The 56,695-nt window shown below is 39.7% G+C and carries 66 protein-coding genes and 2 riboswitches (1 of these 68 cut by a window edge); of the genes, 20 read left to right on the top strand and 46 right to left on the bottom strand.

Annotated elements, in window-relative coordinates; translation table 11 throughout:
- On the bottom strand, positions 1–687 hold the 5' portion of the coding sequence (locus LAV82_RS12480) for an Alp7A family actin-like protein (protein WP_499716186.1). 468 nt of this gene lie to the left of the window's left edge; the window shows 687 of its 1,155 coding nt (coding positions 1–687); the start codon lies at positions 685–687; its stop codon lies off the left edge, out of view.
- Between the two features lie 380 nt (positions 688–1,067).
- Positions 1,068–1,937 (bottom strand): STAS domain-containing protein, encoded by an 870-nt coding sequence (locus LAV82_RS12475; RefSeq protein WP_074895365.1) that lies wholly within the window; start codon positions 1,935–1,937, stop codon positions 1,068–1,070.
- Positions 1,938–2,169: 232 nt separating this feature from the next.
- Between LAV82_RS12475 and LAV82_RS12470 the strand changes: the two genes are divergently transcribed.
- A complete protein-coding gene (locus tag LAV82_RS12470; protein WP_016764987.1) occupies positions 2,170–2,382 on the top strand; it encodes a cold-shock protein in 213 nt (70 codons plus the stop codon).
- Positions 2,383–2,797: 415 nt separating this feature from the next.
- On the opposite strand, the gene LAV82_RS12465 is transcribed toward LAV82_RS12470, so the two are convergent.
- A complete protein-coding gene (locus LAV82_RS12465; protein WP_211077690.1) occupies positions 2,798–4,132 on the bottom strand; it encodes an SH3 domain-containing protein in 1,335 nt (444 codons plus the stop codon).
- 345 nt (positions 4,133–4,477) lie between these two features.
- Here LAV82_RS12465 and LAV82_RS12460 point away from each other — a divergent pair, with 345 nt between their 5' ends.
- The 3 genes from LAV82_RS12460 to LAV82_RS12450 all read left to right on the top strand — a co-directional run bounded on the left by LAV82_RS12460 (position 4,478) and on the right by LAV82_RS12450 (position 6,445).
- Positions 4,478–5,689, top strand: a complete 1,212-nt coding sequence (locus LAV82_RS12460; protein ID WP_499716185.1) for an AGE family epimerase/isomerase — start codon at positions 4,478–4,480, stop codon at positions 5,687–5,689.
- Between the two features lie 133 nt (positions 5,690–5,822).
- Positions 5,823–6,125: a hypothetical protein gene (locus LAV82_RS12455; protein ID WP_211077688.1), complete on the top strand. Its 303-nt coding sequence runs from the start codon at positions 5,823–5,825 to the stop codon at positions 6,123–6,125.
- A 17-nt stretch (positions 6,126–6,142) separates the two neighbouring features.
- Positions 6,143–6,445, top strand: a complete 303-nt coding sequence (locus LAV82_RS12450) for a hypothetical protein (RefSeq protein ID WP_155660409.1) — start codon at positions 6,143–6,145, stop codon at positions 6,443–6,445.
- Between the two features lie 47 nt (positions 6,446–6,492).
- Here the strand turns inward: LAV82_RS12450 and LAV82_RS12445 are convergent, their stop codons facing one another.
- A complete protein-coding gene (locus LAV82_RS12445) occupies positions 6,493–7,434 on the bottom strand; it encodes a magnesium transporter CorA family protein (RefSeq protein WP_057234659.1) in 942 nt (313 codons plus the stop codon).
- A 166-nt stretch (positions 7,435–7,600) separates the two neighbouring features.
- Between LAV82_RS12445 and LAV82_RS12440 the strand changes: the two genes are divergently transcribed.
- Entirely contained in the window at positions 7,601–8,458 is an 858-nt protein-coding gene (locus tag LAV82_RS12440) for an STAS domain-containing protein (protein ID WP_013058192.1), read from the top strand.
- Positions 8,459–8,500: 42 nt separating this feature from the next.
- On the opposite strand, the gene LAV82_RS12435 is transcribed toward LAV82_RS12440, so the two are convergent.
- A complete protein-coding gene (locus LAV82_RS12435) occupies positions 8,501–8,725 on the bottom strand; it encodes a YczO family protein (protein WP_029323273.1) in 225 nt (74 codons plus the stop codon).
- Between the two features lie 31 nt (positions 8,726–8,756).
- On the bottom strand, positions 8,757–9,626 hold the full coding sequence (locus LAV82_RS12430) for an SDR family oxidoreductase (RefSeq protein ID WP_013058194.1): 870 nt from the start codon (positions 9,624–9,626) through the stop codon (positions 8,757–8,759).
- A 222-nt stretch (positions 9,627–9,848) separates the two neighbouring features.
- Between LAV82_RS12430 and LAV82_RS12425 the strand changes: the two genes are divergently transcribed.
- Positions 9,849–10,187 carry a YflT domain-containing protein gene (locus tag LAV82_RS12425; RefSeq protein WP_489850207.1) on the top strand — a complete coding sequence of 113 codons (339 nt, stop codon included), beginning with the start codon at positions 9,849–9,851 and terminating at the stop codon, positions 10,185–10,187.
- 284 nt (positions 10,188–10,471) lie between these two features.
- Here LAV82_RS12425 and LAV82_RS12420 read toward each other — a convergent pair whose 3' ends face one another.
- Positions 10,472–10,642, bottom strand: a complete 171-nt coding sequence (locus LAV82_RS12420) for a hypothetical protein (protein WP_013058197.1) — start codon at positions 10,640–10,642, stop codon at positions 10,472–10,474.
- Between the two features lie 103 nt (positions 10,643–10,745).
- On the opposite strand from LAV82_RS12420, the gene LAV82_RS12415 reads away from it, so the two are divergent.
- The gene (locus tag LAV82_RS12415; RefSeq protein WP_499716184.1) at positions 10,746–11,675 is read left to right on the top strand and encodes an SDR family oxidoreductase; all 930 of its coding nucleotides are present in this window, start codon (positions 10,746–10,748) and stop codon (positions 11,673–11,675) included.
- A 46-nt stretch (positions 11,676–11,721) separates the two neighbouring features.
- Here the strand turns inward: LAV82_RS12415 and LAV82_RS12410 are convergent, their stop codons facing one another.
- From LAV82_RS12410 to LAV82_RS12385, 6 genes are all read right to left on the bottom strand, one after another.
- A complete protein-coding gene (locus LAV82_RS12410) occupies positions 11,722–13,377 on the bottom strand; it encodes a M14 family metallopeptidase (protein ID WP_211077685.1) in 1,656 nt (551 codons plus the stop codon).
- 186 nt (positions 13,378–13,563) lie between these two features.
- Positions 13,564–13,686, bottom strand: coding sequence for a hypothetical protein (locus LAV82_RS12405; RefSeq protein ID WP_268965254.1), 123 nt, complete (start codon positions 13,684–13,686; stop codon positions 13,564–13,566).
- Between the two features lie 214 nt (positions 13,687–13,900).
- The gene (locus LAV82_RS12400) at positions 13,901–14,485 is read right to left on the bottom strand and encodes a hypothetical protein (RefSeq protein WP_211077684.1); all 585 of its coding nucleotides are present in this window, start codon (positions 14,483–14,485) and stop codon (positions 13,901–13,903) included.
- A gap of 152 nt (positions 14,486–14,637) precedes the next feature.
- The gene (locus LAV82_RS12395; RefSeq protein WP_211077683.1) at positions 14,638–15,717 is read right to left on the bottom strand and encodes a DNA alkylation repair protein; all 1,080 of its coding nucleotides are present in this window, start codon (positions 15,715–15,717) and stop codon (positions 14,638–14,640) included.
- Positions 15,718–15,719: 2 nt separating this feature from the next.
- Positions 15,720–16,202: a GNAT family N-acetyltransferase gene (locus tag LAV82_RS12390; protein ID WP_025750834.1), complete on the bottom strand. Its 483-nt coding sequence runs from the start codon at positions 16,200–16,202 to the stop codon at positions 15,720–15,722.
- Positions 16,203–16,282: 80 nt separating this feature from the next.
- A complete protein-coding gene (locus LAV82_RS12385; RefSeq protein ID WP_211077681.1) occupies positions 16,283–16,768 on the bottom strand; it encodes a DUF2306 domain-containing protein in 486 nt (161 codons plus the stop codon).
- 99 nt (positions 16,769–16,867) lie between these two features.
- Between LAV82_RS12385 and LAV82_RS12380 the strand changes: the two genes are divergently transcribed.
- Both LAV82_RS12380 and LAV82_RS12375 read left to right on the top strand, forming a co-directional pair.
- Positions 16,868–17,125 (top strand): GerAB/ArcD/ProY family transporter, encoded by a 258-nt coding sequence (locus LAV82_RS12380; RefSeq protein ID WP_223269008.1) that lies wholly within the window; start codon positions 16,868–16,870, stop codon positions 17,123–17,125.
- 122 nt (positions 17,126–17,247) lie between these two features.
- On the top strand, positions 17,248–17,721 hold the full coding sequence (locus LAV82_RS12375) for a hypothetical protein (protein ID WP_013058206.1): 474 nt from the start codon (positions 17,248–17,250) through the stop codon (positions 17,719–17,721).
- 81 nt (positions 17,722–17,802) lie between these two features.
- Here the strand turns inward: LAV82_RS12375 and LAV82_RS12370 are convergent, their stop codons facing one another.
- The 8 genes from LAV82_RS12370 to LAV82_RS12335 all read right to left on the bottom strand — a co-directional run bounded on the left by LAV82_RS12370 (position 17,803) and on the right by LAV82_RS12335 (position 26,529).
- On the bottom strand, positions 17,803–19,128 hold the full coding sequence (locus LAV82_RS12370) for an MFS transporter (protein WP_041816595.1): 1,326 nt from the start codon (positions 19,126–19,128) through the stop codon (positions 17,803–17,805).
- Positions 19,115–20,749 carry a PEP-utilizing enzyme gene (locus tag LAV82_RS12365; RefSeq protein WP_499716183.1) on the bottom strand — a complete coding sequence of 545 codons (1,635 nt, stop codon included), beginning with the start codon at positions 20,747–20,749 and terminating at the stop codon, positions 19,115–19,117. Before LAV82_RS12365 ends, LAV82_RS12370 begins: the two co-directional genes overlap by 14 nt.
- Positions 20,750–20,771: 22 nt before the next feature.
- Positions 20,772–21,665, bottom strand: a complete 894-nt coding sequence (locus tag LAV82_RS12360; RefSeq protein WP_097812285.1) for a PEP/pyruvate-binding domain-containing protein — start codon at positions 21,663–21,665, stop codon at positions 20,772–20,774.
- Between the two features lie 218 nt (positions 21,666–21,883).
- Positions 21,884–22,129 (bottom strand): hypothetical protein, encoded by a 246-nt coding sequence (locus LAV82_RS12355; protein ID WP_029323294.1) that lies wholly within the window; start codon positions 22,127–22,129, stop codon positions 21,884–21,886.
- Positions 22,104–23,663 (bottom strand): sodium:solute symporter family protein, encoded by a 1,560-nt coding sequence (locus LAV82_RS12350; protein WP_499716181.1) that lies wholly within the window; start codon positions 23,661–23,663, stop codon positions 22,104–22,106. The genes LAV82_RS12355 and LAV82_RS12350 overlap by 26 nt, the downstream gene beginning before the upstream one ends.
- A gap of 282 nt (positions 23,664–23,945) precedes the next feature.
- Complete coding sequence (locus LAV82_RS12345) at positions 23,946–24,641, bottom strand: FadR/GntR family transcriptional regulator (protein ID WP_013058211.1); 696 nt, start codon at positions 24,639–24,641, stop codon at positions 23,946–23,948.
- A gap of 224 nt (positions 24,642–24,865) precedes the next feature.
- Positions 24,866–25,495, bottom strand: a complete 630-nt coding sequence (locus LAV82_RS12340) for a CPBP family intramembrane glutamic endopeptidase (RefSeq protein ID WP_098449088.1) — start codon at positions 25,493–25,495, stop codon at positions 24,866–24,868.
- A gap of 104 nt (positions 25,496–25,599) precedes the next feature.
- Positions 25,600–26,529, bottom strand: coding sequence for a hypothetical protein (locus tag LAV82_RS12335; protein WP_499716180.1), 930 nt, complete (start codon positions 26,527–26,529; stop codon positions 25,600–25,602).
- A gap of 115 nt (positions 26,530–26,644) precedes the next feature.
- Here LAV82_RS12335 and LAV82_RS12330 point away from each other — a divergent pair, with 115 nt between their 5' ends.
- A complete protein-coding gene (locus tag LAV82_RS12330) occupies positions 26,645–27,145 on the top strand; it encodes a GNAT family N-acetyltransferase (RefSeq protein ID WP_499716179.1) in 501 nt (166 codons plus the stop codon).
- A 73-nt stretch (positions 27,146–27,218) separates the two neighbouring features.
- Positions 27,219–27,905 carry a YoaK family protein gene (locus tag LAV82_RS12325; RefSeq protein ID WP_013058215.1) on the top strand — a complete coding sequence of 229 codons (687 nt, stop codon included), beginning with the start codon at positions 27,219–27,221 and terminating at the stop codon, positions 27,903–27,905.
- 284 nt (positions 27,906–28,189) lie between these two features.
- Here LAV82_RS12325 and LAV82_RS12320 read toward each other — a convergent pair whose 3' ends face one another.
- Positions 28,190–28,399: a hypothetical protein gene (locus LAV82_RS12320; RefSeq protein WP_499716178.1), complete on the bottom strand. Its 210-nt coding sequence runs from the start codon at positions 28,397–28,399 to the stop codon at positions 28,190–28,192.
- Between the two features lie 52 nt (positions 28,400–28,451).
- Complete coding sequence (locus LAV82_RS12315) at positions 28,452–29,210, bottom strand: DeoR/GlpR family DNA-binding transcription regulator (RefSeq protein ID WP_013058217.1); 759 nt, start codon at positions 29,208–29,210, stop codon at positions 28,452–28,454.
- Between the two features lie 164 nt (positions 29,211–29,374).
- Between LAV82_RS12315 and LAV82_RS12310 the strand changes: the two genes are divergently transcribed.
- Positions 29,375–30,250, top strand: coding sequence for a Cof-type HAD-IIB family hydrolase (locus LAV82_RS12310; protein ID WP_499716177.1), 876 nt, complete (start codon positions 29,375–29,377; stop codon positions 30,248–30,250).
- Positions 30,251–30,278: 28 nt separating this feature from the next.
- On the opposite strand, the gene LAV82_RS12305 is transcribed toward LAV82_RS12310, so the two are convergent.
- Complete coding sequence (locus LAV82_RS12305; RefSeq protein WP_013058219.1) at positions 30,279–30,509, bottom strand: YczI family protein; 231 nt, start codon at positions 30,507–30,509, stop codon at positions 30,279–30,281.
- Positions 30,510–30,520: 11 nt separating this feature from the next.
- On the bottom strand, positions 30,521–31,486 hold the full coding sequence (locus LAV82_RS12300; protein ID WP_013058220.1) for a 2-hydroxyacid dehydrogenase: 966 nt from the start codon (positions 31,484–31,486) through the stop codon (positions 30,521–30,523).
- Between the two features lie 126 nt (positions 31,487–31,612).
- Here LAV82_RS12300 and LAV82_RS12295 point away from each other — a divergent pair, with 126 nt between their 5' ends.
- Positions 31,613–32,101, top strand: coding sequence for a DUF2500 domain-containing protein (locus LAV82_RS12295; protein WP_499716176.1), 489 nt, complete (start codon positions 31,613–31,615; stop codon positions 32,099–32,101).
- Between the two features lie 429 nt (positions 32,102–32,530).
- Positions 32,531–32,971 carry a DUF5391 family protein gene (locus tag LAV82_RS12290; RefSeq protein WP_211077672.1) on the top strand — a complete coding sequence of 147 codons (441 nt, stop codon included), beginning with the start codon at positions 32,531–32,533 and terminating at the stop codon, positions 32,969–32,971.
- A 273-nt stretch (positions 32,972–33,244) separates the two neighbouring features.
- Here LAV82_RS12290 and LAV82_RS12285 read toward each other — a convergent pair whose 3' ends face one another.
- Entirely contained in the window at positions 33,245–33,856 is a 612-nt protein-coding gene (locus tag LAV82_RS12285) for a transglutaminase-like domain-containing protein (protein ID WP_499716175.1), read from the bottom strand.
- Positions 33,857–33,993: 137 nt separating this feature from the next.
- On the opposite strand from LAV82_RS12285, the gene LAV82_RS12280 reads away from it, so the two are divergent.
- Positions 33,994–34,626: a LysE family translocator gene (locus LAV82_RS12280; RefSeq protein WP_499716531.1), complete on the top strand. Its 633-nt coding sequence runs from the start codon at positions 33,994–33,996 to the stop codon at positions 34,624–34,626.
- Positions 34,627–34,792: 166 nt separating this feature from the next.
- Complete coding sequence (locus LAV82_RS12275; RefSeq protein WP_013058226.1) at positions 34,793–34,933, top strand: hypothetical protein; 141 nt, start codon at positions 34,793–34,795, stop codon at positions 34,931–34,933.
- Positions 34,934–35,032: 99 nt separating this feature from the next.
- Here the strand turns inward: LAV82_RS12275 and LAV82_RS12270 are convergent, their stop codons facing one another.
- The 12 genes from LAV82_RS12270 to LAV82_RS12215 form a co-directional block, all read right to left on the bottom strand.
- Positions 35,033–35,446: a DUF5301 domain-containing protein gene (locus LAV82_RS12270; RefSeq protein ID WP_499716174.1), complete on the bottom strand. Its 414-nt coding sequence runs from the start codon at positions 35,444–35,446 to the stop codon at positions 35,033–35,035.
- 32 nt (positions 35,447–35,478) lie between these two features.
- The gene (locus LAV82_RS12265; protein ID WP_013058228.1) at positions 35,479–35,643 is read right to left on the bottom strand and encodes a hypothetical protein; all 165 of its coding nucleotides are present in this window, start codon (positions 35,641–35,643) and stop codon (positions 35,479–35,481) included.
- Positions 35,644–35,804: 161 nt separating this feature from the next.
- The gene (locus tag LAV82_RS12260; protein WP_013058229.1) at positions 35,805–36,005 is read right to left on the bottom strand and encodes a helix-turn-helix transcriptional regulator; all 201 of its coding nucleotides are present in this window, start codon (positions 36,003–36,005) and stop codon (positions 35,805–35,807) included.
- A gap of 187 nt (positions 36,006–36,192) precedes the next feature.
- Positions 36,193–36,327, bottom strand: a complete 135-nt coding sequence (locus LAV82_RS12255; RefSeq protein ID WP_255255966.1) for a hypothetical protein — start codon at positions 36,325–36,327, stop codon at positions 36,193–36,195.
- Between the two features lie 180 nt (positions 36,328–36,507).
- Positions 36,508–37,008: a GNAT family N-acetyltransferase gene (locus LAV82_RS12250; protein WP_013058230.1), complete on the bottom strand. Its 501-nt coding sequence runs from the start codon at positions 37,006–37,008 to the stop codon at positions 36,508–36,510.
- A 144-nt stretch (positions 37,009–37,152) separates the two neighbouring features.
- The gene (locus tag LAV82_RS12245) at positions 37,153–37,770 is read right to left on the bottom strand and encodes an acetate uptake transporter (RefSeq protein ID WP_499716172.1); all 618 of its coding nucleotides are present in this window, start codon (positions 37,768–37,770) and stop codon (positions 37,153–37,155) included.
- 142 nt (positions 37,771–37,912) lie between these two features.
- Positions 37,913–40,207 (bottom strand): 5-methyltetrahydropteroyltriglutamate--homocysteine S-methyltransferase, encoded by a 2,295-nt coding sequence (gene metE, locus LAV82_RS12240; protein WP_499716171.1) that lies wholly within the window; start codon positions 40,205–40,207, stop codon positions 37,913–37,915.
- 150 nt (positions 40,208–40,357) lie between these two features.
- A riboswitch (cobalamin riboswitch) is annotated at positions 40,358–40,546 on the bottom strand.
- 79 nt (positions 40,547–40,625) lie between these two features.
- A riboswitch (SAM riboswitch) is annotated at positions 40,626–40,736 on the bottom strand.
- Between the two features lie 80 nt (positions 40,737–40,816).
- On the bottom strand, positions 40,817–41,068 hold the full coding sequence (locus LAV82_RS12235) for a hypothetical protein (RefSeq protein WP_057273687.1): 252 nt from the start codon (positions 41,066–41,068) through the stop codon (positions 40,817–40,819).
- Between the two features lie 522 nt (positions 41,069–41,590).
- Positions 41,591–42,970 carry a sugar porter family MFS transporter gene (locus tag LAV82_RS12230; protein ID WP_499716170.1) on the bottom strand — a complete coding sequence of 460 codons (1,380 nt, stop codon included), beginning with the start codon at positions 42,968–42,970 and terminating at the stop codon, positions 41,591–41,593.
- Positions 42,971–43,117: 147 nt separating this feature from the next.
- Positions 43,118–44,542, bottom strand: coding sequence for an L-arabinose isomerase (araA, locus tag LAV82_RS12225; RefSeq protein WP_013058236.1), 1,425 nt, complete (start codon positions 44,540–44,542; stop codon positions 43,118–43,120).
- A 29-nt stretch (positions 44,543–44,571) separates the two neighbouring features.
- On the bottom strand, positions 44,572–45,270 hold the full coding sequence (locus LAV82_RS12220; protein ID WP_013058237.1) for an L-ribulose-5-phosphate 4-epimerase: 699 nt from the start codon (positions 45,268–45,270) through the stop codon (positions 44,572–44,574).
- Positions 45,264–46,895 (bottom strand): xylulokinase, encoded by a 1,632-nt coding sequence (locus LAV82_RS12215; RefSeq protein WP_499716168.1) that lies wholly within the window; start codon positions 46,893–46,895, stop codon positions 45,264–45,266. Before LAV82_RS12215 ends, LAV82_RS12220 begins: the two co-directional genes overlap by 7 nt.
- A gap of 338 nt (positions 46,896–47,233) precedes the next feature.
- On the opposite strand from LAV82_RS12215, the gene LAV82_RS12210 reads away from it, so the two are divergent.
- Positions 47,234–48,340 (top strand): GntR family transcriptional regulator, encoded by a 1,107-nt coding sequence (locus LAV82_RS12210; RefSeq protein ID WP_499716167.1) that lies wholly within the window; start codon positions 47,234–47,236, stop codon positions 48,338–48,340.
- A 90-nt stretch (positions 48,341–48,430) separates the two neighbouring features.
- Here LAV82_RS12210 and LAV82_RS12205 read toward each other — a convergent pair whose 3' ends face one another.
- Positions 48,431–49,414 (bottom strand): HD domain-containing protein, encoded by a 984-nt coding sequence (locus LAV82_RS12205; RefSeq protein ID WP_499716166.1) that lies wholly within the window; start codon positions 49,412–49,414, stop codon positions 48,431–48,433.
- A gap of 240 nt (positions 49,415–49,654) precedes the next feature.
- On the opposite strand from LAV82_RS12205, the gene LAV82_RS12200 reads away from it, so the two are divergent.
- Complete coding sequence (locus tag LAV82_RS12200) at positions 49,655–50,035, top strand: FixH family protein (protein ID WP_499716164.1); 381 nt, start codon at positions 49,655–49,657, stop codon at positions 50,033–50,035.
- 45 nt (positions 50,036–50,080) lie between these two features.
- On the opposite strand, the gene LAV82_RS12195 is transcribed toward LAV82_RS12200, so the two are convergent.
- From LAV82_RS12195 to LAV82_RS12175, 5 genes are all read right to left on the bottom strand, one after another.
- A complete protein-coding gene (locus LAV82_RS12195; protein WP_053487569.1) occupies positions 50,081–50,458 on the bottom strand; it encodes a hypothetical protein in 378 nt (125 codons plus the stop codon).
- A gap of 72 nt (positions 50,459–50,530) precedes the next feature.
- Positions 50,531–50,872, bottom strand: a complete 342-nt coding sequence (locus LAV82_RS12190; protein ID WP_041816597.1) for a hypothetical protein — start codon at positions 50,870–50,872, stop codon at positions 50,531–50,533.
- Between the two features lie 527 nt (positions 50,873–51,399).
- Entirely contained in the window at positions 51,400–52,767 is a 1,368-nt protein-coding gene (locus LAV82_RS12185) for a nucleoside recognition domain-containing protein (protein WP_372585234.1), read from the bottom strand.
- A 13-nt stretch (positions 52,768–52,780) separates the two neighbouring features.
- Complete coding sequence (locus tag LAV82_RS12180; RefSeq protein ID WP_013058245.1) at positions 52,781–53,512, bottom strand: FeoB small GTPase domain-containing protein; 732 nt, start codon at positions 53,510–53,512, stop codon at positions 52,781–52,783.
- The gene (locus LAV82_RS12175) at positions 53,505–53,762 is read right to left on the bottom strand and encodes a FeoA family protein (protein WP_098432468.1); all 258 of its coding nucleotides are present in this window, start codon (positions 53,760–53,762) and stop codon (positions 53,505–53,507) included. The genes LAV82_RS12180 and LAV82_RS12175 overlap by 8 nt, the downstream gene beginning before the upstream one ends.
- Before the next feature lie 410 nt (positions 53,763–54,172).
- Here LAV82_RS12175 and LAV82_RS12170 point away from each other — a divergent pair, with 410 nt between their 5' ends.
- Positions 54,173–55,102, top strand: coding sequence for a DUF3298 and DUF4163 domain-containing protein (locus tag LAV82_RS12170; protein WP_211077662.1), 930 nt, complete (start codon positions 54,173–54,175; stop codon positions 55,100–55,102).
- A gap of 149 nt (positions 55,103–55,251) precedes the next feature.
- Here the strand turns inward: LAV82_RS12170 and LAV82_RS12165 are convergent, their stop codons facing one another.
- A complete protein-coding gene (locus LAV82_RS12165; RefSeq protein ID WP_211077661.1) occupies positions 55,252–55,419 on the bottom strand; it encodes a hypothetical protein in 168 nt (55 codons plus the stop codon).
- 329 nt (positions 55,420–55,748) lie between these two features.
- On the opposite strand from LAV82_RS12165, the gene LAV82_RS12160 reads away from it, so the two are divergent.
- On the top strand, positions 55,749–56,129 hold the full coding sequence (locus LAV82_RS12160; protein WP_211077660.1) for a VOC family protein: 381 nt from the start codon (positions 55,749–55,751) through the stop codon (positions 56,127–56,129).
- Positions 56,130–56,210: 81 nt separating this feature from the next.
- Here the strand turns inward: LAV82_RS12160 and LAV82_RS12155 are convergent, their stop codons facing one another.
- Positions 56,211–56,594, bottom strand: a complete 384-nt coding sequence (locus LAV82_RS12155; RefSeq protein ID WP_211077659.1) for a FixH family protein — start codon at positions 56,592–56,594, stop codon at positions 56,211–56,213.
- Between the last annotated feature and the right edge of the window lie 101 nt (positions 56,595–56,695).

The raw sequence follows: 56,695 nt of genomic DNA, 5'->3' as shown, positions 1-56,695 counted from the left end.
TTGAAGTCCTGCAGGAAGCAGTGCTAGGTCAACCGTGCCTCCGCCCAAATCTACAATTAGTGTTTCAAAATGTTTGAATGCATTTGCTTCTTCTCTATCTTGTAATTCAAAATCTTTTTTGATTGCCCAGCGAGCAACTTCGCTTTCAATACGGCATTTGCTTGTTTCAATGTTCACAGTGATCGTTTTTTCTAATCCAGGAGTCAATACCGTCACCGTATGCTCTCCTCGAAAACGTTCGGCCATCTTCTGCTGCATTTCACTGAATTTATTTGTTTTCTTAAGCAGCCAAATCGGAAGCATAGTCGAGAAATAATTAATCGTCACATGATTATCCTCTTTGTCTTTTCCTTTAAGTATGTTGTAATAAGCAACTGAAGCTAAAAACATCACATAAGGAATATCAGATTCAGTTTTATTATGTAACTTATTAATATGGATATTGCCTAGCACGTGTTTCTCTGCTGCGTCTCCTACTAAATAATACTTTTCTACTCCTTCAATTGTTGTAGAAATCAGTAAATTTTGAAGAAGTAATTCCGGTTCATTTACACTTGAAGGAAAATGACCCTCTGCCTGATCTTTTGTGATTTCTACTACGTTTGTAGGAATTTCATAGTAATAACCATCCACTAGCGTTTGAAAAATTGAGTTACCAAAATCAACGTTTTGACGTTTGATATCCATCCTTGTTTCTCCCCTTTATCTTTTCGTGACAACACTAATAAGTATATATTTTCCTCATTTGTTTGTCTAAGTATTTAAATAATTTCTGTTATTCGAAATTGACAATTAATTAATTTTAGACGGTTAATGTAATGGAAAAGCACTTGAAATGCTTCTTTTTATCAGTACCCATTTTTACAAGGAATGTAACATGGCACGCTGTGACTTCCCCATAAATCTTTTGCAATATAAGCGCTCCAATCACCAGCTCGAAGCAGCCACATACATGAAACCTACGTCCACCATAACAACAAAAAAATCCAAACCATCAATCAGATTAATAGTTCGGATTTAACGTCAACTAAAATATTTTTGTCCCAGCCTCTGGTTTTTTAAATTTATTAATAACGCCATTTGTCTTTTTTTCTTTGTGGATTTTCTGACAGTTTACTAAAGCCTATTTCTTCAAGACCTTTTTCTAACGTCGCTCTTGTTTTGATGGTTCCAAAATCGACGCCTAAATCCACAACGGTTTGCGCGATTTCCGGACGTATTCCGGTAATCATCGTTTTAGTGCCGATAAGCTGTAAGGCTTTTACAATTTGAAAAATATTGTCCGCTACCATCGTATCGACGATAAGAACACCTGAAATATCAAATATTAAATAACTCAGCTGCAGCTGAGCGCTTTTTTCTAAAGCCGTTTCCATAATAAGCTGCGAACGATGCGTATCAATTTGTCCAACGATTGGCATCACAGCGATTCCTTCAGAAAGAGGAACGATGGGAACTGATAATTCTTCTAGCACTGCATAAGCGCGTTTTATGGTGTCCGTATTATGTTCTTCATAGATTTCAACAAATATATGATTAAGCTGATCAAGCATCGGGTCAATTTTTTTACTTACATCAAGCATCGTAATAGGAGCAAACTGCTTCTGCTGCAGCTCTTCTGTAAAAACACCCCATATCACTGTGCGAAACAGCGCGAGCGATTTTAACGTTTGACTCAAAGAAAGTCCGTTTTCCACAGCCACTTTTCCTATATCTGTACCCCACTGAATGATTTTCTTTAAAACGACCGAGTGCTCTTCGAATAACGACTCGCCTAAATACTCAATGAGTTCTGCTCTCCATTTTAAAACTTCGCTTTCTTCGTGGTAAACAAGCTTCCGCTTATATTCAGAGTCCATCAGATCAGAAAATTGTATCGCTAATTCCTGTTTATTATCGATAATTTTCTTCCCTATATATAACAACTCATCCCTCATTTTTTTCTTTATCTCCTTTAGTTAACAGAATTAACGATTACATTTTATAACAATAGTTATATCACATACAATATAAAAATATAACCGAAATGAAAAAATTGTTAAGCCCTCCCTATTTACTTTTATTTCTACTCTTCTAATCGGTATACCTACCATAAAATGATTGAGATTTCAGCGTTTGGGTAAAAAACTATTAAGAATTTATTTCTATACTTATAAGGGGGATTTTTCAATGAGCAAACATAAAGGAACCGTTAAATCATTCAACGAATCAAAAGGATCTGGATTTATCACACCCGAAGACGGATCAAAAGAAGTGTTCGTTCACTCCAATGCGATCGACCGTGAGGAATATAAAAACCTGGCAGAAGGACAAAAAGTAGAGTTTGAAATCCAAGAAGGAGCTAAAGGACCCAGCGCTATAAAAGTACACCCAGTTGACTGATAGAGTGACATTTACATGCAGGTTATGGGTAGACTGTCGAATCAAATACTTTTCGAATCAAAAAACACCTCTTCGACTTTTGTTCGAAAGAGGTGTTTTTTATATGATGCAAATAATTCTACATTCAAATTGAGGCATAACTAAATCCATCCAATCTAAACACGAACAAATGGGATAAAGCAGCTAGTATGAATCACTTGTTCCAACGCTGTTAATTTCTCTGCAAGACTTCGCTTTCTGCGGGGAGGCCGATGAGCCTTGCCCTCCAGTCAGCACTTAGAAGCCGCTGCATATATGAAACCTACCTTCACCCTGCCAATAAAAAAATCCGAATACGTTTGATTCTCCATCAAGAATCAAACGCGTTCGGATCTTCCTTCAACTAAGATACTTTTATTCTAGCCTGTTTTTTAAACTACTTAATTCCGTAATATTCTTCAAGCGTAATTCCTTTAATCTTAATCGCCTGCGCCACTGGTTTTCCTACATATCGCAAATGCCACGGTTCATATTTATAGCCGGTTACCGCGTCTTTCCCTTTTGGATAACGAATGATAAATCCGTATTCTGCTGCGTGGGCATCAAGCCAAGTTGCTTCTTTAGTTCCGCCAAAGCAGTCTTGAGCAGCACATGTACCGTCTCCTTTTGTTACATCAATTCCAAGACCCGTTTCATGTTCACTCGTGCCTGGCAATGCGCTATAAGTTGCCGCTTTATCATAACCGTCTCTTTGAACATAGGAACTAAAAAGCGCACTTTGTGTTGCATGTGAACGGTAAGCTGATACGCCAAGAAGGGTAACGCCTTGTTTTTTCGCACCCGCAAATAACTGTGCAATAGCAGCGGCTGCTTCACTGCGCATTTTTTTCTTTTCCGTTTGTTCTTTGAATGTAAATGGAATCGTTGTATATACTAAATCTTTCGGAACGTAGTTTTCCGGAAGCTTGTTTTGTTTATTCACAACAACTTGTATGCTTTCAGGGTTCGAAACCACTTTCATACCAGCTAATGCTCGTACGTATTGACCGCTTACATAACCAACCTTGCCTTGATACGTAATTTTCAGCCAGCCGTTTGCTGCTTTAGCCGTTACGTCTAGCTGTGTGCCGGCTTTAAGTGTTGCCATGACAGCACCAGAAGTTGAAGCAGTTGTTCGAACATTTAAATTCGCCGTTGCCACATAGACAGAAGCCGCCGGAGCTGGAGCTGGAGCCGGTTCAGAAGAACCCGTTGATTCCTTTACGTACTGCGTGCTCACATAGCCCGTTTTGCCTTGATAGCTTACTTTTAGCCAGCCGTTCGCTGCTTGTTCTGTCGACGTTAGCTGCGTGCCTTGTTTGACCGTTACAACAATCGCGCTTGAAGTCGATGGACCGCTTCGAATATTTAAATTTGCCGTTGTTACATAGGTTTTGGTCGTTGAACTCGCAGACTTTTTAACATACTCACTGCTTACGTAGCCCGTTTTGCCTTGATAGCTTACTTTCAGCCAGCCGCTTGCTGCTTGTCCAACTACCGTTAGCTGCGTGCCTTGTTTGACCGTTGCAATAATCGCATTGGACGTCGATGGACCGCTTCGAATATTTAAATTCGCCGTTGTTGTATATGTTTCCGCCGCTGCGCTTGCGACAGTTGGCTCACCCGTAAAATTTAAAGAATGAAGACCTAGAGTTCCTGCCCCTACAAGTGTAAAAGCAAGACCTGTTACCGCTAATTTTTTGTAAAATCTTTGTTTGTTCACTTCTGTCATTTTTTATACCTCATTTGCAAAATATAATAGAAATACATGCTGCTAGTTTAATAGGTTAAGTGAAAACAGGATCCGATGTTTAAGCTCAACCTTAACTAAACAACATTAAGTAAAATTATTCGACGTCTAGAGGCTTACCATTACTTCGTTCCAGCTAGCACGTACTTTTAGAATACCGGATAATCGTGTCAAAAGTATATCAAAATATTTCAAACTTGTTTCCAAACTGATACATTTTCAACAAAAATAGAATAATAGAGCAGAAACAGCAAAAAAACCCTTACGTTTACTCCCAAATTCTTAGGGTAAAAAATAACTAAAAACAAAGATTGAGATGGTGATAAAATGAACACGGCAACGGATTTTTCCTCAACTTCGTTTCGAGAACCCCCCACATTAAAACAGCATATTTTTGATACGCTTCGTTTCTACTACCCCGCTTGTATTGACAAGAAAAACGGCGGGTATATCCATGAATACTACGACGACGGCACCGTCAACAACACGCATTTAAAACACTTGGTAAGTACAGCGCGCTTTATTTATATCTTCAGTGTAGGGGCTCTTTTAAACGGACCGGATTGGTGCAAAGAAGCAGCTCAGCACGGCATTCGTTTTCTACAAAACAACCATTATGATAGAGAGCACGACGGGTATTTTTTTGAAATAGCCGATGACGGAGAAGTAAAAGATGATTCTAAACAAGCATATGGCCACGCTTTTGCTCTTTTAGCTTCTTCCATCGCGTATCAAGCCGGCATTCAAGAAGCAAAAGAAACAATTGAACAGGTATATGACGTGATGGAAAAGTACTTTTGGGAAGAAACGAACGGCTTTTACCGAGATGAATGGGACGCATCGTGGTCAGCTTCTTCTTTATATCGCGGCCAAAATGCAAATATGCATATATGTGAAGCGATGCTTTCTGCCTTTGAAGCAACAAGAGATAAAAAATACTTAGACCGAGCGTACACGCTTGCAAAAGGCGTTACTCAGCAGCTTGCTGAACGATCTGGCGGCATGATCTGGGAGCATTATGATACAGACTGGCAGCCAGATTGGGAATACAATAAAAACAATACAAAGGATGAATTTCGTCCGTACGGCTTTATACCAGGACATCAGTTTGAATGGAGCAAGCTGCTTTTATGGCTTGATCGGCACCGTTCGGAAAACTGGATGACAGAACGTGCAAAAGATTTATTTGATAAGGGCTGGAACCGAGGCTGGGATGCTAGGTACGGAGGTCTTTACTTTGCGCTGTCTCCTCAAGAAGAGGTCATTGATTGGGATAAAAACTACTGGGTGATGGCCGAAGCCATTTCTGCGGCTTCACTGCTTGGGGTAAAAACCGGAGACAGCGGATATTGGAAAGCATACGACGCCCTGTTCTCCTACTGTCAGAAACACTTTATCGATCACACATATGGAGGATGGTATCAGCTGTTAAATCAGCAAAACGAACGCTACAGCTCGAAAAAAAGCCCCGCTCCTAAAGCCGATTATCACCCTGTGGCAGCTTGCTATCAAACGCTGATAGCACTGAATTCTCTTTGAGATAATGCTCATAAAGAAACCGTTTTCTACCAAATGCGTTTATTTCTTTTATTTAAGGGAATTTACTTACTAACAATCAATGTTTCTACAAATCAGAAAAAGCTCGACTATATATATGCAAGGAGTGAGGACGATGTATTTTTACGCGTTAGCACAAGGAACAGATTCTGGAGATCCAGTAACACTGCATCATGAGAAGAAATTTTCGAAAAAAGAATTTTTAGAGATGTTTAATGAAGCATTAGATGAGTTGGATATGCATCCAGCTCCAAGCGCTGTCGGTGAATACCTTTGCCGTGCGTACGGATTTCAAGAAATTGAAATCGAGACGGGTGTTGTATGCTACTGCGCTCCTTTTAGAAAGCTAGACGACTCGGATATTATAGAAGACCGTACGTACATGGACGCCACGACCCGAACACTAAAATACAACTAACCAAAAAGAAAGGTTGGATGCGTGTGAAGACCGTACAGAACATTTATCGAACGAGTGAAGCTGTACCAGAATCGGGCGCTTACGTTTGTGCGGAAGGTGAAATTAAACTCTTTCAAAAAGATGATCTTTTTACACCTTGCCCACATACACGTGAATCAACGACGTGGAAGCCTGTAGATGACGCCTTTTCAACCGGAGAATTGGTTCCGCAAACCGGTCGCTATACCGACGAAAACGGCAATCAAGTAAAGCTAAAAGAAAACGATTTATTTCCAAGATGCCTTCGTTCAGGTGAGCCCACGACGTGGAGGCGAGGATAACAGACAACAAAGCAGCCGCTTATTAAGCGGCTGCTTTTTCTTGAAGCTTATTTAAAAAATGAATTCTTTTTTCTTCCTTTTAACAGATCGCCCGTCCACCCTTTCATTCGTAAATAGAGATAAATGGCCACGGTTGAAAGAACAATTAAAATGAGTGCGTAGACATAGCCAAACTTCCAATCAAGCTCCGGCATCCCTTTAAAGTTCATTCCCCAAAGAGCTCCAAAAGCCGTTAAAGGCGTACTGATTGCTGTCAGCAGCGTTAAAGCTTTCATAATCTCATTTCCTCGATGAGTAGACACAACTTCTTCTAATTTAATTAACGCGTCAAATTCTTTTTGATATTGTTCAATTAGCGTTAAGCCGATTTCGATTTTTTTACACATCCGCTGATATTCGACCGTTTGGTTAATTTTTTTATGAAATGCTTCTTCTATTCCCATTGTGACTTCTCGAACAGAGCTAATTAAATTTGTCCATATAAGCAGGTCATACCGGGCTTTATGAATGTCATCTAACACGTCGATGTTATTATTATGGCGAACTTCCCACAGAAGCTCTCTGAAATGACTTTCAAACTGATCAAACCCATTTAAGTGTTTTTTCATAATTTCGCCTAAAAGAATAAAAAAACTTTCCGCCGTGTTAGCAGACTGCTTCATGCGTTCAATCATTCGTTCATGATTGGTGTTCTCGAGGATTTTTAAATCGATTCCTGCCGTTATAATAAACTCCTCAGTAATATAAAAATGAAACGAATCGTAATTTTTTTGGTCAAACGACTCCTTATGATAAATCAGTGAACCATAAATGAGCTCACTTTCTCCTATTACATCTACTTGAATATGATTAGAATTTTTCTTTTGAAGCTGCTGACAAAACCATTCATCTCTTGGATACTGATAGTCTTTGATTATATCAGCTATTCCGTCTGCTTCTTCTAAATCAAACTGATACCATTTCCACTGATCGCTCGTCACGGTATTCATACTTTTCCTCTTTCCCCTTTTATTAAAATTTTTCCCTTTATACAATCATTTAAAACCTCACACGCAAAATAAACATACATTTCATATCCATCTTTATAAAAAAGGTGCTATAATAAATACGTTGCGCACCTGCGCGATGCTTTATCAGTTTGAGAGGAGAATAACAGTGAAGAAAGATATCGCTTTACGTTCTTATCTGCTAGAAAATGCACCAAATATGACGGAAGAATGGTATGAATCTTTGGACAAAAAGTCTTCTGAAGGCGTATATACCTCTAGTAACCCCGATGTCATTCAACGCTTAAAAGCGCAAAACTATGAATTTCATTTATATATTAGCAACGTCTTTATAGAAGATGAAAAAAGCTTTTTTGAATCTTTTAACACGTGGCTAAATAAAGTTGCCAAAGACCAAGAACATATCAGAACACCCATTCAAAGTATTATTAAAGAATTTATGAACGTCCGCAAACAATACTGTGAGTATATTCGCCGGTTTGCAGAACTTAACGATGACATCACTCAGCAGCATATTGATGTGTGGAATGAAAAAGTAGTAAGGGTATTTGATATTATTATTTTGAAATTCATCACAGAAGCGCAGGAGTACGCATCAAACCGCCTCCGCTCGCAGCAGGAAATGATTCATGAATTAAGCTCACCTGTTATTGTGATTAAAAAAGACGTTGCTCTTTTACCGTTAGTCGGCGATATTGATACGGCAAGAGCCAAAATGATCCTAGAAAGCACGTTAAAACAGTGTGCAGAGAAGCAAATCGCTCATTTGTATATTGATTTGTCAGGAGTTGTGATGATTGATACAATGGTCGCACACGAGCTGTTTCAGCTGATAAATGCGCTTGATTTAATCGGCGTTAAATCAATTTTATCGGGCATTCGCCCTGAATTAGCTACTACTGCGATGCAGCTTGGACTGAAATTTGATCATATACGAATTAAATCGAATCTTGCTCAGGCATTAGAAGATGATTCAAAAATTGTAATTGCTTCTAGCACTCATTAATATAGGGATACAAACAAAAAAACAGCCCAAGAAGGCTGTTTTTTATTTTCTATGATGAATGTTTTCAGAACCTGATTCATCTTTCGTTTTCGTTTTATTTTTCTCTTCTTTTTGTTCAAGTCTTATGTCTTCCATTGGCATAGGATCCACCGTTTCTTCTTCTTTGAAACGTTCAAATAACGTTTCGTCTTGATCTGTTACACGCTGTTCCGTTTCATCTCTTTTTTTAGGTGCATTTGATATAGATCTTTTCTGGCGTTCTCCCATCTTTTCTCCTCCTTTACTATAGGTGGTGCAATTATGTGTTCATGAAATCTCCGCCGTTGACATGAAGCGTTTGACCGGTCATATAAGATGAATCATTTGAAGCTAGCAGTACATAGCAGCCTACGTGCTCCACAGGATGCCCAGGTCTGCCCATCGGCGTATCGGTACCGAATTCTCCTACTTTATCACCTGAGAAAGTAGACGGAATAAGCGGTGTCCAGATTGGTCCCGGCGCTACAGCATTAACGCGAATGCCATCTTTGACAAGCGCTTGCGCCATGCTGCGCGTAAAGCCGTTGATTGCACCTTTTGTCGCCGTATAATCGATCAGCTGAGGATTTCCGCGGTAAGGATTAATTGACGTTGTATTAATGATCGCACTGCCTTTTCCTAAGTAATCAAGCGCTTTTTTCGTAAAATAAAAGTATGAATAAAAGTTCGTTTTGAACGTTCGTTCAAGCTGTTCACTTGTAATTTCTTTAATGCTTTCTTTTGGATGCTGCTCTCCTGCATTGTTCACAAGAATATCAAGCTTTCCAAGCTCACTTACTGTTTTTTCTACCGCTTCGTTACAGAACGATTCGTCTCCTACGTCTCCTGCAATCAGCAGACATCTTACACCTTCTTCTTCAATGCGGGCTTTTGTTTCCTCGGCGTCGCTATGTTCGTTTAAGTAAACGATGGCTACGTCCGCTCCTTCTTTCGCATAAGCAATGGATACAGCTCGTCCAATTCCGCTGTCTCCTCCGGTAACTAGCGCTACTTTTCCTTTTAATTTTCCTGTACCAATGTAATTGTCATCCTCATAAATAGGGAGAGGGTTCATCTCGCTTTCGATACCCGGCTGGCGGTCTTGCGTTTGCTGGGGCTGACCTTGTGTTTGTTGATCTTGTAAATTCATTTTAATCTCCTCCTATTTTTGATGAAACTTTTTAGTATAGTCTACGTTTAGCCTTCTGTTTTGAAGTTCAAACATCTTTTTTTAAAAATTTATGATGTTTCTATTCTCTTTTACTATCTTAGAAAATTCATAGAAAACAAGTTTAAAGTTGGAAACAAAGGCTACAGAATGAGTAGAAGATGTATTTCAGAAATATCTTTTATTAGGAGGTTTGGTTGGTATATGAAACACATTGAAATAGCAGAAAACCAAGAGGAGGCAGTCTGCATCATCCGTTCTTTTTTTAAAAAAGGATTTACAAGCAGAGATATTTACCTGCTGGCCTACGATAAAGAATGGGCTCAGAATTTAACGGAGGCAACACATACAAAAAAGTACAGAATGGCAGAGCAAGGTATTTTTGAAACGGCGGTAAATAAACTTCTTTCAAGAGAAGATGAGCTTCTTTCAAAGATGGCTTCGCTGGGCTTATCCAATCAAGAAGCAAACCGGTATAAAGAAGAAATGAAACAAGGACATATCGTGGTTATTGGCGCACAGAGTCAATCAATTCCCTACTAAAACAGCGGAAACGTTTTTTATCAGCTTATAAGGGTATTTAGTAAAATAAACCATTGTCTATCAAGAAAGGAAGTTATAACGATGTTAAATTATTTGGGAATTCAGATAGGCTCTCTTTACTTTCCTACTAGTATTTTGCTTATCACGTTTCTTGTATTAATCGGCTTTTTTATTTATTTCCTATCTAGAAGAAGAAAAAACCGCCAGGAATCACGTGAGCACTCACGAGGAAAATAAAAGAGAAGGTCAATTTAAAAGCCCTTCATGCAGAAGGGCTCTTTGTACTATAAAACAGGCAGATACTTCTCATAGCGAGGGTTTACATAAAAAGGCGGACGAGGTCCTAAAAGCGGCAGCAGAAAAGGCTGAGCATCAGAGTTATAGATTAGTTCCACCGTCTGATTTGACCCGTCCATTAGCAATAGCTTCACTTCTTCACTGTAGTAATATCGCATGAACTCCCCTTCTTTCTCGCATTCTACACTCTTTATACGTATGCATGAGAGATCGATCTATGTCATAGAGTGAAAGAGTGATGCTTTTTGAGGAGGTTGTTTTATGTGTCCAAACAATGAATTTTATCAGGACAAGCAAGGGTATCCGATGCAGCCGAATTACGGAAAAATTACGCGCTATGAAGACGTTCCGATTACGGTTCCTGAACAGCGGCAGCTTCGCCAGCCCGGGTTAGAAAGTTTGATGGTTCCGCGTCCCATTATCGAAAATCCGCATTACAAAGGAAGCGGCAAGCTAAAAGGAAAAATTGCTCTCATTACAGGCGGTGACAGCGGAATCGGAGCAGCCGGTGCCATTGCCTTCGCTAAAGAAGGAGCAAACGTTGCGATTGCTTATTTAGATGAACATGAAGATGCAAATCGAACGAAAGCAAGGATTGAAGAACTGAGTCAAAAATGTGTGCTGCTTCCCGGCGACGTGCGGGACAAACAGCACTGTAAAGACATCGTCGAAAAAACGGTAGAAACGTTCGGTCGGCTTGATATTTTGTGCAATAACGTAGGCGTTCAGTTTCAGCAGATGAGTCTTTTAGACATCACCGATGAGCAGTTTGATCATACATTTAAAGTGAATATCTACTCGCACTTTTACACGACGCGTGCCGCTCTGCCTCATTTAAAAGCCGGCAGCTCGATTATTAATACTGCTTCAATTGTGACGTATAAAGGCTATGAAGAGTTAATTGACTATACGGCAACTAAAGGAGCCATTGTCGGTTTCACTCGTGCACTTTCCAATAGCCTGATTAAAGACGGCATTCGCGTAAACGCCGTAGCGCCGGGGCGCATTTGGACGCCGCTCATTCCAGCAAGCTTTTCAGCTGATCAAGTAACGCAAGTGGACAATCCGATGGAGCGCCAAGGGCAGCCGTTTGAACTTGCTCCAACATACGTGTATCTCGCAAGCGACGACTCACGGTTTGTCACGGGGCAAACGCTGCATGTAAACGGCGGAGAGTGGGTTTCTTCTTAGACATCCCAATAAAAAAAAGCGTGAAGCCAGGCTCCACGCTTTTTCATTATTTACGGGATTCTTTTTGCAAAGGCGATTTTTCAATTGAACGCGTAAACCGGTAAACATCAAGCTCTTGTCCTACTTCTGAAGGCAAATACCCAAACGTCGTGAAACTGTCCACCGATTCCGGTTCAAGCGATAGAGACAATAAATTGTTTTGCGGCTGAGAGGTTAAAAAGACGTAGCTTCCTTTTGGAAACGTTACTGTTTTTGACTTGACGATTGTTTGCACATCTACATTTGGCTTGTTTTCGTAGGCTTCATTTTCTATGCGGCTGCTGACGTTATACGCTTCTACTGAAAGAACCGTTTCTTTCGTTAATTTGAAGCCTTTTACGCCTTGTCCCTGCAGTTTGGCTGCTACATCTTCGTGTCCTGGTTTTAAAAGATAAGCAGTCGGACGTTCGCGGACAAGCGTCGGCGTTGCTTCTTTTGCACTGTAGTACGTCACGGGAACTTCTTTAACAGACGCACTTTCCACATCGACCATTTCTAACGTGGAGTTTGGTATTTTTTTATTTTCACTGTTTACAACGATTGGGTCATGATCATTTGCATTTTTTCCTTTTTTAACAAGTTCCGCTTTTTCTTTTGCAATCAGCGCCTTAATTTGTTTGGCGTGATCAGCTGTTTGGGTAATCAGCTTTTCTTGCGTAGCAATTTGTGCACTCACTCGCCGCGGAAAATCTTCTCGTCCAATACCGATCCCTCTGCTTTCAACTAAAAACGAAAACGAAGGATACAAGCCTAGTGAGTTTCGGCCAATTCGCGGTTCAACTGAGCCTTCTTCCACTTCAAGCTGCCCTTGTTTATTCACTTGAGACGTATAGTATACTTCTCCTGAATATCCTTGCTTTTCAATGGCTGTAAGCGTACTGTTCACAAACAGCTCATCAGACACGTCGCGAATGCGCTGCGGAATATTTAAGTTTCGACCGGACTGCAGTAAAATATCGTGATACTTCCACACGCCTTCTTTACCGATATTTTTAAATCCGCTGCTGTAAGGCGTATATTCATGAGCATCAATGACGACTTCCGGTGAAAAACGGTTAAATTCAGCTCGTACGCTCTGCACTTCCGGGCTTTCAAGCTTTATGTAGTCGCGGTTTCCATCTAAATTATTTGCTAGCTGACGTTTAAATGCATAAGATCCGTCTGGATTAATGCGCGGCACAATGACAATGTTCACTTTATTTAGCACATCTTTTCCAAAGTCTTCTGTCAAACGCGTCGCAACGGCGAGTACGGATTCACCGCTTGCCGGTTCATTACCATGAATTTGACTTTGAAGCCAAATCGTTGGCTTTTTGGATGTTTTTCCATCCGCAAATTTCTTTTCCTTTGAAAAATACAGAGCCGGAATGTCACGTCCTTGCTGTGATTTACCGATAATCTTCAGCTTTACGTACGGACTTTTATGAGCAAGCTTTTGAACATAGCTCATCATTTCTTCTTGAGTCGTAAATGCGTCTTGTCCTTTCATAAATGCCGGCGTTGCTTCATTCACCTTTATTTCTGGATAAAGCGCTTTAATTTTTCCCGGCTGACTATAGTCTTTTCCGTAATAAGGCATCTCAGCTTGTACCGCAAGCGGCGACAGCAATAATCCAATCGACAAAAGAGCCGGCACGGCCGTTCGTTTTACATTTTTTTTCATTCATTTACTCCTCCCCATCCCCTTGATTAGACATTTTAAATTTTTAAAATATTTAAAATGTTACATAAATAATTATACCGTTTAAGGAAATAACTTCAAGATAAGGGAGCTGAACCTTTTTGACTATTTTTTATGTATCAAATGAGTGCATTATATAAAAAAGAATTGAGACATAACAAAATCAATTCAACCTGAAGACAAATAATCAGGATTAACAATTCTGACTTCTTGTTCGACCGCTGTTGATTTCCGTGCAAGGCTTCGCTTTCCGCGGGTGGCCGCTGATCCTCCTAGTCGCTTGCGCTCCAATCAACTACTAGAAGGAACGAAACACACGAAACTATATTCACCATAAAAAAAACAAACCACTCATCAAACATGTTAATCAATGGTTCATTTTTTATTTCAGCTAACATACGTTTATCCTAGCCTCTTTTTTATGTATGAACTGCTATAAACTTTAGGCCTTCATTGAGCCCGCACTGTCCGTAATTTAACTGCGCATACTCCATGCAGCTGTTGGTCATTTCTTTACAGATTCTAACGTCTCTAAATCATATCGACCAATTTCTTTGTTATTTCTTGTAATGACGAGCTTTCCATGCCTCGCAACCTGTTGGAGTTTTTTTAATTTCTGATCGGACGGAGCCAGAGGCATTTCTTTGTTTTTAACAGTCGCGCCCAGATCGTAGTGCACATCGACTTTGCCTTTTTTCATATAGTTAAAGTCTTCAATTCCCATACCTGTACCGAACTGACCATGCCCCTCATCAAATACATTAACGCCTACTGTATTGATAGATGCTTTCTTTAAATCTTCATTCGGTATAATTTCAGCTTCTATTTCGTCTTTATCATTTTGATAGAATTTACGCTGACCTTGCTGCTTCATTTTAAATTCGTAATAAAGCGCTTTTGGTTTTACGTCGACCATTTTTCCTTTGCTGTCTTGTATTCCCACTTTTCCAATTAAATCGGCATCATCCGTTATCTTGACTTTCACTTTTTGAATCCTATATCCACTCTCTTCTTTGCTAGCAAAGTTTGAGCACGCTACCAATGACATAGCCAAAACAGCACTCAATATGCCCACCATAAATTTCTTCACTTCACCACTCCTTAAGGATTAATATACCATAAAAGGAATTTAAATGGATGTTTTATAATCGGTTTTGTAAGTAAAGAGGCAGCAACCTATTGACTTACGTTTCCTCATCAGCTCTATAGAAACATAAAAAAACTCTCTCCATCAGGAAAGAGTTACTCGATCACAAAATCCGCTTCTGCTTTCACCACTCCGTTTACAATAACAGAAAGCGTATGTGTACCACTATAATGTTTTCTTGTACTTAAATCTTTAAACGCATGCTTTTTTGTGACTGTCAGCGTTTGGCCTGCTTTTGCTTGAACATTTTTTAGCATAAACACTTTTTGAGTGCGGTTTCCTTTTGCTTTTACGTAATGAATTCCATACTCTATGCGAAGCGGCATGTTTTTTTCTACCGATAAGTCAAAGGAAAAGTTAATGCTATTACCAATCGTAATGACATGCGGCTGTAAGCTAAGCCCTGTGACATTTACTCCTGGGTCATCTCCATAGCCAAAAAGAGACAGAGCTTCAGGGTCTCCTTTTTTCAAAAGTGAACGGCACGCATGTTTAACGATCCAATCGGTTTTAACGTCTTTTCCGTACCATCTTTTCATCACGTCAAGCATCCAATCTTTTTCTATGTAAGAAATATCATTTAAATGGTTGGCTACGCTTTTTCGGACATAGAGCGATTCATCGCATTTTAACTGCTCTAAAATCGGCAGCGTTTGCTTCGGATCTTGCTTTAACGCAGGTACCGATTGTCCCCATGGAAGTCTAGGCCGGCTCCCTTCGCTTGCTAATCTGCGAATATGATGGTTTTCATCTCCTGCCCATTCAATCATTTGCTCAAGCATCCGTTTTTGATCTTGAATTAAAAACGGACGCACCGCAAACTCTGATGTGGAAAACGATGTAAAAAAAGCGAGTGCTTTTATTGAAACTTCCCAAGCGTTCAATCCGTAAAGTTCAACATAATCTGGAAAAATCGTGCCTTGAAGTCCTCCTACCCTTGGAGCTACTTTATATAGAATATGAAGCGCTTCTTCATATTCCGCTGGCAGCACTTCATGCATGGAAAGCGTAATTCTTCTCATGCGCTCTTTCAGCGCTAAGTCTTCCCAGCCCTGTTGAAAAACCAGTTCATGAAATACTTTTTCATCAAATGAACTCATTTCACGTGAAAAAGCGTCGCTCAAGTGCGTAATCAACCCTTCATTAAACACGCTTTTACGTAACTCTTCAGCCATACTTATCCCTCTTTTCCAGGCAGTATTTTATTTTCTTTTGAATAAAGCGCCCGCTCGTACATGCCTTTTTTAAAAATTTGCATAAACAGCTGCTTATTTTTAACTTCTTTAAATCCGTACTGACTGTACAAACCGTGAGCATCTTTTGTTGCCAATAAAATTTTTCGTACGTGTTGAATCGGCTGATAGCGAATCATTTCTTGTACCAGCGCTTTTCCAAGCCCGTTGCCTCGGGCGTGCGGCAGAATAAACACATCCGCCAAATAAGCAAACGTCGCAAAATCTGAAATAATCCGTCCAAACCCTACTTGTTTATCGCACTCATCATACACGCCAAAACAAATGGAATGTTCAATAGACGTTTGAACAAGGTGAAGCGGAATTCCTTTTGCCCAGTATGATTCATGATGAAGGTACGAGTAGATGACATCTATATCAAGCTTTTCTTTATCCGTATGTATGGTAAACTGATGATTTTCTTTCATGCTGCAGCCTCCTTGCTTCTCTATCATAGCACAAATGTTCGTAACAAAAAAAAGCCTTTTGCGTTAAAAGGCTTTTTTGGTTAGTATGGTATTTTTTTAAAAACGGAAGAAGTTTTTCTATAGCGTCTTGCGACTATGTAAATAAGCGGACTGCCAATAATCGTCGGCAAAAACCAATATGAAAGGTCGGGAAGCTTGTTTAACAGCGGAATACTATCTCCAATATTCACAAGCAGCGCGGTAACGGCGCCGATATAAGACCCCAGCATACCGCGAATGTGGTGTTGAAGCCAGCTCTTCCATTTTTGCTTGCGTGCTACATAGCCGTAGATCGCTAATCCGTATGAAAACACGGCAATATAAAATAAATAAGCAATTTCATTCCATTTCCAAACTGATAGAATGATAGCGGTAGCGGCTAGGGCTGCATAAGCACCATGATACACTTCCCCCCACTTTGTATGCCCTCCTTTTGTCTTAGGCACTAGCATAGACACTGCTCCTGAAAGTAAACAAATCATGCCGAGCCCAATATGTATGCTTAATATAACTTCAAATAAATCCAAGACGCTCTCTCCTTTTATGCCCTTCTCTTTTATATCTTCGGCTAACATACTTAATTTTTAACAAAATATCTCTGTTTATTTACAAACGCTTTCACTTTAATCACTGGAACGTTCTTTAAAATCGGTCTATTGTTCTATGCTACTGTGCTGGGCCTTTCTCATGTGTTTAAGCTTAAAAACCCGTCACCGCTTGTATCTCCAATCGGCTTAGTCGTTTTGTTTTATTCATTGTCTCTTGCTCAAAACTATTTTAAACATGTCCATCAAGGATTAAAAATCGGTCCATTTACTTTACATCTTTCGTTTCAAATCGTCATACCTGCTCTTTTGCTTGTGATTGCCTTTTTAAGAAATTGAAAAAATGTACAATCTATCAATGCGGAAAATACTACATAAAATTCATAATATTTTCATTTCTCTATTGGTTTTAATCTCCTAAAATTATACAATGTAGTCAAGAAGCCAAAAGGAGAAGTACTATGATTGGATTAATTCTTTCTGTTTTAATATTTAACATTCTTGCCTTCAAAACAAATAAGCGCTTAACGGCAAATCAAATTGTTCACATTTGGATGTTCACCATTGCTGCTCAGCATATCTTTGACGTCTTCATTAATTTCAAATTTCACGGCTACTGGTATTTTACACAAGAGACAGACTGGCAAGGTATTTTTGCCTATACCGTTCTCATTCCGCCTGTAAACATGCTTTTTCTTACTTACTATCCTTTTGCCGGGAAGCTCACAAAAAAAGCCGCTTATATTTTACTTTGGTCGGTTGCTGTTTTACTTTATGAAGTAGTGGCCCTTCTCCCTGCTCCTTGGGGGTATTTTCACTATGGATGGTGGACGTGGTGGTATTCGCTTTTCTTAAACCCGCTGTTGTTTTGGATGGTGGTGCAGTATTACCGGTGGGTGTGTAAAATTGAAAAAAGAGCGATAACTAAAAAATAGAATAGCCTTTGGACCAGCACATCATCATTTTCAGCACGTGCAATAAAACGAATGTCTGCTTCTCCGCTGGCTATTCTTTTTTTATTTAAAAACGTCTTTGGACAAGGAAACTTGCTTTTCTTTTTCTTTTCCAACTAACGACACAAGGAATCCTGCTATTCCAGCTATACATAGAACCACCAATAGACCAGTAGTACCTACTAACAAGCTCACCGCAGCTGAAGCTAACATTCCTCCAACATAACGAAAAGTGGAATAAATGCCCGACGCAGTGCCTGATTGCTCTTTTTTGACAGATTGAATATTCATAGCCTGCATAGATGAAACACCGATCCCTGCTCCCACTCCTCCTACTAATAAAGATACAATTGTATAAGAAATGGAGGCATTCGCTAAGTGAAAATAAAGCATCGCCGCAAGCAGTGAAATAAGAAACGATAATCGTATCGGATGTTCTTTCCCTACCTTTTCTGCTAACAATCCTCCTAGCCAAGAAGAAATAGACATGGCTAATGAAAAAAAGAAAAGAAGCAAACCAATTAAACGAATATCATACTGCTTCTCTAGCAAAAGCGGAACAAACAAAATGGTACTATACATCATAAAATTACTGCATAGAATGGAAAGATTTGAAGAAAAAAAGGGCCGAACCTTAAAAAGCTTAAAATCAATCAGCGGCTCTTGGACCTTGCGTTCTTGCACAATGAAAAGAACGATAGACGCTATGCATATAAAAATAGTCCAAGCATTAAACAAATCACGGTGCGTCAGCATTAGCGTAAAGCTCGTCATGCTTACTCCAAGTAAAAAAGCGCCCCCTATATCCAGCATTTTTGCTTTTTGTTTTACGTTAGACGGCACGTATATAAATGAACAAATCAACGACAGAACAGCAAAAGGAACGTTAAACCAAAAAATCGACGTCCACCCAAGATACTTAATTAAAAAAGCTCCTAACACAGGTCCTACAGCTGCTCCTAGTCCCATTGATAATCCAAATAACCCAAGCGTCCTTCCAAGCTTTTCTTTTGGTAAACTGTGCCTCATAATCGCTGTTGCATTAGGCGTAGCTAGTGCGCCTCCTAATGCTTGCAGCGTTCGAAAGACCGTGAGCGAAAGTAAGTTATATGAAAACACACAGGCGGCAGACCCCACTAAAAAAATAATCATTCCAGCTACAAACATGGTCTTATTTCCATATAAATCACCCAGTTTCCCCGCGATGGGCTGAGCAACTGCCATCACAATTAAATAGATCGTTACCACTACTGATACATGTACGATGGAAAGATCAAGCGCTTTGGCAATAGACGGTAAGCCTACCGCAATCATAGTGGAATTAACGGGAATTAAAAAAGTTCCTGTTAAAATAGAAAAGATAATCAAAGACGGCTTACTGCTGTTCAATCGTCACCACTCCGTTAGTTCCGTCTACGGTAACAACATCTCCGTCTTTTAGTAGATCCACGGCTACTTTTGTGCCAAGAACCGCTGGAAGTTTATATTCACGAGCCACTGTTCCTGCATGAGATAAAATTCCTCCTGCATTAGTTACAATTGCTCCAGCAAGCGAAAATAACGTGGTCCAAGCGGGTGCTGTTGTTTCACACACAAGAATATCTCCTTGTTTAAGTTTAGAAAATTGACTTGGGTCTGAAATGATTTTTACCACTCCCGTATAAACACCTCTTGAAGCGGCACTTCCTTTAAAGATTTTTTGAGTTTCATCTACTTCTGGAGGCCCCATTTTTCCGAATACCCGCTCCAATAAAGGATCTTCTCCTGTTTGAGGAGGCGTGCCATAAGCAGGCGGCGTTTTTTTATGACGATTCTCTTCAAACTCCTGCTTTCTATTGACGATAAGTTCATGAGATGCCACGGGCGTTTTTAATACTTCCAGCAATTCATCGTAATAAAAATGAAAAATATCTTGAGGCTGATGAATCACTTGGTGATCAGCTAAAAGAGTTCCTACATTGAGCAAAAACAGTCTTGCCGTAGCAGGCAGCATCGCATCGATATAAAAATGATGGTCTTCATCCAACCCCCATGCGTCCAAAGCCCAGCCATAAAACAGCTTAAACTGCTCTTTTTCTTCGCACTCCGGCATTTTTGCGAGTACATCACGATAGCTTTCTTCTCTCTTTTTTACGACATCTTCATAATTTTTCTTGAAGTCGTAATCTTTACGCACATAGCCAGCAATAATCGATAGCGCATGTAAAGGATTCTCTACCCACGTCTCATCAATAAACTCATGCGAATTTGCAGAACGATAGCCATACTCATTCAAAAAGCTTTGCAGATTCTTTAAAAATTCTCTGCCTTCAGCTGTGCCTAATAGATTTGCTTCTATGTCTTCTGACTTCTGCTCCGTAAAAGCTTGTTTTAATTGATTAGAATCTTTGACTTTGTCAGTTAGTTCCCACAGTGCTTGATCCGTTTCAAGTGACTTGTTCATTACGCCTTCCAGCAGATCATATACGTAAGCGGTATTCTCATCTCCGGTCAAGGCTCCATATAGCTCTTCTAACATCATTCCTAAATCACTTCTTGGCATGACAATTTCAAAGTGAAGCTGCCAAGCTTTTTTATAAAAATCATGCAGTTCTTTTACTTTTTCTTCTGCTTCTTTTAAAGATAAAGGACGTTCTGCATTTCTTTTAACTTCCGTATAAAAAGGTAAAAACACCTCATTAACGTACTCGTATAATCTAGGTTTAAGTCGAGGTAACAGCGGCTTCACTGCTTCTTGGTGCTCCTTTAAGCGATCATTTACGTCACCTGGAAACGGGATATTTTGCTGATACATTTTTCCATCAGCTAATTTCACTACAAATTGATAGATAGGCAGTTTTAACGTTTCAAAACCTTGCTTTGTCCCATAAGTCATTGCCGGAAGCTGAAAGGAAGCGTATAAAGGACTTAGCGCATGTGCGATATGTAGGTTGTCTTGTACCCAAAATCCCGTTTGTTTTTCTTCCTCACTTAAAAATAGGTCGTTTTGAAATGCAGATAATACGTTCATTTGTTTTCCCCTTTCCTTTTCATTATGTAGTAACAGGTCTCACTTGAAGCAAATAAATATGTTTATTTTTTATGGCAAATTCAATGTCTACAGCGTACTGACAATACTGCTCTACTTGATTCGTTAAACGAAGCAGCTGTAGTGCTGTTTCATCTGATATAGAAAATTCATTTTTTTCTTTATCCGTTGTCACAGCTTTTGTTATTCCTGTAAAACCTGACACTAGCTTATACTCTTTTAAACCTAGTTCTTTCATTATACTTTTTGTCTGTTTATGAATAATAAATAAATCCGGCGTAACACCACCTGATACGATTCCCTCTCCTAAGCCGTACGCCACGTTAATGACTACTTCATCTTCACTTTCTGTAATAGGATTTACGCTAAAAATCACTCCGGATACATCGGCTTCAACCATTCCTTGTACAAGGACACCCATCTGGGGATTAGAAAGCGAAATTTCTTTATCTTCGGCGTACGCTTGAACCACGGATGAAAAATAAGAAGCCCAGCATTTTTTTATACTTGTCAAAAGTTCTTCTCTGTTTCTTACGTTTAATATCGTTTCATACTGTCCGGCAAAAGACGCATTCTCCAAATCTTCAAGTGCGGAAGAAGATCTTACGGCTACGGCTTTCACACCAGCACCTTGAATATTGGCATACGAAGAAACAATTTCTTTTTGCAGACCTAAAGGAAACGTGCCGCTTTGAATCTTCTTTTCTATGACGCTGCTATCTTCTGCTTTTATTTCTATTTGGTTAAACGTTAAAAAGGAATGTAACGCGTGAGATGTTAAAACAAATCCTGTAGGGATATGAGAAACGTGCTGAATCATTTTTGAGAGATTGTAAGCTTTTGAACCTACTGCTTGAAGTTCTGCATAACATGCTTTTTCTAAAGAGACGATGTGCAATCACTTCACCTCCTTTCATTTATGTCAAAAGACAATCAGATAAAATAGTAAAATCCATTTAAAACCATAATGTAGTTTTATGGAACTAAGCCTACTTTACCAAAAATTAACATAATTTTAAATATCTTCACAAAAAAATCACAAACCATATTCACTAGAATATGATTTGTGATTTTTTTTATAACTAACACATTTGAAATTCATATTGTTTTGACAAATTAAACTGTATCTCTCTCCTTCTTCTCCCTCACAAACTCAACCACAGGCCCCACAATAATACAAATCCCTGCGATAATCAGCCAGCCAAACGCAAGATACGTCCAGCCTTTAAAAAAGGACAGCGTGTATTGATAGCCCGTTAAAAACATCACGCCTGGAAACAAGAGGACAAACAAAAATGTAAGTCCCAGCGCCCAGCGCGTACAAAGCTTTGCATCTTTATTTAACTGTTGTTGTGGATCCATACGCCACTTCCTCCCTTAATGGTTCATCTCCATGTTCATCAAAGCTTTTGAATTTGTCTTTTAGTTCATCAAAGTCAAATTCTTTTTTGGCAAGCAGACCGTGTCCGATTGATATAACTCCGCTGATAATAAAAACGGTAGAATTTCCAATAAGCATTGGATACAGTCCGCCAAGGGCTTCTACATCAATGTGACCGTTAATTAAATAAGTAGATGTGTTCCATGCGACAACGCCGCCAATCATCCCTAAAAGCGCGCCGTAAAATGCACCTGTATTCGTCGCTTTTTTCCACATCAGTCCAAGCGTAACGGGAATAACAGCTCCGCTGACGAAAATACCCATGGCCATATACACAAACCCAAGGCTAATTCCTAAGTAAAACAGTAAAATGGAAAACACACCCATCGCCAGCCCAAAGCCAAGCGTCACTTTTCGCGACGTGCTTAAGATTTTTTTACTGCTTGCTTTTGGATTGATAGATCGCAAGTAAATGTCCGTTACGATAATATTTGTGATCGCCGTTAATTCAGCTGCTCCTGTCGACATTACCGCCATAAACAGCATCGTTAAAAACAAAATAGAACCTAGATTTCCAAGCACGTGTGATGCCATAACGGGCGCGATAGAATCCGGTGAATCTACAGCAATTCCAAGCCCAGCCGCACTTACACCTAGGAAAGTGGCAACGGCAAACGGAATCGAAAACCAGGCAATTCCGCCGTAAATATACGCTTTTGAAGCAGCGCTGTTTTTACTTGCAATGGCACGCTGCCAGTAAGCTTGATCTACAAAGACCGTACCGAAGTTCCCGATAATATTAATCATCCCAAACAAAAGGCCCGGCACCGATGCCATCGTAAGCATATGCTGTGACGAAGGCAGATTTTTCAGCCCTTCGTACACGCTTGTCACGCCGAACTTATAATAGACGGCAGCAGCAAAAATAAATAAAATAATGAAAATAAAAACGGTGTTAAAATAATCAGCAACAAATGAGGCTTTTAAACCGCCAATTATGGTGTAGATGGTAAACGTAAGAGGAATTAAAAAAGCGGCAACAAAAATATTCATCCCGGTAAGAGAGTTTAAAGCAATGGCTCCTCCTAAAATAACCATGGCGGTCACAATAATATTTGTCATAAGAGCAAAGCCAAGCATTAAACGATGATTTTTCACGTCGAAACGCTGTGCAATAAATTCTAAAAACGTATGAGCGTTCGGCGCTTTTTTCTTCAGGTTAATCGCGACAATGGCAAACAGCAAAATTTGAATGCTTGCTCCCGCTGCGTACCAATACGGTCCGCTAATGCCGTACTGATAGCCTGTGGAAGAAGACATCATTAACGTAGCGGCCCATGTCCATGCAGCAATAATGGATGCACTCGCCAGCCCAACGCCTACATTTCTTCCGGCTGTACTAAACTGCTCAGCCGTCATTTCCTTTCCTTGACGGCGCTGCATCATAATTGTAACGGCCGTAAAGCCTCCTCCAAAAATCAGTAAAATCAAATACCCGACGCTTGATGAAAGCATCTTATCCCTCCTCTTAATGTTAGATTTACTGACATTAATATGTAAATAAAAGTAACATTTGTTAATAAAATACCACGCCGTAAAATTATTAACAATACTGTATTTTCTGATTATTAAGGAGTATAATTAGATACTTTCCCCTTATGCAAACAAAAAAAGCCGGCACATCCGCACCGGTCTAAGCATGAATTTTCGTTTTCTACGTGTGTTATTTCCTCACATGAATGAATGGTCTTACTAATAAAAAAAAAACGACAACCCCTTGGGTTGTCGTTTTTTTTATTATTGAGATACCATTACTTTTTGGCGAACGTGCTCTAAGTGATCACGAACCGCTTCTGCTGCTTCTTCTGGCTCTCCATTTTTAATTGCTTCAAAAATACGCTCATGGTCGGCATCCGTTTGCTTACGATTTTCTTTTTGGCTTTTATTTAACGAATAAGCAAGCGCTTTTCGATACAAATGACCTAAATCTTCTACAGCATGAAGAAGAAATGAGTTATGAGCAGCTTTTACAATATCATGATGGAAACGATAGTCCGCTTCATGTCCAATTTCTTCACTGTTATGAACCGTCTTTTTAAACGCTTCTAACGATTCTTTAATTTCAATCAGTTCTTCATCCGTACGGCGCAGCGCAGCTAAGCTTGCTGCTTGCGACTCGATGATAATACGCATTTCAATTAATTCAAGAACTTGATCTGCTTCAACCATTTCAAACGTCATTGGATCAAGCATGCCCACTAAGTTTACACGCTTTACGTAGCTTCCTCCGCCTTGTCTTGATTCAATCAAGCCGCTGGCAGAAAGAACGCTTAGCGCTTCACGAATTGGTGCACGGCTCACTCCAAACATTTTGGATAACTCATGTTCCGACGGCAAACGAGACTCTGGCGGGAACGTTTTCTCTTTAATCATCTTTTTTAATTGATCAAGCACTTGACTAGATACTTTTTTACGCTCAATAGGTACAAACATACTTCTATTCCTCCTCCAAGTAATTATCTCTCTCTTTTTTTTAGTTTTCATCGGACCCAGATTAACTATGTGTATTCCGATTTATGTAAACGCTTCAATCTTTGTATTACAAGTATACATTATTTCAATTCAAATGTGTTGATAAAATTTTACTATTATTGTTATTATACCATGAAAACAAGTTATAAATGAATAACGATTCATGGTTTTTTGACATAATACCACTATCTTACATATAATCCGTATACGATCATGATCGCCGCGTCCGCTAACGCATGACTAATAATTGCCGCTTCGGCACCATATCGCTCCCTTATACACGCCCACATTATACCTGCTAAAAAAATGCCTGCAGCCGAGATCCAATTAAAAGGAAACGCAAAAACAGGCAGAATAATAAACAGGTGATAAAGCGTATAAAAGCTTGATGTAACAATGGTTGAAGCAGGTAAGGACAGATGCTTCTCCACTTTATTCTGTATATAGACTCGCCAATACATTTCTTCTAAATAAGGGTTAATAAAAATCAAAACGACGGCTAAAATGATAACTTTCCATCCGCTAAATCCCCATATTTGCAAAACCGCTTGCATATCTTCTACATGAAAGATTTTACCAGAAAAAAGCAGGCTGCTTCCAATTATTACAGCGGCACATAGAACTCCGCTCAGAGTTCCCACATACAGAGATTTTTTTGTAAGCGCTACCTTCAAGTTAATTTTATTATTCGCATATAAAATCATAAACATCCAGCCGTAAAAGCACACAAATGTTACCAACACATTTTGGATAAGCCACAAACCGAAAAAAACAAAGATTGTAGGCATGAACAGCAAAAACAAAAATTTTATCACGTTTATGGCGCACCTTCTTTAAGAGCCGCTTTTCTTTTACCTAGTAAACCTTTCGTATTCAAAAGGTTTACTATCTTTTATCTTATAAAAGTCCAGTGGTATTTTCAATTATTTTTTAATTCCTGCTCCAGCTCACGAAGACTTTCAGCAAGCTTTTTCTTTTCTTCTTCAAAGTGAGCATCGTCTTTAAAAGCAGGAGCTGAAGGTTCTAGCTCTTCATTTTCTTTTAGCCAAGCCGGCGTCATTTCCTTGCGAATGACGCGCTTTTTATTAGCGTAGGAAAGCGGCTTTTCAGTCTGTTGGCTTGCTAGCGTACGCTGTGACGTTACATAATGCTTATGAAAAAGATGCTGTTTAATATAGGCAAATGCTCGAATGGTATCGCCGCTGTATTTAGGCACGTAGTGATCAAATGCTTCCTGCAGTCCAGATAGCGCCTCTTCTACGGGTATTTCGCTTTTTGCGACTTCGTACATATGCTTTAAATCGCTGGCTGAAGGATACACTCCTCGGTTTCTTCTAGCAATAAAAGCGGCTTCTAACGTTTGTACGTAAGCGTCATGCGCGGCTTCTTCTCTTTTTATTTGATTTGTATTTTCTGCTGTAGTCTCTGTTAATGACGCCTTCACTGTGACCGGCTCCGCTGCTTCAATTTGACTTTCCCCTTCTGTCAAATTGACATCTTCGAGCTCTTCAAATTCATCGCTTGGCATAAGCTCTTCTAGTTTCTTATAATCAATCCGGTACCAGACCGTGTTGTTAAATTTAGAGCGGTTGTACTTTCCTTTTATAATCAGTCCTTCTTTTTCAAGCTTTGAAATGATGCGTTGAATCGTTGAAAGCGACCAAAACGGAAACTGCTGCAGCCACTGCTGATTTGTATTATATACCCACGTATATCCGTCCTGTACATTTACGCTTTTTTCAAACCAGTAGTGAAGCTGCTGAAGAAACAGCGCTCCGTTCACTCCTACTTTAACTGCAAGCGCCGGCAGTACAATTAACGGCTGATCTTTTAATAATAATTTGCTCATTATATCATCTCCTTTGTTATGTAAAATAGCTACTATATATATACAAAGAAAACGGAAAAACGGGGATGCCCGCTTTAAAATTATGTTAAAATATAGAAAAAAATGAGGTGAGCATATGATACGTCAAGGCAGAATTGGCGATGAAGCGGGCATCGCCAATGTACACGTAGAAAGCTGGAAATCAACTTATAAAGGACTTGTTCCGGATTCTTTTTTAGATTCTTTGAGTGCTGAAAAGCGAAAACCTCTTTGGAAAAAGAAACTGGAGTCAAATTCTGTTTTTGTTGCAGAAGAAAACGGTCAAATCGTCGGCTTCGCTTCTTATGGCAAAGAAAGAACCAATAAGCACCCTTCCTATACCGGAGAACTATATGCAATGTATTTACTCGCAGAGCATCAGCGAAAAGGGATTGGAAAAGCGCTTATGCATAAAATAGCGCAAGAGCTGGTAAACCAACATATACATACGATGCTCACATGGGCTTTTGAACAAAACGGCGCCTGTCAATTTTACGAAGCGCTTGGCGGAAAAAGAATCGATCGTGCTGAGGTTGTTATTGAGGGTACATCTCTATCTGAAGTGGCTTTTGGGTGGGACACGCTTAAAAATTTGTAAGACAACTATCTGGACAGATTTTTTTCTTCACGGTAAACTGTTTAGTTGGTATAAAAAGAAAGGATGACTTACCGTGACGAATTCTACTTATCGAAACATTATTTTGCTGGTTCTTTGTGTCACAGCGGGTATCGTCGATGTGATTGGCTACTTAAGCCTTGGCCATATCTTTACGGCAAACATGACCGGAAACATCGTGCTGCTTGGGCTAGCAATCGGAAACTCTCTTGAAACAACTGTTTTTCACTCCCTGACAGCTTTAGGAGGTTTTATTGTAGGAGTTGTAGGCGCTGCAATCCTTGTTGGAAACAAAGAAAAAACGTTTTGGCCTAAAGCCGTAACGATCGCGCTTGGAATAGAAGGATTAATTTTACTTGTTTTTGCACTTTTATCTTCGTTTTCTCCTTCTTTACACTTAACTTACTTGTTTATTTTCTTACTAAGCTCAGCAATGGGACTTCAAACAACGGCTGCTCGAAAGCTTGGCGTAGCCGGAATTTCAACAACCGTATTAACGGGAACGCTTGCTAATTTCTTTGAAGACGTAACGGCACGTTTACGCAGCCCTCGCTACCGCAAAACGTTTACAACCGATGCCATTCTTCGCGCGCTGTCTCTTGTACTTTACTGCTTTGGCGCTGTTATCGCCGCACTTGCAGAGCCTGCTTATAAATTTGAAATTATTTGGCTGCCCATTGTTATTTTGTTAGCCATCATTATTTTTGTCAGCACGAAGTTTCGTTCTGATTCAGAAAAATAATAATAAAACAAGGCTGGGACAAAAGTATTTTAGTCAAAGGAAAATCCGAACGAGTTTGATTCTTGATTGAGAATCAAATTTGTTCGGATTTTTATTAGTATAGTGAACGTTCATATATGTAGCGGCTTCTAGCTGTTGATTGAAGGGCAAGACGAAGACTCCTGCGGAAAGCGAAGTCTTGCACCGAAATCAACAGCGCTGTAACAAGCGAACATACTAGATCATTTATCCAATTTGTTCGCCTTTAGGTTATATTGATTTAGTTAGTTATGTCTCAACCTTTTTCATTTTCCCGCTAGTGCCCCTAAAACGCCAAGAATGATTGCCGCTGCAGGTCCTACAATGAATAGTCCAATTAAAATCGATCGTATGGCTTCCCATAATGACCGCAAAGGACTTTGCTTAGACTCTGCTTTTTCCATTCTTTCCTCTAGGTGTTCGACTCTTTGCTGAAGCTTCGCTAATTCCTGCGTAACATCTATTTGTTCGCTCATCGCTCAAGCTCCTTTTTACTCTACATCACCATATACTTCCTTACTAAAACTACTATTTATTTGTGATTACTTCAATGCCGATTTCGCGGTAAGCATTTAACACGGTTTCGTTCACATGCTCTTCTGTAATGAGCCAATCTAGCGAGTTGGCTGAGCTGAACGTGTACGTTGACGATGTATTGAGTTTTTTAGCTGTTACAATAGCCGCTACTTCACTCGCGCTTTTTATCATTTGACTTTTAATGTGCATTTCTTCAAGCAAAGGAATGCTCATCCCGATTTTAGGATCGATTGCGTATACGCCTAAAAAACAAAGATCCGCTCGAATTTGTTTAAGCGTATCAACCACGCTTTGTCCTACCGTGACCATCGATTCTTTTCGAAACGTTCCTCCAAGAGAAACAACTTCTACAAATTCATGTTCCGCTAGTGCAACGGTAATTAACGGACTGTTTGTAATAACCGTAACGTTTAAATTTTTTGGAAAAGCTTTGACGAGCTGAATATTTGTTGTACTTCCGTCCATCAAGAGCACCTGCCCGTCTTTAATTAACGGAAGCGCCGCAACTGCAAGTGAATGCTTAACATCCATCAATTCACGTTTTCGCTCTTTGTAATCAACGGCAGACGTGGAACGCGGAAGCGCTCCTCCGTGTACACGCTGCAGCAGACCAAGCGCGTCCATTTCCCGCAGGTCTCTGCGGATTGTATCTTCTGAAACATTCAGCGTTTGGCTAAGCGTCGTAGCTACAATGCGCCCTTCTTTTTCAAGCAAATTCATAATTTGTTTGCGTCTTTCTTGTTTTAACATTGCTTGTTCACCTGTTTTCTTTCTGCTTTTTACTTTATTATACTTGTTTCTTTTGTAAAAACAATGTAAAAACGCTTGATTATCAGTGTTTTTTCGTTTATTGTAGGATAAACAAGATAAAACACGCAAAAACAAGTAATAATAGTCAAAGGGAGAGATAGTTTATGAAGATGATTTTTACAGATTTAGATGGAACTCTTTTAAATAGCAGCAGTGAAATTAGCACAATTAATGCAGAAGCAATTAAAAAAGCGCAAACACACGGAGTTGAAGTCGTGGTTGCTACAGGGCGCGCTTATTTCGACGTGCAGGAAATTTTAAAAAAAGCTGAGCTTTCAAACCTTTGGGTGATTGCCGCAAACGGAGCGACTATTCATGACCCGAACGGACAGCTTAGACATTCTGTTCCAATTGATGCCCATCACGTAAAAGAAGCGCTTCAGTGGCTGGATGCAAACGAATTTTATTATGAAGTGTTTGCAGAGCATGCGATTTATACACCAAACTCAGGCCGAGAGCTGCTCACCATTGAAATTGACCGGGTAAAAAGCGCCAATAAAAACGTGGACGAAGAAAGACTTCATCACGCTGCTGCTAAGCAATACAGCCAAACGGGATTTGCCTTTGTTGCATCGTATGAAGATATTTTAAATACAAACGCTGAGCTTTATAACGTATTAGCTTTTTCATTTGATGATAAAAAACGAAAAAAAGGCTGGGATCACTTTAGCAAGCAGCATGACATGACCCTTGTCTCTTCCGCTGATCACAACTTTGAACTCGAACACAAAGACGCCTCAAAAGGAAACGCATTAACATACGTGGTAAAAGAGCTTGGCGGCTCTCTTCATGATACCATTGCCATTGGAGACAGCTTTAACGACGTATCGATGCTGCAAACGGCTGGAAAAGGAATCGCTATGGCAAATGCGCACGCGGAAATTAAAGCACTAGCTGATGATGTTACATTAACAAACGATGAAAACGGAGTAGCTTCCGTTATTGAAAAAGTGTTAGAAACGCAGCTAAAAGCACATTAAAAAAACGCTTGGCAAATGCCAAGCGTTTTTAACTGATCATGCGGTAAATACCGACAAACCAGCTAAACAGCGCAACTAAAAGCAACAGCCACGCGCTGGTTTTCTTTCTTTTTTGCCACTCGATTGCTCCTAAAACTAGCATGGTAAACCCGAGCAGTATATTTAAAAACGAAAGGAACTGGTAACTGTGAGTGAGCATGATATAAAGAGCCAGTCCAACAGTAATAATTGAAAGAATAAGCTGTAATGCTTTTAACAAAAAATCTCTCCTTACTTGTAATTCACTTCTTCATTCACACACGTCACTAAAGGCTTTTTTTCAAGACCTAAAAGCAGGTTCTGAACGGCTAAATCTGCCATGCGATTGCGCGTTTCGTACGTAGCACTTCCAATATGCGGTGTTACCAGCACGTTTGAAAGCTGCAGCAGCTTATGATCTGCCGGAAGCGGCTCTGGGTCTGTTACGTCTAGTGCAGCATATGCAATTTCTTCATTTTTCAGCGCTTCGTAAAGTGCTTCAGTGTTCACTAATCCTCCGCGCGCTGCGTTTACAAAATACGCGCTGCTTTTCATTGCTTTAAATTCCTCTTCTCCAAACATGCCTTTGCTTTCATTTGAAAGCGGCACTAGGCATACGATACAGTCAGCTGTGTGAAGCAGTTCTTCAAACGAAAGGTATACGGCATCAAGCTCTTTTTCTGCTTCATGCTTGCGGCTTCGGTTGTGGTAAACGATGTTCATCCCCGATGCCTTTGCTCGTCTGGCAACGGCGCTTCCGATATCGCCCATTCCAACAATACCAAGCGTTTTTCCAAATAAATCGACGCCAAATACCGTTTCCCAGTTTCCTTGTTTCACTTTTTCATAGCCTTCATGAATGCGGCGAGCTGCTGACAGCAAGAGACCAAACGTTAAGTCAGCCGTTGCTTCTACTAACACGCCTGGCGTATTACTAAACGGCACGCCTTTTTTGGTGCATGCTTCGACATCTACACTGTCATACCCTACGCCTGATTGAGAAATAACGCGCAGGTTCGGTGCTGCTTCTAACAGCTCTTCGTCCACTGTGATGTGGCCGATATTAAAAAAGCCGTCAGCGTCACGAAGCCAGTCGCGCAGCGTTTCTTGTGGAATCTTTCCTTCTCCTTCCCACATTTGAATATCGCAGTGCTCCGCTAGCTTCTCGTAAGCATTTGGCCACGTTTTTCCAGACATAACAACTTTATATTTCCCCATGTGTATCTCTCCTTTTCCTTGTTCACTCATATGTATGAATAGTAACTAGCTATCCTATCATAAGACTACTATAAAGATGAAACTTTTTCCATTCAGTAATCGTATTTATAGTAAGAGGGAATACGAATGTTTGAAGATGAAATGATATTTGAAGATGACCCGTCCGGAGATGACATTGTTTTTGAAGGTGATGTGCCCGATGACGTAAGCGGAGGCGCTTTTTTTCCAGATGACGCGTTATTTAACGGAATGCCTACGTTTGTGATGCTATTTTTTGTTATAGTTATTGGTATTTTTCTATTTTCTATTTTTAAAGGAATCAGCACGTGGAGTAAAAATGAGCAGTCTCCCCGTCTCTCCGTAAAAGCAAAAGTTACGGGCAAACAGACAAACGTCCACCGTCATGGCGGTCACGCTCACGAACATCATCACTCTCACACGTCTACAACCTACTACGTAACCTTTCAGTTTGAAAGCACCGACCGCTCTGAATTTACTGTTTCAGGCCGCGAATACGGCATGTTTGCAGAAGGCGACGAAGGAATGCTGACGTTTCAAGGAACTCGTTTTTTGGATTTTCAAAGGAATCCAAGTGAAGAACATACAGATGCTTAGCTTATGACCTCTTGCTTTTAGAGGTCTTTTTTACTGTAATGGAGCATTCATATAGCCAATGACCTATTTGTGCCCTTTTTACACTGTAGAAGAACGTTAATCCATATAAAAACATACCGTGTAACACATTCATTTAAGCAGGCAGGTGATTTTATGTATTCTCCTTATTCAGGCAGCGGCCTCTACTACGGACATTACGGCGAAGCCCCTCATTCGCATCCTATTCAAACAATACTGGCGCAATACTGGCACGAAACCCACTATCCAGGTCCACACAAAAAATATGTACACGTGTATTATCTTAACCCGGCTTCTCTTCATTATTATCCAACCTATCAAAGGTTTTTGTAAAAAAGTGGTTTTTTAATTGAGTCTTTTTTTGTAAAATTAATCCATATGCTTATTTATTGGAAAGGAGGTTAAAAAACAGTGCGTAATTCTACAGCAAAAAATAGTGTGATAGTCACCACTTTGCTTTCCGCCCTATTTTTCTGCTTCATTTTGGTTCTTGGTTCGCTTTCTCCTCTAGCAGATTCAGGCCCCAACGTTAATACGTTCGGCTCAACAGGGCTGTGGTTATCTCTTGGCATGGTTCTGTTTTTATATTTGTTGCCTTTAGCTTTTTATCTGATAGGAATGCATTTTTTAAAATTTGTCATGTCTGCTTTTTGCAGCATCGGACTTTTAATCGCTGCTAGTACTCTATTACTGATGCCGGCCCTGTTTTTATTCCGATTAGAAGATTTCTCAGGAAACTTATCTTCAATTATAGGAATAATGATTTCTTGTTTAGGTTTGCTGATTACGAATATTGTGTGGTTTGTTGCTGCGTTTAAAAGACCGTCAGCCACCGTGCAGGAAAGCGTTTAAAATGGTGAAGAGGTTGAGGTATCTAAGTCCATTTTGCCTAAAGACGAACAAATTGGAGAGGTGAGGTGAGGTGAACTGCTTGTTACACCGCTGTTGATTTCCGTGCAAGACTTCGCTTTCCGCGGGCGGCCGGTGAGCCTCCTCGTAGCTTCCGCTTTTCCCGCAGGAGTCTTCGTCTTGCCCTCCAATCACCAGCTAGAAGCACCTATATTATAAAAAATCCATCTCGTTTGAATCTTCTTTTAACTACACTACTTTTGTTCCACCCTCTTTTTATAGCTCAGTAGGCAAGTGGTGTAAATACATATCCAGGCAGTCTTCATGCTGAGACAACACGTCCATTGTTTCTTTATGAGGTTTTGTATAAATAAGTGAATAATCCACTTCCCCCCGTGCAGAATTCGCTGTAAAAGCTAATTTTTCTTTTTTTAGCGAAAAATCCGCCTGCACTCCTTCTTTATTTCCTCTTGCGTCTAATCGAATCCACCTCTTTTCGATTTTGATATAGACAGCATTTAACGCATGAATACAGTAGCCTGTGTCTATTGTATCTCCAAGTATCAGTCTTTGATAACAAAAGCCTGTTGGAATCCCTTCTGCATGCAGCAAAGCGGCTAATAGATTACACTTGCTGTAACAAATTCCTTCCTTTTCTTTTAAAGCCTCTGAAGCGGTTTTCGTGATGATTCTGCTTTGAATATCCCAGGAATGAGATACTTCATCTCTCACAAACTCATATGCTTTTTTTATGTACTCTAGGGAAGAATGAGGCAAGCCGCTTTTGAGTTTACGTACCTTTTGTTGAATCAAAGGATGTGTAAAGTTCACCTCTAGAAGTTCTTGCGTATAGTCTTCTTTTTCCAACGATTCACAAATTAATTTCATTTACTTTTTCCTCCTCTTATATTTACCGTATGTTTTTTATACATAACATTGAATTTTATTACATATTTTCATATAATGAAATACCCCTTAAACGGAAAATAATAGTAGATACAAGATTGAAAGAGGTTTTGTTTTTGGTGACGTTATTTTTAACAAATGTACTGCTAGGCCTTTCGATTGCCCTTCCCGTTGGCACGGTGACAATTGAAATGACAAAGCAAGGTTTAAAAAACGGTTTTCTTCACGGATGGGTTGTTGGACTCGGAGGAATGACGGTTGATTTATTATTAATTGTGCTTCTTTACTCTGGACTGGCTTCTTTTTTATCGGCTCCTTTTATACAGCTTATCATGTGGCTTATAGGAGCGCTTTTTTTATTTTATATTGGCTATGACAGCATTAGACATGCCGACCATGATATAACGTCTCCTGGAGAGCACGTAAAAAAGTCGTTTGCATCTTCCTATATGAACGGGATCTTTGTTGCGATTTCTCCTAGCAATCTCATTTTTTGGCTCAGCGTGTTTGGAACGGTGCTGACTAATTCGCTTCAATCCTCTCATTCTTTTCATTTCCTGCTGATTGCTGCCGGAATATTAACAGGGATTTTAATTCATGACCTAGGCTTAATGACGATTGTCTCTGGAACTAGAAAAGTGCTGAATCAGCTTTATATTAAATGGGTTTCTATTGCGGCAGGATGTGTCTTAATTGGTTTTTCATGCTATTTTCTTTATCGTTTCATTGGGAATCTGCGCATGTACTTTTAATGTTTCTACATATTTTATGACTTGCTATATCCCCTCTCTATCTAGTATAGAGAGGGAATTTTTATAATCTATCAGGGACTATCAGACAAAAAGTTCACAATTTCGTCACATTTCTATTGATTTTTTTCTCTTTTTATACGAAAATATAAAAAAGGGAGGAAATATCATGAAAATCAAAAAAGCACTTCGCATCTTTATTGGATCAAACGTTCTTGTATTATTAACATTCGGCCTTCTTCCAGCACTATTGGTTAACCCTGATATTGACCTAATACAATCATTTATTAATTATATAGGCAAGGATTAATTCCGCTTTAAGTAGTCATAATTTTCAATCTATTATTTTTATAAAAAAAGACAGCGCAGGCTGTCTTTTTTAGTAGGCTTGAAAAAGCTTATTTCACGTTTATTTAGTTGAAAACAGCTTTTTAACATCTACTTTTTGATCTTTAACAATCGTATATGTCGCCTGCTTTTTATCTTCAAAGTTAAATGCTTTTATGTAATCATCATCGTAAATCGTTAAGCCGTACGCATCTTTTCCGTTTTCAACGATTTTTACCCAGTAAGCCTGGTCAAACTTTGGGTCGAGCTCCTTGCTTTTTTTCACTTCTACTTTTGCCAAAGAATGTACGATTTGCTTTATCTCTTTTTTATCATCTACTACACGTTTTCCTTCGTCCGTATCTATTTCAATACGCGTAACGTTTGCTTCATCTACTTTTATGACGTCTTTTAACTGATAGGCTTTCCCGGTATATGTAAAATAAAATACGATGACAAATAAAAGTGCAGCTATAATAATCGTTCTTTTTTTCAAAAAGGAACCTCCTTTTCCACATCACGCTGCATTCACGTGATACACCTTTTTATTCCTCCTGTTCCGCAGCCCTTTAGTACAATGCTGCTTCCTACAAGTAAACTATACGTTAATCCCGGAACAGGAAGTACTAACGTTACCATCAACAGTAACATGCCCGTACTTGTAAGAGCTACTCCGGCAGCTCGATTTTTCATTCATTTCACCACCGTTGCTCTGTAAATCTCTTTTTATAAAGTGATAGAAGTAATATTGATCTACTATTTACTTATGTGCTTTTAGCTTATAGTACAGAAATGTCAAAACTTCTACTAGTAAGATCGCTACTTCACATTACCTTCTCTTTTTAACTAACTCATCATGATTTATGAAATAAAAACAGCTCATCTACTGTTGCTCCCAGCTCTGCAGCCAGTTGAAAAGCAAGGGTCAAGCTTGGATCATACTTATTGTTTTCAATTGCATTAATCGTTTGTCTCGATACGCCGCATACTTTTGCCAATTCATCTTGAGACATTCGTTTGCTTTTACGCAGTTCTTTAATTCGATTTTCCACCATTCATCACTCATCTCTAAAATGTAAAAAACTTTTTACATCCATATCTTATATTATCTTCCTTGTTACTGTCAAATATATTTGACAAATCAATGTCTCTTACCTACCTAAAAAAGAGATTGAAATATAACGAGATTAATCCAATCTAAAGACGAAAAAATGGGAGAAATGATTGAGTATGAATCGCTTGTTACACCGCTCTTGATTTCCGTGCAAGGCTTCGCTTTCCGCGGGCGGCCGCTGAGCCTCCTCGTCGCTTTCGCTCCTGCGGGGTCTCATCTGTGCCGCTTTTCCCGCAGGAGTCTTCGCCTTGCCCTCCAATCAACCGCTAGAAGCAACGAAATAGATCAAACACATGTTCATCCTCTCAATAAAAAAAGCCGTACTTATTCATGTAAATACCATCTTTACTTTTACATATTTACAATAACTACACAGAAATTAATATAAAAAAGCACAAACTCCTTAAAAGAAGCTTGTGCTTTTTTATTTCATTGTCTGTTTGTTAAAGCTCCTTACTCATATTAAACCACTGCACGCCTGCATGCTGGGACTCCGCTACTCCTTGATTCACATATCCGTTTTTTTCGTAAAACGGAATCAATTCTTCTTTACATGTTAAGGTAACCGTTAAGCGCTGTTTGTTCCGCGCTTGTTTTTCAAATTCTCTTAACAGCATACTGGCAATTCCTTTGTGATGATGCTTGGGATTTACAACGATACCCAAAATACTTTGATGACCGCCTGTCTCAGGGTTCGAAATCGTTTTTTCAAACAAATCATCCGTAATAAACGGAGCTGAAATGACGGGACCGTTCACATATCCGATTATTTCTTCATTTTCTTGGGCGATGATAAACGTATCAGGAATGGTGTTGATCCGCGTGATGAATGCGTCTTTTGAGGCAGCTTCTTCAGGTGTAAAGCCTTTGTTTTCTAACGTAATTAATTGGTTTAAATCTTTTTCATCCACTTGTCTTATAATCATTGAAACGTTTCCTTTCATTATGTATTTCTCTTTTTTCTCTAAAAGCTTCTATTACATATAACTATCTCTTTCTACTATATATAAAAATGCCCAAACAAAAAAGGATTGACCTCTGCATCATACAGAATTCAATCCTACTTCGCTTTTTAATTAACGTCTTGATTATTTAATAAATGCACCAAACGGCTTGCCCACCGGAAGCACAACTCGACCGTAGTGAGTATTTAATACAGCCGCTGCAGATCCATAGAATGAAAACAGAGCAATTAATAGCTCTGAAACTGCTGCTAGTAAGTGCGTGTATTCATATGCCACACCAAATGTACTTAGCGATAATCCAATGAATAAGAAATCGATTAACACAAAAATAATAAATAATACTTTATGAGTGCCCATTGCTCCAACTGTCATAAAAACGCTGAAAATCAAGTAGCCGACAAAAGCAAATCCGAGCTGCTTCGGATCCGCTTCTTTTGCGAGCGCTTCCCCAAATGCTCCAAGCTGAATAAGCCATGTCATAGCTACACCTAGCCAAAATAACCCGAAGGCACCAAAAGCAGTTGCGCCGAAGGTATTATTATGTTTGAAATCTTGCATAGACGCGATTAACTGCCCTATCCCGCCTAAAAAAATCGCCCATGGCAATACCAATGAAACACCATCGGTTACCCCAAGCTTTTGAAACGATGCAACAAGTGTCACCATGGCAAGTCCGAATAGACCTAGCGCTGATGGATCCGCTGTTACAATTTTAACGTGCTGCGTGCTGTTGTTACTCATGTTGTACCTCCCTGATTTTAAAAACACCTTTAAAAAGATACAAAAATGTAGGGGAAGTGTCAATGGATATTTTTGGCCTTTTAAAATCCCATAAGAACAAGCAGTGTAGCGGTTACACTGCTTGTTCTTTAATTTCTTATCATTAAACGTTTTGTAATAAATTTTGTCTGGTTTGTTTTGCGGACTCAACCATGACTTTTAAAGCTTCAACCGTCTCGCTGATTCCTCTTGTTTTAAGGCCGCAGTCGGGATTAATCCAAAATAATGCAGGATCAAGTACCTGCAGAGCGCGGTCAATGTTTCGCTGAAGCTCTTCAAGCTTCGGTACGCGCGGACTGTGGATATCATACACGCCAAGTCCGATTCCTTGATTGTACGTATGTTTTTCAAACGCATAAATTAATTCACCGTGGCTTTTAGACGTTTCAATGGAAATCACGTCGGCATCAAGCGCTTTGATGGCATCAATAATCTCTTCGAATTCTGAATAGCACATATGCGTGTGAATTTGCGTCTCGTTTTGCACCGATACCGTGGCTAGTTTAAATGCATACACCGCAGCATTTAAGTAGCTGTCCCAGTTTTCTCGTTTTAACGGCAATCCTTCACGCAGTGCCGGTTCATCTACTTGAATCATTGAAATGCCCTGACTTTCAAGTGCTTCTACTTCTTTTCTAAGAGCAAGCGCAATTTGATTTGCCACGTCGTAGCACGGGATATCATCACGCACAAACGACCAATTTAAAATCGTAATCGGACCCGTCAGCATTCCTTTAACCGGCTTATTTGTTAGAGACTGTGCGTAGACCGTTTCTTTGATCGTCATCGCCTGCTCATACGATACATCTCCGTAAATAAGCGGCGGCTTCACGCAGCGAGAACCGTAAGATTGCACCCAGCCAAACTTCGTAAACTGAAAGCCTCCTAATTTCTCACCGAAGTATTCGACCATGTCCGTACGCTCAAACTCTCCGTGCACAAGGACATCTAAGCCGATGTCTTCTTGAATTTCAATCCATTTTTTTATTTCCTCGTTAATGTACGCTTCATATGCTTCATCGCTTAACTCGCCTTTACGCCATTTTAAACGCTCTTTTCGCACTTCTTTTGTTTGCGGAAAGCTTCCAATCGTTGTCGTTGGAAGAAGCGGCAGTTGAAACGCTTCTTGCTGAACGCGTTGACGTACGTCAAACGGCGCTTGTCGCGCTGCTTTATAGCTGTGCAGCTGCTTCAGCTCTTTTTGCACGTCTTGATGATTTCGAAAAGATGAACCATTTAATGCTTGAATCGCCTGTTTGCTTACGTTTATTTCTTCTTCTATCGACTCTTTTCCTTGCTGCACTGCTTTTGTTAAAAGCGTGATTTCCTTTAGCTTTTCATCTGCAAAAGAGAGCGCATTTTTTAATACTGGATCAATGGTTTCTTCATTTTTCACCGTGACAGGAACATGTAATAAACTTGATGAAGGCTGCAGAATCAAACGGTCTTTTGATACGGCTTCTTCAATTTCACTAAGCGTTAAAAGCTGTTCGTCCAAATTTTCACGCCAAATGTTGCGTCCGTCAATCACTCCCGCAGCCAGCACTTTATCAGTTGGAAAACCATATTTATTAAGCGCAGTGAGATTTTCGCCTCGGTCATGCACAAAGTCTAAACCGATTCCTTCAACAGGAAGAGACACAACTTCTTTGTAGTGATCAACGCAGTCAAAATACGTTTGTAAAATGACTTTTACATTCGGTGCCGCTTCCTTCAAAGTTTGATAGACTTCTGTGTAAAGCGCCAGGTCTTCTTTTGATAGCGTTGTAGATAAAATTGGCTCATCTATCTGCACCCACTCTACTCCTTCTGCCTGCAGCTCCGCTAAGATAGTTGCATAAAGCGGAACAAACTGTTCAACTACTTCTTTAAACTCACTTTTTTTATATCCTTTTGACAGCTTCACAAATGTTACTGGACCTAGAATCACGGGCTTGCCTTCAATATTCAGCTTTTCTTTTGCTTCTTTGTAAAACTGAAGCGGGCGATTTTCTACAAGTGCCGGCGTACATTCCTCAAGCTCCGGTACGATGTAGTGATAATTTGTGTTAAACCATTTTGTCATCGTAGAGGCTACCGCACCTTTTGTTCCTCGGGCGATGTCAAAATACGTTTCAAGCGATACCGGTCCTCCGTCATACTCAAAGCGCTTTGGCACTAGACCGAACATAACAGCTGTATCTAACACGTGGTCGTATAAACTGAAATCGCCGACTGGAATTAATTCAATTCCTGCGTCACGCTGTTTTTTCAGATGCCCTAGACGAAGAGCTTCAATTTCCTGAAGAAAGATATCTTTCTCCAGCTTTCCTGCCCAAAACTGCTCAAGCGCTTTTTTCCACTCTCGTTTTTCACCAATTCTTGGATAACCTAAGTTTGAACTTTTTACACTGCTCATTTTTTCCACTCCCTGTATATTTTTTTATCGGTAAACTAAAAAATCTCCCTTTTCGAAATGAAAAGAGAGATAATACGCATACTTAACTAGAGTTGAGACAGCCTGTTTTTCTCAACACGTATTCCTCACTCCTCTCTATATCCCGTAGAGCTTAAGTGCATACAACAGGCAGGTCTCCTGACTTAGGTTCATCGCTTCCTATCCCTTCCCATTTCAACATGAAACAGTGGTTAATAGTTTGCTCCCCATTACAGTGGCGGGACCGCGCCGGCTTTTCACCGGTCTTCCCTTTTAAGCTGCGTACATTCGTTACACAGCACCTGATGCATTTTTATAAAATTGTCCATTCAAAACATATTCACATAAAATAAAAAGCCTCTCTATCACGAATAGAGAGGCATAGTATCTATGAAATCCTCTCTTATTTTTCAAAGCTGTACGCTTTGCAGGATGTAGCACCTTTTCAACAAGAATGTTAAATGGTTGCCGGGCTTCACAGGGCCAGTCCCTCCGCCTCTCTCAATAAGAGTTTTAATTGTTTATAATATTTTGAATGTAGAGTCATCTTAACACCTTAGATTTATGTTGTCAAAAGAAATTTCAAAAAAATTAGTTTTTAGGAGGCGTTGACGCTAATTTTTGCCTTAACAATTTGTAATCGTCTTTTCGGTGCGTTTCAATTAAATCTTTGGCTCCTTGGTGATATCCTGACGAATAAATATACTCTACCGCTGTTTCGATAAGCTTTCTTTTTTCTTCGGCACACTCCCGGTCCATTAAGGGGAACAGTCTACCTAAAAGGTCATTTAAATCTTCCTTGATAAAACGATCAAGTCCTTCTTGCATTTTTTCGTTTGCCATGATTGCTCCTCCATTTGCTGTGTATGTTCTAAGCCTCTATAAACAGGCATTTCACTGTAAATTTTAAGATAAAGTTAAGTCATTAAACAGTATATCAAGTGAATGTTTTTCTTCAATTACATATGTAATACAAATATATGACAAATATAGAGAATATATCATCACTCATTATCTATTATAACGTTTGACTGAGCCTTCTGCTACAAGGTTTCGTTAAGAGTTATGTACGGTTTTCCAAAAGAGGTTGAGACATAACGAAGTGAACCCATTCTAAAGGCAAATGGGATACATGAGCTGAATCGCTTGTGACACCGTCGTTGATTTCCGTACAAGACTTCGCTTTCCGCGGGAGTCTTCGTGTTGTCCTCCAGTCACCTGTTAGAAAGACCTATACACATGAAACCTACATTTACCCTCACAAAAAAACGAACCACTAATCAAACACTTTGATTAGTGGTTCGTTTTTCACTTCAGCTAAAATACTTTTATCTCAGCACCTTACATTTAAAACATTTACGACAATTAAACATATTTATTACGCTCAACTGGACTTACAGAATTTCTTCCAGAACGAGCTGCCATGTCCGTTTCAATTTGCTCTAGGCTGCGTCCTTTTGTTTCAACAACTACAAAACGTATGAAGAATAAACCGAGAATGCAAATGATCCCGAACGTTGAAAAGATAACACCCAAACTAAACTGATCAGCTAAAATAGGAAACACAAGCCCTACTGCAAGCGATCCCGTCCAGTTAAAAGCAGATGAAATCCCAGCACCGATTCCGCGTACAGAAAGCGGGAAAATTTCTCCTACAATGATCCACGTAAGCGGCGCCCAAGAAAACGCATAGCAAAGGATAAAGCAGCAAAGAGCAATTAACGTAACCCAGTTTACGACGACTTCATTAACGCCTAATGCTCCTAGAATAGCCGGTGTGAAAAATGAAAGAGCCATACCCGCGCCGCCAATCGTAAGAATGGTACGGCGGTTGAATCTATCAACAAACTGCAGAAAAATAAGTGTTGTCACAACGAAGATTACCCCAACGATGACCGTAAAACCAGCAGCTACCTGCGGCGCTAAACCAACTTGACGAGCAATGCTTGTTGCATAATAAACAATTGAGTTTGAGCCTTGAATCTGCTGAAAAGTTGCCATTCCGACACCGATAATTAAAGCTAAACGAAACTTTTTATGAAACAGCTGTTTGATGCCTGATTGTTCATGAACAGCTACGCTTTCAATTTCAGACACTTCAGCTTCCACTTCAGCTGTTGACCGGCGAAGCGTACGCAGCACTTCACGCGCTTTATCTGCCATTCTGTTTTTAATTAAGTAGCGAGGCGACTCTGGAAGCTTGATCATACCGATGCATAAGACGATCGCAAAAATACCGGCGCTGCCAAGCATTAATCGCCAGCTGTTTGGAACCGGCTCAAAAATAAAGGCTACGATATAGCTTAATAATAATCCAATTACAATCATTAGCTGATTTAAACCTGAAAGCTTCCCGCGAATATTAGCAGGTGCGATTTCTGACATATAGGCAGGAACTAACGAAGAAGCCGTTCCTACTGCTGTACCTAAAAAGACGCGCGCAATCGTTAACGTAATTTCCTCTGGTGCAATCGCTGAACCGATGGAGCCTAAAAGAAAGATGATAGACGAAATTAAAATTAACTTTCTTCGTCCAAACTTATCTCCTAATAATCCGCTTAAAATGGAACCGATAATTGCTCCTCCCATTAGCGACGAAACCACAATCCCCAGCCAGAGCGGACTTAAATGAAACGCTTCACGGATATGACTTTCTGCACCAGCAATAATCCCAATATCATAACCGAATAAAATACCGGCAAATGAGCCGAAGAAGAAGATAAACTTACTTGATACTTTACTCATGATTATATATCCCCTTTGTATTGTCTTAGTTTTGCTTCCTACCACACTTATTTAAAACGCTTTCATTTGTTTCTAAAAACGGCGTTCTTTTACTGACGCTATATTTTCACTTCCAAGGAAGCAGTGCTCCCTCAGAAGTAGTGGTGCTTACTTAATAATGACGTACTCTAGATCAACAAGCTTTGCATAGCTCACGATTTGATCGGTCGTTAAATTTAATGAAAGTACCGTATGATGGCCGCCTCCGTTTTCAATCCACGCTTTAACGCCGTCTTGGAAGTTCGGCTTAATGTTCCAAAGCACGCGCGCTACCGGAAGATTTGGAGCTGGAACTTCCGGCTCAAATGCCGATACTTCGTTAATTAACAGCTTGTAATGCGTGCCGAAGTCAGCCATGGAAACCACTACGCCTTCTCCTTGCTTACCGTCAAACACTAAGCGGGCCGGATCTTCGCGGTTGCCGATGCCTAGCGGAGAAACGATTAGTTTTGGCTTATTTACCGCTAGCGTCGGGTCTACTTCAAGCATGTGTGATTGCAGCACAGACTCACGTCCAGGTGCTAATTCATACGTGTAGTCTTCCATAAAGCCCGTTGACTGATTGTGGCTCATTACTTTGAGCAGGCGGTCAAGCGCCGCTGTTTTCCAGTCTCCTTCACCAGCAAAGCCGTAGCCCTGTGCCATCAAGCGCTGGACAGCTAGACCAGGAAGCTGTTTCATACCGTATAGATCTTCAAAGTTAGTCGTAAAAGCGCTGTAGCCGCCTTCATCTAGAAAACGTTTAATCGCAATTTCATAGCTTGCCTGTACTTTTACGCTAGACTCCCATTCTTCTGCAGAATAATCACCGTAGACAAATTCGTACGCGTCGGCATATTCAGCAAACAAATCATTGATTTCTTCTTCCGTAACGGCATTTACATATTGAACAAGGTCACCGATTCCAAAGTAGTCAACCGTCCAGCCAAATTGAATTTGCGCTTCAATTTTGTCTCCTTCCGTTACTCCGACGTTGCGCATATTGTCGCCGAAACGCGCGACTTTAATGTTGAAGCTTTCGTTATAAGCAGCGGCTACGTCCATCCATTGTGCAATTTGCTGCTGTACTTGGGGGCGCTCCCAGTAGCCTACTACAATTTTATTTTGCTTGTTCAAACGCGCGTTGATAAAACCGTATTCTCGATCACCGTGAGCGGATTGATTCAAGTTCATAAAATCCATATCAATCGTTTCCCAAGGAATGCTTTCGTTAAATTGTGTCGCCAAATGAAGCAGCGGTTTTTGCAGTAACTTGGTACCGCGAATCCACATTTTTGCAGGCGAGAACGTATGCATCCACGTGATTACACCGGCAACTTCATCTCGGTAATTCACTTCTTTCATCATGCTTGTAATTGTATCAGCACTCACAGCTAAATCTTGCAGAACAATCGGATAAGGCAAGACACCGCTTTCATTTAAAGCATCAGTCATCGTTTGCGCGTGTGCTTTTACTTCTGCTAGTGCTTCTTTTCCGTAAAGATGCTGTGAACCAACAATAAACCAAAATTCTTTTTGAGCTGTTTTTAACATGATAATCCCCTTTTCTGTATGTAAGTCTTTTATTGTCCTTGCCCGTAATACGCGTTTTGTCCGTGTTTTCGTAAATAATGTTTGTCTAATATACGCTGCGGCAGCTCTTCAGCCAGTCCGTTTAATTTTTGTGTAAAGAAATTCATTTTGGATACTTCGTCTAGTACGACGCTGTTCATTACCGCCGATTTGGCATCTTTTCCCCACGTAAACGGCCCGTGTCCTTGAAGTAAAATGCCAGGAACCGCTAGCACATCTAAGCCGCGCTCTTCAAACGTTTCGATAATCACTTTGCCCGTTTCCACTTCATATCCGTCATTCACTTCTTTTTCTGTCAAAAAGCGCGCGCACGGTACGGAACCATAGAAGGTATCGGCATGAGTCGTTCCCATTGCCTGCACATCAAGTCCTGCTTGAGCCCAAATGGTCGCCCACGTTGAATGCGTATGGGCAATACCGCCGATTTGCGGGTAATGTTTATAGAGTACGGCATGCGTCAGCGTATCCGATGACGGATTAAGCTCCCCTTCTACCACGCGGCCATCTAAATCAACGACTACCATGTCTTGCGCCGTCATTTTCTCGTACGTCACACCGCTTGGTTTAATCACAAACAAACCGCTGTCTCGATCAATGGCACTTACATTTCCCCACGTGTACTTAACCAGTCCGTGTTTTGGCAAATCGACGTTTGCTTGAAATACTTCTTCTTTTAATTTATCTAGCACACTAATTCCTCCCGTTCTTCGCTGTGGTGCTCTGCAGCTGCTTTTTCAATCACTAGCCCTTTTTTATATCTTTTAATAAATGCTTCAAACCCTTTTACATCGAGTTCGTCAGGATAAATTTCTTGTGCGGTTACTTCTTTAAAGACTTTATCATCCAAGAAATCTTCTAAACTTTCATTCTCATTTTTATTAAGCATATAAGAAGAAAGAATAGCCATTCCCCACGCGCCGCCTTCTCCAGCTGTGTCCATGACGGAAACCGGGGTATTAATTGCCGCTGCCATCATTTTTTGACCAACTACCGGCGTTTTAAATAATCCTCCGTGCGCTAAAATACTGTGAATCTTTACGTTTTCTTCTTTGATTAAAAGATCCATCCCTATTTTTAAAGCGCCAAAAGCTGTAAAAAGATGCGTTCGTATAAAGTTTGCTAGATTAAAATTACTTTTTGCTGAACGGACAAATAGCGGACGTCCACTTTCTACTCCGGTAATATTTTCACCTGAGAAATAGCCGTAGCTAAGCAAGCCTCCTCCATCAGGATCAGCTTCTAGCGCTTTATTTAACATCACTTCGAATAATTTATCCGACTCTACTTTTTGTCCCATCGCCTCCGAAAATTCGCGAAATAATCCGAGCCAGGCGTTTAAGTCGCTTGAGCAGTTATTCGCATGGACCATTCCAACTGGACTGCCGTTTGGCGTAGTAACCAAATCAATTTCCGGATAAACGTTTGAAAGCTTTTTATCTAGTACAATCATCGCAAAAACGGACGTTCCTACTGAAACATTTCCCGTGCGTTTTCTTACGCTGTTTGTCGCCACCATTCCCGTTCCCGCATCTCCTTCTGGAGGACAAAATGGAATTCCCGGCTGCAAATTTTTTGATTGATCTAAAATACTAGCCCCAATGGCTGTTAATGTACCTGCTTGCTCGCCTGAAGTATGGACTGCAGGCAGAATATCTGATAGTTGCCACGGATACCCTTTATGAGAAATAAGATCATCAAACTGCTTCATCATCGCTTCACTGTAATTTTGCGTGCGTTCATCAATTGGAAACATTCCTGAAGCATCTCCAATGCCAAGCGCCTTACTGCCTGTCAGCAGCCAGTGAATATAGCCGGCTAGCGTTGTCATGTAATCAATGCGCGGCAGATGTTTTTCTTGATTGATGATTGCCTGATAAAGATGCGCAATACTCCATCGTTCAGGAATATTAAATTGGAAATGTTCAGTTAATTCTTTTGCTGCTGCGCTTGTTGTTGCATTACGCCACGTTCGAAACGGAACTAGCAGCTCACCCGTTTTATCAAATGCCATATATCCGTGCATCATAGCTGAAACGCCGATGGAGCCAACTGTTCGAATCGTGATCCCGTAGCTTCGTTCCACTTCTTGCTTCATTTCACGGTAAGCACTTTGCAGACCTGTAATAATATCGAGTAAGTTGTACGTCCAAAAACCGTCTTCTAAGAGATTTTCCCATTCATAACTGCCTGATGCGATCGTTTCAAAGTTTTCATCAATCAGCACCGCTTTAATACGAGTAGATCCAAGTTCAATTCCAAGGGACGTTTTCCCTTTAGCAATTGCTTGCTTTATGCTTTCTTGAGTTGTTTTCACGTTTAATCTCCTTTCTGATAGCTATAAAGATACCTATAGCAGTAAGGAAGCGTTTTCCGTTTTATGTAACGCTGTTTGAATTTGTTAACAACTTAAGTATATTTATTTGTACGTACATTTGTCAATATAAAAATTATATATGCACACAAATATTCAAAACACCCTACTATTTCCTTCTCAAACTTTTAAAAGATCGGTATCCAACCCTTAAATCATTCTCCTTTCGATTAAAAATCAAGGAAATCTTTTCATTTATTCACGTTCATGATAAAATATGTCCATACAAATTTTATCCATAAAAAAAGTTGAATGTATACAACTACGAAAGAAGTGAAAACATGAAGCCAAAATATCAGGTGATCATTGAGGATATAAAAAGCAAAATTCTTTCAGGCGATTACAGCATGGACGAACAAATCCCTACTGAATCGGTTATGCAAGAAACGTATGGTGTCAGCAGACATACGGTTCGAAAAGCCATTTTAGAGCTGTCGAATGAAGGTTTTTTAAGAAGTGAAAAAGGCTCTGGCACCTATGTGAGCAATCAGTATCAATCCAAATCTAGCGGGGCTTCTGCCAACAAAACAATCGGCGTAATTACCACGTATATTTCCGACTATATTTTCCCTTCTATTATTCGCGGAATTGAAAGCAGATTAAATAAAGATAATTATTCGCTGCTGCTGGCGAGCACGAATAATGATGTAGAACAAGAAAAAAAAGCGTTGGAAATGATGCTTTCCTACGGAGTAGACGGTCTAATTGTTGAGCCTACAAAAAGTAATTTGTACAATCCAAACATCTCGTATTATTTATCATTCAAAGAACAAGACGTTCCATTTACGATGATTAACGCCTACTACGAAGAATTGGACGTTCCGTTTTTTTGTCTAGACGACGTTCAGTCAAGCTACCTTGCCACAAATGAATTAATTTCAAAAGGTCATACACAAATTGGACTCATCGCAAAAATGGATGACCTGCAAGGAAAGTACCGAATGAAAGGCTACATAAAAGCGCTTGGTGAAGCAAAGCTCCGCTTTCAGCCTGAGCATATTTTGTCTTTTAACACCGAAACAAAGCTTGATTTGTACGCTAATTTAAAGACGTTTCTTACTGAAAATCAAGACGAAATGACGGCTCTTGTCTGCTATAACGATGAAGTCGGATTAGAAGTTGTAAATGTATGCAGACAGCTTGGCATTTCTATTCCGGACAAGTTGTCAATTATTGGTCAAGACAATTCGTACATCGCTAAAAATGCGACGATTAATTTAACAACTTTAACCCATCCGCAGGAACAAATGGGACACGACGCGGCGGATTGGATTATTAAAAAGCTGCAGGGCAAAAAAGAGTTACCAACCGAAACCTACTATCAGCCTGTATTAGTTGAAGGTGAAACGATTAAAGAGTTAAATGCGAAGCGTGATGAAGTTCGTTAAGAGAAGGCTTCCTTAGAGGTCTATAAAACTTCTTATGAGAGAAAGGGATGCACATTATTATGCATCCCTTTCTTTATGTACTGATTCCCTTTATAACGGAGCCTGAATGCTGAGATATACTCCTTTTTCTATCTTTTGTTTTGCTTCTTCTATTACTCTTTTAGCGGTAAGTGATAACTGAGATACAGGAACCGCCCCATCTGAACCAATAACAAGAGGATCAACCCAGCGCATTTTTGTCGTTTGGTGAACATCATGACAAGACGCTGTTCCTTTTTGTACTTTGCTGTTAAAAAGAGCAGATAACACCCCTTCAATGCTGCTATCTCCAGCATTTTTCAGCAACCGAACCACATCGTCATCCTGCTTTAAAAAATCTTCTATAGATAAAATATCTTTTTGCAAAGCGAGCTTGATAATTTTCGTCAGCTGATAGTTGCCAAACATATTAAGCGGATTCATAAAAAAGCCAATTACTTCTCTATAATAAGCATCCACAAACCATTCTGCGGCTGATAAATTACTGCATGCCATTTGTCCATTAAATACGACAAGCTGATCCAAAAATGTATGCACTTCTTGTAAAGTAATCTCCCCGCATACGTACAAATCCCGCAGCGTATAATCCACGCGGTCAGCGCATAAGTGCGGAGCGTTCTGTTCGAGCAGCGTCCATTGGCTTTCATCAAGTAAGATATCTTGCCAGTTTAAACCGGCTCTCTTTAAAATAGGAGGAATAGACGACTGGGCCACAATTTGTTGGTAAATTGTTTCATGATAATTTTCTTCTTTTTGTTCCAAAACATAGTCAATCACATGAGAAAATGCCGTATGTGAAACGTCATGTAATAAAGCCGCTATTTGCTCTTCCAAAGAGCCTCCTAATCTGTTGACAAGCATCATCGTACCAATGGAATGATCATATCGAGTAGTATTCCAGTTTTCATTTACAAACCGGCTCGCTCCGCCTTGGTAAATTCCTTTTAAACGCTGTACGGGACCACTTTGAATGAGTTCTAAAAGAACGCCGTCTATTTCAAATTTTCCGTACAGCTCATCATAAAGTATGAGCATATTTCTCTCTCCTTTTCCTAGCTTATTATGTTTAATCCTAAACGTATGGCACAATGCTGTAAAGCACCCCTTCTCGCGTTGTAATAGCAAATTATTTTTTGCAACAAAATGTTCAATTTCCTTGGCGTCACAATCGTAAAAAATCACTCATTGGGATGATTTTATTTTATGACTTCAGTGATAAAGTTTTATAGAGAAATTTATTTACTAATAGAAGGTAAGATAAAAAAGGAGATATTTATGAAAAAGCTTAGCATGCTGCTGCTCGTTTTAGTCATTGCCGTGGTAGGCTGTTCAAAAGGAAATGAGCAACAGTTACAGGAAGTAAAAGGAACAATTGAAGTGCCGCAAACTATTAAAGCAAACGAAAAAACATCTATTAACGTACTCGTTACACAAGGAGATAAAAAAATCGAAAATGCAGACGCCGTACAGATTCAAGTTGAAAAAGAAGGCTATATTAACCAGGAAATGATCGATGCCAAACATCAGGATAACGGCGCATACAGTACGGACTATACGTTCAAAGACGACGGCGAATATACGATTACCGCTCATGTGACGATAAAAGGCGACATGAAAATGTTTACGAAAAAAGTGACGGTTGGCGAGAAAAAGTAAATAGCCTATCAAAAAGCGACCTCTGCTTGTCAAAGGTCGCTTTTATTATTTCTTTGATTCTTTAATACGGTCAAGATACTGCTTCGCATGAAGCAGACCAAGATTTTTTTCTTTTCGTATGTATTTAATAGCCTGCACATCACTTCGGCCATTCATAACCATCAAATTGACTCTGTTTTCAAAAGCCTCGTCTTTCTCTATTTCTAGCTGCTTCCACTCTTCATCTAAATCACGTTTAGGTGTTTTGAGCAGGAATATCACTAGTATAACAAGAACGCTACTTGTGGTGATATAAAGCCAAAGCCAATCGAGAAACCAGCTGTTAATCACATTCACTATTATCAGAATGGTGAAACAAGAGTATAGCCTTGTTTGATACTTATTAGCTTTTTTTGAATCTATTTTATTAAAAAATATCCCCACCGTCAGCCTCCTTTTAGCATTTCATTGGCGCTTTTTTCTATTAATCTCTCATGGTGCAAACAGCAGCGTTTTTTACCTAATGATGATGCTTTCGGTTGTACCCTCGCTTGTCTGATAGCTTCCTGAACTGTTGCTGCCAATCACTTGTATGCTGCCGTAATTACGATAATCTTTGTCCAAAGAATGAGAGGTTTGTAGTTGTTTTAACTCCGTTCCCTCTAAAATAAAGTAAGGGCCGTCATAACTCGTATTCTCGTACTCACCGGAAGAATGAAGGTGCGTGTACGCATAGCGACTAGTTGTAAAGAAATGCTGGTTGTTAAGGGTTTCTACCTTCAAAAAGAACTCATCTGCGGTCATTAATCGGTCGTATTGAGCAGGCTTTCGATCAACTTTGTCACTTGTAACCGTCAACCGATCCTCTCCTTTGTCTTCACATAAAAAACAAGAGCTGTAATCTAGCATTGTATATGAGTTATCATCAGAAGGATCTATCACTGTAAACCGCATAGAAGATATGTTTTGATCCCTATCTAGCGTCAAACAAAAATCTTCTATTTTTGCTTTGTGCTGTGACAGCTGCTGTTCTTTTCGAAATGATTCCCAGCTTTTGCTTACTTCTCCAGACTTCAGCTCATCTCTTGTAAATAGAAGCGTTTGTTTTGTACCTTTATAAACGACATTTACAATACTGAACTGAGAATAAGGAGAGCAAGGATTGCCAGCCAGCAGATGGTTTCTATGACCTTGTTTTTCACCATAGTTGTTCTTCCCCAGAAGTTACATGTATGTGCATCATGAACGAAGCACATATCATACAAATTACCATTTCCCCTAAAAAATATCAATTAATCTTACATTATAAAACTAAAAATCTAGTTAATTAACAACTCATAAAAAAAGCAGGGCTCTTCTCAAAGCCCTGCACTTTTATTTCATATTTAAATAAGGTTAAACGCTTTTACCACTTGAGCAACCGTAAACGTAACGCCAATCGCAATCACTGTTGGTATTGCAAAAGCAAGAAACGTCCACTTTGCATTTTTGGTTTCTTTATAAATATTCACAAGCGTCGTTCCGCACGGAAAATGCAGGAGTGAAAACAACATCATGTTAAGAGCCGTTAGCCACGTCCAGTGGTGATCAAGGAAAATTTGTTTCAGTCGAGTCGCATCTTCAATTTCAATTAATGAGCCCGTTGATAAATACGCCATCAGTAGAACCGGTACAACAATTTCATTAGCCGGCAAGCCAATGATAAAAGCAGCTAGTATATACCCGTCTAGTCCTAGCGACTTAGCAAATGGGTCAAGAAACTGAACAAAGTGCATTAAAATACTTGTGTCACCGATATAAATGTTGGCCAATACCCACGTTAACACCGCTGCGGGTGCTGCAACAATAATCGCGCGTTTTAACACGAACAGCGATTTATCCAGCGTCGCGCGTACAATTGTATCTACAAATTTTGGCTTGCGGTAAGGCGGAAGCTCTAGCGTATAGTGTGTCGGAACTCCGCGCAGCGCTGTTTTAGACAGTGCCCACGATACAAACAGCGTCACCACGATTCCAAATAACACCGTTCCAACCACAACAAGCGCCGTTACGAAAGTTTTAGCACTCCCTGTAAAGCCTGTTGCCATAAATAAAGAAGCTAACAAAATCAGCGTAGGCCACCTGCCGTTACATGGAACAAAATTATTTGTTAAGATCGCCATCATACGTTCACGAGGCGATTCAATAATACGCGTTGACATAATGGCTGCGGCGTTACATCCAAACCCCATCGCCATCGTCAGCGACTGCTTGCCGTGTGCGCCTGCTCGTTTGAACAAACGATCCATATTAAACGCTACGCGAGGCAAATATCCGTAGTTTTCTAAAAGAGCAAAAACCGGGAAAAAGATGGCCATCGGAGGCAGCATCACGCTAATCACCCATCCGGTACCGCGAAACAGCCCTAATACAAGAATTCCGTGCAGCCATTCTGGCGCATGCATAGCTTGAAAGAAAGCTGTTAAATACCCTTCGGCCCAGCCAAATCCTTGTGCGATTAATCCAGAAGGAACATTTGCGCCGGCTATTGTGATATAAAAGATGACCGATAAAATACCAAGCATAATCGGAAAGCCCCAAATTGGCGAGGTAAAGACTTTATCTAACTTTTCTGTACGCTGAAGCTTTGAGCGGTCTTCGTACACAACTGATTTTTTACATATTTGCTTTGACGACTGATAAATACTTGCGACCATATTGGAACGATGATCTTTTTCTTTTGCCTGCTGCGCATAGCGAGTTAATTGTTCCATCGCTAATGAGTTTTCAGGAGTTAACGGATTTCCCATATGCGCTGTTCCTCCTTTCTGTGTGACTGATACCTTGCTGCTGACGCTGCTGAATGGTTTCTAAAAATGACGTGTCTCCATCAAGAACCCGTAAAGCAATCCAGCGCAGAGGAAATTGATTTCCAACAATAGAAGCGACTTGAGGTTCTAGCTCCTTTAATGACGCTTCTATTTCTTTTGTGTACTGCACCTGGTAAGGGTTAAGTTTTACCTGCCCGCGTACGACTTGTTCAATTGCATCTAGCAAATTCGTAATCCCTTTTTTATTACGTGCTGATATAGGCACAACCGGTACGCCTAACGATTCAGCCAGCTTTTTTTCGTTAATCACAATTCCTTTTTTCTTTGCTTCATCCATTAAGTTCACGCAAATCACGACGTTTTCAGTCATTTCCATCACTTGCAGCGCTAAATTAAGATTTCGCTCCATCGCCGTTGCATCAACCACCACTACCGTAACGTCAGGTCTTTCAAATAAAATATAGTCACGCGCTACTTCTTCGTCCGCCGAGTTTGAATACAGTGAATACGTTCCAGGTAAATCGACGATTGTGTAGAGCTGCTGGTGATGTTCAAACGTCCCTTCTGCTTTGGCTACGGTTTTTCCCGTCCAGTTTCCCGTGTGCTGCTTAAGACCGGTTAAGCTATTAAATAACGTACTTTTTCCTGTGTTCGGATTTCCTGCTAATGCAATACAATACTTACTCACCGTCGTCACCTACTTTTTTCACATAAATTTTTGAGCTCTCTTCTTTTCTGAGACCAATCGTTGTATGACTTACTTGATAGGCAACAGGATCTCCTAACGGGCTTTTTTGAAGCACTTTGATAATTGCTCCTGGAATAAATCCTAAATCTAACAAGCGTCGCTTTAAGGCACCTTCGATTTCGATTCGCTCTAGCTGCACCGTTTCACCTGTCGTAAATGTAGACAATGGATAATTTTTTACACTAGCCATCTATTTTTCGTCCCTTCTCATTTTTTATCTAAGGTTATATTTTTTTCGTTAGACCAACTTTTAAGGTAAAAAAAATATGCTCGTTGATTTTTAATAGGGTATTCTGCTGGTGCAGAAAAATGAACATGTCAGCATGATTTATTTAAAATTTTCAGTTTTCACTTGTCATGATACCGAAAGTTTACCACAGGAAACTTTTTTAGTCTAGGGTAAAATACTGTGTTTTTTTCTTACTTACAGCCTGTGTTCGTAAATATTTATGAAAAATCATACTGAAAATAAATCAGTAAAAAAGAATCAAAAAAACAGTAAAAACCTGTAAATCCTGTGCTATACTAATAAATGGGTTTTTTTGAAAATAAAGTATTGATTAGCTTTAAAACCTCAAAAAATCACTTTAGGAGGCTTTTATGAAAAGGTTCAAAAGAGTTAGCGCAGTTGTTTTAGGTTTGGCTTTGCTATTCTCACCGCTTGCTCCGCAAACAGTTGCAGAAGCAAAAGTCGTGTGGGGGAATCAGGAACTGGTTAAAGGGCAAATAGGACGCGTTACCGTTTTAAAGAATACTAATCTTTACAACATTAAAAACAACAAGTTAGTAGCGGCTAGAAAAGTGATAAAAGGGCAAGTATTTCGCGTGTATTCTGAGTCAAGTAAATTTGGTGGTCTGTATGGGGTATCAAAGGGTACCTATGCTCAAAAGTCATCAAGTATTAAGTATGAAAAAGCACCTAGTGACAAAATTCAAGCACTAGGAGTAACGGTTACGAAGAAATCTTTAGCAAGCAACATTAGCTATCCGCAGGTATCCGGCCTTATCAATAAACCCTTTGAGGCTAGCTACAATCGAAAGTTTTTAAACATTGCTAAGGAGGCACAAAAAGAACACAACGAGCTAAAAGAACAAGAAAAGGAAGACCGCAAAAACGGCTGGGCACCAGGTCCTTATTCTCGTAATATGACATACTCTGTACCTTACAACCAAGATAATATTTTAAGTGTTGCTATTACGAATGATGCGTACGCTGGCGGCGCTCACGGCAACACTTGGATTGATACGTACAATTACGATTTGTTGAAAGCTCGACAAATTAGCTTAAAAGATATTATTAACAACAACACTAAGTTAAATAAAGTTAATAACTATATTCGTAATGAAATGATTGCTCGTAATAAAAAGGGTGCGCAGTTCTGGGTTAATGAATTTAAGTCTGTAAACTTAAAAGAAGATCAGTTTTACTACACAAGTAGCGGCATTGCCATTATATTTGGTGAATATGAGTACGGCCCGTATTCTAACGGCATTCATACGTTTAAAATTCCGTCCAGCGTTTATAAATAAGATAGTCGTATAAAACAAAAAAGAAGCTTACGAATCATCAGTTCATAAGCTTCTTTTTCTTTTTTTCTGCAGAATAAGCGGAGCAAAAAAGAAAGGTGAGCCCTATTCCGCTTCTTATAGCCTAGGAAAAACCGCTTTTAGAAGTATTTTTATAGCGTTTGAAAAAGTGAAATGGTCAGAACTAACTTCAGCAAGGAGCCTGCGGATGTTAACATCATTATTTTTCGGTTACTCTGATTCTTTTCAGGTTTTAAAAACTCTTGAATTGCTACAAACCAGATAACAAAAGTAATTAAAGAAAGTATCCCCATAGACATATGAGCATCTCCATTCTTATATGTATTTAAATTTTTAACACATCTAATCAACAAACTTTCCAGATCAAGTTACTAAAACAAGTGCCACTCTTCATCCAATATTAACATAAAATCCCATAAACCTTTAATGCATTGTGTAAAACCACAACATTTTAAAAAACAGGCTATTTATAAAACGCTCATTTGAACTGGAAATGAACATACAACTGTCTTTGGCTATCCTCCTCCTTACAAATGATATACTTATTTATAGAAAAACCTCTCAGATCTCACCCAGTACTTACCCTACCGTCAGAGGAAGAAAGTTCACAATGTGAGGAGGAAACGAAATGATTAAAAAATTAGACCATTTTGTACTAACGGTAAAAGACGTTGAAAAAACAATTCACTTTTATACGGTTATTTTAGGCATGCAAAAAGAAACGTTCGGAGAAGGAAGAGTAGCGCTTCGTTTTGGTGATCAAAAAATAAACCTACATCAAGCGGGCCATGAATTTGAGCCAAAAGCAAAGCAACCTCTTCCGGGTTCCGCTGATTTATGTTTTATTACAGAAGAAAAAATCGAAAGCGTAATCAATCATTTACAAAAACATAGTGTAGAAATCGAAGAAGGACCGGTCAAACGTACAGGTGCTGTAGGGCCTATTGTTTCTGTCTATATTCGAGATCCTGATCACAATTTGATTGAGCTATCGAATTACTTAGATTAAAACAACCTTATTAAAAAAAGAGAATGCACGAGGCATTCTCTTTTTAAATGGCTATATAAGCCGCTTCTTCAATTATAGGTACTACTCTTTAGACTTGCCTACCTCTACTTTTTTCGTAAACATTTTCATGTCACCGTTTACCGTAACGTGAGCGGTAATCATATATTCGCCGTCTTCTTTAAACGTATAGTCCGTGCTGTATACACCTTTTCCTTCGTGCGGTGCTTTTGTCATTTCTTGATTGATATAGCCTTCCTTTTCAACTTGGAACTGCACGTCATCGGCGTTTTCCACTTTTTTATCTCCTTGCGTCACAAGGACTTTAAGCTTGACTTGTTCATTTGCTTGAATTGATTCCGGTACTTCAATCGTTCCTTTTACTTCTTTTGAACTTGAATCATTTCCTTTTGAACAGCCTACTATAGCTATCATTAAAACAAATAATACAATGCTGAGTTTTTTCATTATGTTCTCCTTTGTTATGTAAATGTGAAGTCTTCCTGCAATTTCATATTATACTCATTTATCCGGTAAAAAGAGAAAAAATGCTTATTGTCCACATAAAG

Source organism: Bacillus sp. ILBB4, assembly GCF_035064545.1.
Lineage (GTDB): Bacteria > Bacillota > Bacilli > Bacillales > Bacillaceae_H > Priestia.
Note: the sequence above shows the minus strand (reverse complement) of the source record. Positions and strands in the feature narration are given on the sequence as shown.

Coding starts and splice junctions, on each gene's coding strand:
- LAV82_RS12475 (WP_074895365.1), bottom strand. CDS start 1,937: ATGAGGGATGAGTTGTTATATATAGGGAAGAAAATTATCGATAATAAA.
- LAV82_RS12470 (WP_016764987.1), top strand. CDS start 2,170: ATGAGCAAACATAAAGGAACCGTTAAATCATTCAACGAATCAAAAGGA.
- LAV82_RS12465 (WP_211077690.1), bottom strand. CDS start 4,132: ATGACAGAAGTGAACAAACAAAGATTTTACAAAAAATTAGCGGTAACA.
- LAV82_RS12460 (WP_499716185.1), top strand. CDS start 4,478: ATGAACACGGCAACGGATTTTTCCTCAACTTCGTTTCGAGAACCCCCC.
- LAV82_RS12455 (WP_211077688.1), top strand. CDS start 5,823: ATGTATTTTTACGCGTTAGCACAAGGAACAGATTCTGGAGATCCAGTA.
- LAV82_RS12450 (WP_155660409.1), top strand. CDS start 6,143: ATGCGTGTGAAGACCGTACAGAACATTTATCGAACGAGTGAAGCTGTA.
- LAV82_RS12445 (WP_057234659.1), bottom strand. CDS start 7,434: ATGAATACCGTGACGAGCGATCAGTGGAAATGGTATCAGTTTGATTTA.
- LAV82_RS12435 (WP_029323273.1), bottom strand. CDS start 8,725: ATGGGAGAACGCCAGAAAAGATCTATATCAAATGCACCTAAAAAAAGA.
- LAV82_RS12430 (WP_013058194.1), bottom strand. CDS start 9,626: ATGAATTTACAAGATCAACAAACACAAGGTCAGCCCCAGCAAACGCAA.
- LAV82_RS12425 (WP_489850207.1), top strand. CDS start 9,849: ATGAAACACATTGAAATAGCAGAAAACCAAGAGGAGGCAGTCTGCATC.
- LAV82_RS12420 (WP_013058197.1), bottom strand. CDS start 10,642: ATGCGATATTACTACAGTGAAGAAGTGAAGCTATTGCTAATGGACGGG.
- LAV82_RS12415 (WP_499716184.1), top strand. CDS start 10,746: ATGTGTCCAAACAATGAATTTTATCAGGACAAGCAAGGGTATCCGATG.
- LAV82_RS12410 (WP_211077685.1), bottom strand. CDS start 13,377: ATGAAAAAAAATGTAAAACGAACGGCCGTGCCGGCTCTTTTGTCGATT.
- LAV82_RS12395 (WP_211077683.1), bottom strand. CDS start 15,717: ATGGCTGAAGAGTTACGTAAAAGCGTGTTTAATGAAGGGTTGATTACG.
- LAV82_RS12390 (WP_025750834.1), bottom strand. CDS start 16,202: ATGAAAGAAAATCATCAGTTTACCATACATACGGATAAAGAAAAGCTT.
- LAV82_RS12375 (WP_013058206.1), top strand. CDS start 17,248: ATGATTGGATTAATTCTTTCTGTTTTAATATTTAACATTCTTGCCTTC.
- LAV82_RS12365 (WP_499716183.1), bottom strand. CDS start 20,749: ATGAACGTATTATCTGCATTTCAAAACGACCTATTTTTAAGTGAGGAA.
- LAV82_RS12355 (WP_029323294.1), bottom strand. CDS start 22,129: ATGGATCCACAACAACAGTTAAATAAAGATGCAAAGCTTTGTACGCGC.
- LAV82_RS12350 (WP_499716181.1), bottom strand. CDS start 23,663: ATGCTTTCATCAAGCGTCGGGTATTTGATTTTACTGATTTTTGGAGGA.
- LAV82_RS12345 (WP_013058211.1), bottom strand. CDS start 24,641: ATGTTTGTACCTATTGAGCGTAAAAAAGTATCTAGTCAAGTGCTTGAT.
- LAV82_RS12335 (WP_499716180.1), bottom strand. CDS start 26,529: ATGAGCAAATTATTATTAAAAGATCAGCCGTTAATTGTACTGCCGGCG.
- LAV82_RS12330 (WP_499716179.1), top strand. CDS start 26,645: ATGATACGTCAAGGCAGAATTGGCGATGAAGCGGGCATCGCCAATGTA.
- LAV82_RS12320 (WP_499716178.1), bottom strand. CDS start 28,399: ATGAGCGAACAAATAGATGTTACGCAGGAATTAGCGAAGCTTCAGCAA.
- LAV82_RS12315 (WP_013058217.1), bottom strand. CDS start 29,210: ATGTTAAAACAAGAAAGACGCAAACAAATTATGAATTTGCTTGAAAAA.
- LAV82_RS12310 (WP_499716177.1), top strand. CDS start 29,375: ATGAAGATGATTTTTACAGATTTAGATGGAACTCTTTTAAATAGCAGC.
- LAV82_RS12300 (WP_013058220.1), bottom strand. CDS start 31,486: ATGGGGAAATATAAAGTTGTTATGTCTGGAAAAACGTGGCCAAATGCT.
- LAV82_RS12295 (WP_499716176.1), top strand. CDS start 31,613: ATGTTTGAAGATGAAATGATATTTGAAGATGACCCGTCCGGAGATGAC.
- LAV82_RS12285 (WP_499716175.1), bottom strand. CDS start 33,856: ATGAAATTAATTTGTGAATCGTTGGAAAAAGAAGACTATACGCAAGAA.
- LAV82_RS12275 (WP_013058226.1), top strand. CDS start 34,793: ATGAAAATCAAAAAAGCACTTCGCATCTTTATTGGATCAAACGTTCTT.
- LAV82_RS12265 (WP_013058228.1), bottom strand. CDS start 35,643: ATGAAAAATCGAGCTGCCGGAGTAGCTCTTACAAGTACGGGCATGTTA.
- LAV82_RS12260 (WP_013058229.1), bottom strand. CDS start 36,005: ATGGTGGAAAATCGAATTAAAGAACTGCGTAAAAGCAAACGAATGTCT.
- LAV82_RS12250 (WP_013058230.1), bottom strand. CDS start 37,008: ATGAAAGGAAACGTTTCAATGATTATAAGACAAGTGGATGAAAAAGAT.
- LAV82_RS12245 (WP_499716172.1), bottom strand. CDS start 37,770: ATGAGTAACAACAGCACGCAGCACGTTAAAATTGTAACAGCGGATCCA.
- metE (WP_499716171.1), bottom strand. CDS start 40,207: ATGAGCAGTGTAAAAAGTTCAAACTTAGGTTATCCAAGAATTGGTGAA.
- LAV82_RS12235 (WP_057273687.1), bottom strand. CDS start 41,068: ATGGCAAACGAAAAAATGCAAGAAGGACTTGATCGTTTTATCAAGGAA.
- LAV82_RS12230 (WP_499716170.1), bottom strand. CDS start 42,970: ATGAGTAAAGTATCAAGTAAGTTTATCTTCTTCTTCGGCTCATTTGCC.
- araA (WP_013058236.1), bottom strand. CDS start 44,542: ATGTTAAAAACAGCTCAAAAAGAATTTTGGTTTATTGTTGGTTCACAG.
- LAV82_RS12210 (WP_499716167.1), top strand. CDS start 47,234: ATGAAGCCAAAATATCAGGTGATCATTGAGGATATAAAAAGCAAAATT.
- LAV82_RS12205 (WP_499716166.1), bottom strand. CDS start 49,414: ATGCTCATACTTTATGATGAGCTGTACGGAAAATTTGAAATAGACGGC.
- LAV82_RS12200 (WP_499716164.1), top strand. CDS start 49,655: ATGAAAAAGCTTAGCATGCTGCTGCTCGTTTTAGTCATTGCCGTGGTA.
- LAV82_RS12185 (WP_372585234.1), bottom strand. CDS start 52,767: ATGGAACAATTAACTCGCTATGCGCAGCAGGCAAAAGAAAAAGATCAT.
- LAV82_RS12175 (WP_098432468.1), bottom strand. CDS start 53,762: ATGGCTAGTGTAAAAAATTATCCATTGTCTACATTTACGACAGGTGAA.
- LAV82_RS12170 (WP_211077662.1), top strand. CDS start 54,173: ATGAAAAGGTTCAAAAGAGTTAGCGCAGTTGTTTTAGGTTTGGCTTTG.
- LAV82_RS12165 (WP_211077661.1), bottom strand. CDS start 55,419: ATGTCTATGGGGATACTTTCTTTAATTACTTTTGTTATCTGGTTTGTA.
- LAV82_RS12160 (WP_211077660.1), top strand. CDS start 55,749: ATGATTAAAAAATTAGACCATTTTGTACTAACGGTAAAAGACGTTGAA.
- LAV82_RS12155 (WP_211077659.1), bottom strand. CDS start 56,594: ATGAAAAAACTCAGCATTGTATTATTTGTTTTAATGATAGCTATAGTA.